Annotated in this window: 48 protein-coding genes and 1 tRNA gene (1 of these 49 cut by a window edge); 46 read left to right on the top strand and 3 right to left on the bottom strand. The window is 63.0% G+C overall.

Annotated features, from left to right (window positions below):
- Positions 1-167: 167 nt before the first annotated feature.
- Positions 168-953, bottom strand: coding sequence for an SDR family NAD(P)-dependent oxidoreductase (locus ABIC09_RS32555; RefSeq protein ID WP_354036657.1), 786 nt, complete (start codon positions 951-953; stop codon positions 168-170).
- 134 nt (positions 954-1,087) lie between these two features.
- Between ABIC09_RS32555 and ABIC09_RS32550 the strand changes: the two genes are divergently transcribed.
- Together ABIC09_RS32550 and ABIC09_RS32545 are read left to right on the top strand one after the other, a co-directional pair.
- Complete coding sequence (locus tag ABIC09_RS32550; protein ID WP_354111826.1) at positions 1,088-1,786, top strand: histidine phosphatase family protein; 699 nt, start codon at positions 1,088-1,090, stop codon at positions 1,784-1,786.
- Between the two features lie 84 nt (positions 1,787-1,870).
- Positions 1,871-2,638 (top strand): SDR family NAD(P)-dependent oxidoreductase, encoded by a 768-nt coding sequence (locus ABIC09_RS32545; RefSeq protein WP_148750322.1) that lies wholly within the window; start codon positions 1,871-1,873, stop codon positions 2,636-2,638.
- A gap of 178 nt (positions 2,639-2,816) precedes the next feature.
- On the opposite strand, the gene ABIC09_RS32540 is transcribed toward ABIC09_RS32545, so the two are convergent.
- Positions 2,817-4,040, bottom strand: a complete 1,224-nt coding sequence (locus ABIC09_RS32540) for a serine hydrolase domain-containing protein (RefSeq protein WP_354111825.1) — start codon at positions 4,038-4,040, stop codon at positions 2,817-2,819.
- 162 nt (positions 4,041-4,202) lie between these two features.
- Here ABIC09_RS32540 and ABIC09_RS32535 point away from each other — a divergent pair.
- The 12 genes from ABIC09_RS32535 to ABIC09_RS32480 all read left to right on the top strand — a co-directional run bounded on the left by ABIC09_RS32535 (position 4,203) and on the right by ABIC09_RS32480 (position 22,508).
- Positions 4,203-4,278 (top strand) — tRNA-Trp (locus ABIC09_RS32535).
- A 328-nt stretch (positions 4,279-4,606) separates the two neighbouring features.
- Positions 4,607-4,798: a preprotein translocase subunit SecE gene (gene secE / locus ABIC09_RS32530; RefSeq protein WP_007611620.1), complete on the top strand. Its 192-nt coding sequence runs from the start codon at positions 4,607-4,609 to the stop codon at positions 4,796-4,798.
- Positions 4,798-5,358 carry a transcription termination/antitermination protein NusG gene (gene nusG, locus ABIC09_RS32525; RefSeq protein ID WP_129268045.1) on the top strand — a complete coding sequence of 187 codons (561 nt, stop codon included), beginning with the start codon at positions 4,798-4,800 and terminating at the stop codon, positions 5,356-5,358. Before secE ends, nusG begins: the two co-directional genes overlap by 1 nt.
- 132 nt (positions 5,359-5,490) lie before the next feature.
- Entirely contained in the window at positions 5,491-5,919 is a 429-nt protein-coding gene (rplK, locus tag ABIC09_RS32520) for a 50S ribosomal protein L11 (protein ID WP_007602986.1), read from the top strand.
- A gap of 6 nt (positions 5,920-5,925) precedes the next feature.
- The gene (rplA, locus tag ABIC09_RS32515) at positions 5,926-6,618 is read left to right on the top strand and encodes a 50S ribosomal protein L1 (RefSeq protein WP_014494487.1); all 693 of its coding nucleotides are present in this window, start codon (positions 5,926-5,928) and stop codon (positions 6,616-6,618) included.
- Between the two features lie 90 nt (positions 6,619-6,708).
- Positions 6,709-7,662 carry a 2-hydroxyacid dehydrogenase gene (locus ABIC09_RS32510; protein ID WP_354111824.1) on the top strand — a complete coding sequence of 318 codons (954 nt, stop codon included), beginning with the start codon at positions 6,709-6,711 and terminating at the stop codon, positions 7,660-7,662.
- Between the two features lie 580 nt (positions 7,663-8,242).
- The gene (gene rplJ / locus ABIC09_RS32505) at positions 8,243-8,761 is read left to right on the top strand and encodes a 50S ribosomal protein L10 (protein WP_354111823.1); all 519 of its coding nucleotides are present in this window, start codon (positions 8,243-8,245) and stop codon (positions 8,759-8,761) included.
- A gap of 54 nt (positions 8,762-8,815) precedes the next feature.
- A complete protein-coding gene (gene rplL, locus ABIC09_RS32500; RefSeq protein WP_148750326.1) occupies positions 8,816-9,187 on the top strand; it encodes a 50S ribosomal protein L7/L12 in 372 nt (123 codons plus the stop codon).
- A gap of 472 nt (positions 9,188-9,659) precedes the next feature.
- Positions 9,660-13,778, top strand: coding sequence for a DNA-directed RNA polymerase subunit beta (gene rpoB / locus ABIC09_RS32495; protein WP_148750327.1), 4,119 nt, complete (start codon positions 9,660-9,662; stop codon positions 13,776-13,778).
- A gap of 129 nt (positions 13,779-13,907) precedes the next feature.
- A complete protein-coding gene (rpoC, locus tag ABIC09_RS32490; RefSeq protein ID WP_148750328.1) occupies positions 13,908-18,104 on the top strand; it encodes a DNA-directed RNA polymerase subunit beta' in 4,197 nt (1,398 codons plus the stop codon).
- Between the two features lie 192 nt (positions 18,105-18,296).
- Positions 18,297-20,360 (top strand): FAD-dependent oxidoreductase, encoded by a 2,064-nt coding sequence (locus ABIC09_RS32485; protein ID WP_354111822.1) that lies wholly within the window; start codon positions 18,297-18,299, stop codon positions 20,358-20,360.
- 135 nt (positions 20,361-20,495) lie between these two features.
- Positions 20,496-22,508, top strand: a complete 2,013-nt coding sequence (locus tag ABIC09_RS32480; RefSeq protein WP_354111821.1) for an ABC transporter ATP-binding protein — start codon at positions 20,496-20,498, stop codon at positions 22,506-22,508.
- On the opposite strand, the gene ABIC09_RS32475 is transcribed toward ABIC09_RS32480, so the two are convergent.
- On the bottom strand, positions 22,436-23,674 hold the full coding sequence (locus ABIC09_RS32475; RefSeq protein WP_354111820.1) for an FAD-dependent oxidoreductase: 1,239 nt from the start codon (positions 23,672-23,674) through the stop codon (positions 22,436-22,438). The two genes, ABIC09_RS32480 and ABIC09_RS32475, sit on opposite strands and share 73 nt — an antisense overlap.
- Before the next feature lie 669 nt (positions 23,675-24,343).
- Here ABIC09_RS32475 and rpsL point away from each other — a divergent pair.
- The 32 genes from rpsL to ABIC09_RS32315 form a co-directional block, all read left to right on the top strand.
- Complete coding sequence (gene rpsL, locus ABIC09_RS32470) at positions 24,344-24,715, top strand: 30S ribosomal protein S12 (RefSeq protein ID WP_007603006.1); 372 nt, start codon at positions 24,344-24,346, stop codon at positions 24,713-24,715.
- Between the two features lie 15 nt (positions 24,716-24,730).
- Positions 24,731-25,201: a 30S ribosomal protein S7 gene (gene rpsG, locus ABIC09_RS32465; RefSeq protein ID WP_148750332.1), complete on the top strand. Its 471-nt coding sequence runs from the start codon at positions 24,731-24,733 to the stop codon at positions 25,199-25,201.
- A gap of 33 nt (positions 25,202-25,234) precedes the next feature.
- Positions 25,235-27,307, top strand: coding sequence for an elongation factor G (fusA, locus tag ABIC09_RS32460; RefSeq protein ID WP_354111819.1), 2,073 nt, complete (start codon positions 25,235-25,237; stop codon positions 27,305-27,307).
- Between the two features lie 40 nt (positions 27,308-27,347).
- Complete coding sequence (gene tuf / locus ABIC09_RS32455) at positions 27,348-28,538, top strand: elongation factor Tu (RefSeq protein ID WP_148750334.1); 1,191 nt, start codon at positions 27,348-27,350, stop codon at positions 28,536-28,538.
- An 86-nt stretch (positions 28,539-28,624) separates the two neighbouring features.
- Positions 28,625-28,933, top strand: a complete 309-nt coding sequence (gene rpsJ, locus ABIC09_RS32450; protein ID WP_002712302.1) for a 30S ribosomal protein S10 — start codon at positions 28,625-28,627, stop codon at positions 28,931-28,933.
- Between the two features lie 53 nt (positions 28,934-28,986).
- Entirely contained in the window at positions 28,987-29,703 is a 717-nt protein-coding gene (gene rplC / locus ABIC09_RS32445; RefSeq protein ID WP_148750335.1) for a 50S ribosomal protein L3, read from the top strand.
- A 1-nt stretch (position 29,704) separates the two neighbouring features.
- The gene (gene rplD, locus ABIC09_RS32440) at positions 29,705-30,325 is read left to right on the top strand and encodes a 50S ribosomal protein L4 (RefSeq protein WP_011088150.1); all 621 of its coding nucleotides are present in this window, start codon (positions 29,705-29,707) and stop codon (positions 30,323-30,325) included.
- On the top strand, positions 30,322-30,624 hold the full coding sequence (locus ABIC09_RS32435; protein WP_027535292.1) for a 50S ribosomal protein L23: 303 nt from the start codon (positions 30,322-30,324) through the stop codon (positions 30,622-30,624). The genes rplD and ABIC09_RS32435 overlap by 4 nt, the downstream gene beginning before the upstream one ends.
- A 12-nt stretch (positions 30,625-30,636) precedes the next feature.
- Entirely contained in the window at positions 30,637-31,470 is an 834-nt protein-coding gene (rplB, locus tag ABIC09_RS32430; protein WP_128951222.1) for a 50S ribosomal protein L2, read from the top strand.
- A 12-nt stretch (positions 31,471-31,482) separates the two neighbouring features.
- Positions 31,483-31,761 carry a 30S ribosomal protein S19 gene (gene rpsS / locus ABIC09_RS32425; RefSeq protein WP_008136357.1) on the top strand — a complete coding sequence of 93 codons (279 nt, stop codon included), beginning with the start codon at positions 31,483-31,485 and terminating at the stop codon, positions 31,759-31,761.
- A gap of 10 nt (positions 31,762-31,771) precedes the next feature.
- Positions 31,772-32,161, top strand: a complete 390-nt coding sequence (gene rplV / locus ABIC09_RS32420; protein ID WP_057745488.1) for a 50S ribosomal protein L22 — start codon at positions 31,772-31,774, stop codon at positions 32,159-32,161.
- Positions 32,162-32,179: 18 nt separating this feature from the next.
- Positions 32,180-32,905 carry a 30S ribosomal protein S3 gene (gene rpsC, locus ABIC09_RS32415; RefSeq protein ID WP_148750336.1) on the top strand — a complete coding sequence of 242 codons (726 nt, stop codon included), beginning with the start codon at positions 32,180-32,182 and terminating at the stop codon, positions 32,903-32,905.
- 32 nt (positions 32,906-32,937) lie between these two features.
- Entirely contained in the window at positions 32,938-33,351 is a 414-nt protein-coding gene (gene rplP, locus ABIC09_RS32410; protein WP_148750337.1) for a 50S ribosomal protein L16, read from the top strand.
- Between the two features lie 5 nt (positions 33,352-33,356).
- The gene (gene rpmC / locus ABIC09_RS32405; RefSeq protein ID WP_027535297.1) at positions 33,357-33,563 is read left to right on the top strand and encodes a 50S ribosomal protein L29; all 207 of its coding nucleotides are present in this window, start codon (positions 33,357-33,359) and stop codon (positions 33,561-33,563) included.
- Positions 33,564-33,576: 13 nt separating this feature from the next.
- Entirely contained in the window at positions 33,577-33,825 is a 249-nt protein-coding gene (rpsQ, locus tag ABIC09_RS32400; RefSeq protein ID WP_027535298.1) for a 30S ribosomal protein S17, read from the top strand.
- Between the two features lie 83 nt (positions 33,826-33,908).
- Positions 33,909-34,277: a 50S ribosomal protein L14 gene (gene rplN / locus ABIC09_RS32395; protein ID WP_027535299.1), complete on the top strand. Its 369-nt coding sequence runs from the start codon at positions 33,909-33,911 to the stop codon at positions 34,275-34,277.
- Positions 34,277-34,591 (top strand): 50S ribosomal protein L24, encoded by a 315-nt coding sequence (gene rplX / locus ABIC09_RS32390; RefSeq protein WP_027535300.1) that lies wholly within the window; start codon positions 34,277-34,279, stop codon positions 34,589-34,591. The genes rplN and rplX overlap by 1 nt, the downstream gene beginning before the upstream one ends.
- The gene (rplE, locus tag ABIC09_RS32385; protein ID WP_148750338.1) at positions 34,584-35,141 is read left to right on the top strand and encodes a 50S ribosomal protein L5; all 558 of its coding nucleotides are present in this window, start codon (positions 34,584-34,586) and stop codon (positions 35,139-35,141) included. Before rplX ends, rplE begins: the two co-directional genes overlap by 8 nt.
- 46 nt (positions 35,142-35,187) lie before the next feature.
- Entirely contained in the window at positions 35,188-35,493 is a 306-nt protein-coding gene (gene rpsN, locus ABIC09_RS32380) for a 30S ribosomal protein S14 (RefSeq protein WP_057745473.1), read from the top strand.
- A gap of 14 nt (positions 35,494-35,507) precedes the next feature.
- Positions 35,508-35,906, top strand: a complete 399-nt coding sequence (gene rpsH, locus ABIC09_RS32375) for a 30S ribosomal protein S8 (RefSeq protein WP_027535303.1) — start codon at positions 35,508-35,510, stop codon at positions 35,904-35,906.
- A gap of 16 nt (positions 35,907-35,922) precedes the next feature.
- Entirely contained in the window at positions 35,923-36,456 is a 534-nt protein-coding gene (gene rplF / locus ABIC09_RS32370) for a 50S ribosomal protein L6 (RefSeq protein WP_148750339.1), read from the top strand.
- Between the two features lie 11 nt (positions 36,457-36,467).
- On the top strand, positions 36,468-36,830 hold the full coding sequence (gene rplR, locus ABIC09_RS32365; protein WP_027535305.1) for a 50S ribosomal protein L18: 363 nt from the start codon (positions 36,468-36,470) through the stop codon (positions 36,828-36,830).
- Positions 36,831-36,874: 44 nt separating this feature from the next.
- Positions 36,875-37,465, top strand: a complete 591-nt coding sequence (gene rpsE, locus ABIC09_RS32360; protein WP_148750340.1) for a 30S ribosomal protein S5 — start codon at positions 36,875-36,877, stop codon at positions 37,463-37,465.
- 25 nt (positions 37,466-37,490) lie between these two features.
- Entirely contained in the window at positions 37,491-37,685 is a 195-nt protein-coding gene (gene rpmD / locus ABIC09_RS32355) for a 50S ribosomal protein L30 (RefSeq protein ID WP_148750341.1), read from the top strand.
- A 75-nt stretch (positions 37,686-37,760) separates the two neighbouring features.
- Positions 37,761-38,246: a 50S ribosomal protein L15 gene (rplO, locus tag ABIC09_RS32350; RefSeq protein ID WP_354036648.1), complete on the top strand. Its 486-nt coding sequence runs from the start codon at positions 37,761-37,763 to the stop codon at positions 38,244-38,246.
- A 150-nt stretch (positions 38,247-38,396) separates the two neighbouring features.
- Entirely contained in the window at positions 38,397-39,728 is a 1,332-nt protein-coding gene (gene secY / locus ABIC09_RS32345; protein ID WP_148750343.1) for a preprotein translocase subunit SecY, read from the top strand.
- A 274-nt stretch (positions 39,729-40,002) separates the two neighbouring features.
- Positions 40,003-40,881 carry an adenylate kinase gene (locus ABIC09_RS32340; protein WP_354111818.1) on the top strand — a complete coding sequence of 293 codons (879 nt, stop codon included), beginning with the start codon at positions 40,003-40,005 and terminating at the stop codon, positions 40,879-40,881.
- A 186-nt stretch (positions 40,882-41,067) separates the two neighbouring features.
- Entirely contained in the window at positions 41,068-41,436 is a 369-nt protein-coding gene (rpsM, locus tag ABIC09_RS32335; RefSeq protein WP_148750346.1) for a 30S ribosomal protein S13, read from the top strand.
- A 131-nt stretch (positions 41,437-41,567) separates the two neighbouring features.
- Complete coding sequence (gene rpsK, locus ABIC09_RS32330) at positions 41,568-41,957, top strand: 30S ribosomal protein S11 (protein ID WP_007603045.1); 390 nt, start codon at positions 41,568-41,570, stop codon at positions 41,955-41,957.
- 112 nt (positions 41,958-42,069) lie between these two features.
- Entirely contained in the window at positions 42,070-43,101 is a 1,032-nt protein-coding gene (locus ABIC09_RS32325; RefSeq protein WP_148750347.1) for a DNA-directed RNA polymerase subunit alpha, read from the top strand.
- Between the two features lie 144 nt (positions 43,102-43,245).
- Positions 43,246-43,662, top strand: a complete 417-nt coding sequence (gene rplQ / locus ABIC09_RS32320) for a 50S ribosomal protein L17 (protein WP_148750348.1) — start codon at positions 43,246-43,248, stop codon at positions 43,660-43,662.
- Positions 43,663-43,926: 264 nt separating this feature from the next.
- Positions 43,927-44,361, top strand: the 5' portion of a protein-coding gene (locus ABIC09_RS32315) for an SDR family NAD(P)-dependent oxidoreductase (protein WP_354111817.1). 354 nt of this gene lie beyond the right edge of the window; only the first 435 of its 789 coding nucleotides appear in the window; it begins with the start codon at positions 43,927-43,929; the stop codon falls past the right edge of the window.

Below are 44,361 nucleotides of genomic sequence, written 5' to 3'. Positions count from 1 at the left end.
TGTTGATATTTCAAAGACGGTCTCGTGCCCCGGACGCTGCGCAGCACGAAGTGATGCGCTGCAGAGCCGGGGCCCATGCAACAGCGAACTCCGTATCTTCCTGGGTCCCGGCTCTGCGCAGCAGCGTAAGAACGCTGCAGCGCGTCCGGGACACGAGAGTGTGCCTGCTAAACCGGCTTGCCCGCATACGGCATCGACGCCGTGAGGCCGCCATCCACCGGAAACGCCTGGCCGTTCACATACGACGCCTCGTCGCTGGCCAGAAACAATCCCATCGCGGCGAGCTCGTGCGGCTGGCCGGGGCGCTTCAAGGGGTTGAGCTGGCCGATCTTGTCGGCAGTGCCACGCTCCCTAGCGCGGTCGAAGATCGGCTTGGTCATGCCCGTCTCGATCAGGCCCGGGCACACCGCGTTGATGCGCACGCCGGTGCCGGTGAGCGAATAGGCGGTGGTCTGCACCAGCGAGATCACGCCGGCCTTGCTTGCCGCATAGGGATGCCCGCTCGCGCCGGCCTTGAGGCCGGCGACCGATGCGGTGAGCACGATCGCGCCGGACTGCTGCTTCACCATGTGCGGCATTGCATGCTTCACTGCGAGGAACGGTCCAATCAGATTGACGCGCAACACTTCCTGCCACTGTTCCACGGTCTGCTCGCCGAGCGGGACGAGCCCGCCGGAGACGCCGGCATTGGCCCAGATCACGTCGAGCCGGCCGTGCGTCTTCACTGCCTTGTCGATTACCGCGATGACGTCCGCCTCGGAGCCGGCATCGGCGATCATCGCTTCGGCGACACCGCCGGCCTTCCTCACCTCGTCGACGGTCTCCTTCACCGCCTCGGTGCGATCGACCGCGATCAGCTTGGCGCCTTCCCTGGTGAAGAGCAGCGCAGCCGCGCGGCCGATGCCGCTGCCGGCGCCGGTGATGATGACGGATTTGCCTTGCAGACGGCCCATGCGTTTCTCCCTTTGATGTGCCGCGAGACGCTTGCCGCGCGACGGAATTTCAAACAGAATTTCAAACGGTAAAGTGTCTTGAGACACGTTCGCTACTGACGTACAGCGACATTACACGGGATGGAAGGGCTTCAATGGCAACCGCAGACAAGCCGAATGTGGTCACGACACGCTGGTGGTGGGTCCGTCACGCGCCGGTGCGCAATGACGGCGGCAACATCTACGGACAGAGCGATCTCGCCTGCGACACCAGCGACACCTACGTGTTCAACGCCGTTGCCAAGGTGCTGCCACGCAAGGCGGTCTGGTATTCGAGCAATCTGATGCGCACGCATCAAACGGCCGAAGCGATCTGGGAGGCGGGCTATCCGCGGCCTGCTTCGATGAAGTGGGAGGCGGACCTCGCCGAGCAGAATCTCGGCCGCTGGCAGGGCATGAATCGCGCCGCGTTCATTGCCAGCCGTCCCGTCGGCTCGAGCTGGTTTGCCGACATCAACGAGCCCGCGCCCGGCGGCGAAAGTTTTATGGATCTCTACAACCGCACCCGCCGTACCGTCGAGCGGATCACTAATGAGGCCGGCGGGCAGGACATCATCGCGGTCGCGCATGGCGGCACAATCAAGGCCGCACTGGGACTCGCGCTCAATGGCGAGGTTGAGAGGGCGTTGTCGTTCGATATCGACAATTGCTCGATTACGCGGCTCGATTATTTCACAAGCCCCGAGCGCTCGGTCTGGCGGCTGCCGATGGTGAACCAGCAACCGTGGATCGCCGACGATGCGCATGCCGAGATGCATCAGCCGGCGGGACCGGAAGTCAAGAAGCTCGCATGAGGCCAAATTTACCTGCGTCATTGTCCGTTCGCGCGGACACGGCGTAAGCTTCAAGCAAATCAAATCATACTGTGGGAGAGAAACATGACCTTGTTCGACATGAAGGGCAAAGTGGCCGTTATCACGGGATCGACCCGCGGCATCGGGCTTGCGATCGCCGAGCGCATGGCCGAGCACGGCGCCAAGGTCGTGATCTCCTCGCGCAAGGCCGATGTCTGCGATGAGGTTGCCCAGGGCATCAACGACAAGTTCGGCAAGGACACCGCGGTCGCGATCGCCGCGAACATCTCGTCGAAGGAGAATCTGCAAAACCTCGTCGACGAGAGCAACCGCGCCTTCGGCAGGATCGACGTGCTGGTCTGCAACGCCGCGTCGAACCCGTATTACGGTCCGCTTGCCGGCATCTCCGACGATCAGTTCCGCAAAATTCTCGACAACAACATCGTCGCCAACAACTGGCTGATCTCGATGGTGGTGCCGCAAATGATCGAGCGCAAGGACGGCTCCGTCATCATCGTCTCCTCGATCGGCGGCCTCAAGGGCTCGACAATCCTCGGGGCTTACGCGATCTCGAAGGCTGCGGACATGCAGCTCGCGCGCAACCTGGCTTGCGAATACGGCAAGCACAACATCCGCGTGAACTGCATCGCGCCCGGCCTGATCAAGACCGATTTTGCCAAGGCGCTGTGGGACAATCCGGAGAACCTGAAAGCCTCGACCGCGCGCTCGCCGCTGCTCCGCATCGGCATTCCCGACGAGATCGCGGGCGCCGCGGTGTTCCTGGGATCCGCGGCCGGCGACTTCATGACCGGCCAGACCATGGTGATCGACGGCGGCGCGACGATTAGTTGATTCCCTCGCGGGAAGGGCACTCACTCCGGCTAAACTCAGGTGTCATCGTCCGCGAAGGCGGACGATCCAGTATCCCAGAGACCGGCGTTGGAGAGCTCGCCTTCACCATCCTGCCGCGGAGTACTGGATACCCCGCTTTCGCGGAGCATGACAGCGAGATTGGTGATCCGGCGCAAGTTTAATCCACCGCCGCGTAAACCAGATCCCGCACCAGCGTCCGCGTAAAATCGCGCTGGCCGGGGCCCTGGCTCATGAACACCGTGAACAGGTCTTCTTTCGGATCGATCCAGAAGAACGTCCCGGCAATGCCGCTCCAGAAATACTGGCCGACGCTGCCGGGGAAGGGTGCGATGCCGGCTTGCGTGCGCACGGCGAAGCCGAGACCGAAACCGTGGCCGGGCGAGAGCAGCGTGCCGTTGGTCACGACGTGCGGCCCGAGGTGATCGGACGCCATCAGCTCCAGCGTCTTGCGGCCGATGATCCTGTTGCCGTCGAGTGTGCCGCCATTGCGCAGCATCAGCGCGAAGCGGGCATAGTCCATCGTGGTCGAGACGAGGCCGCCGCCGCCTGACTCCATGATCGGCTGCTCGAGCATGTTGAACAGCGCGACCTTGTCGCCGGTCCAGGGATCGGCTTCGAACGGCTGGGCGAGCCGGCCGACATTGGCCTCAGAGGTGGAGAACCCGGTCTCGGTCATCTGCAGCGGCTCGAGGATGCGCTCGGTGAGGTACGTGCCGAGCGATTTGCCGCTGATGACCTCGATGATGCGGCCGAGGATGTCGGTGGAACGGCTGTAGTTGAACTCGTCGCCGGGGTGGCAGACCAGCGGGAAGCTCGCCACCAGCGCGGCGTGCTCGGCATTGGTGATCTTGCGGCTGCGGACGCGGGACTCCTGGTAGAGCTTGTGCACCGGGCCGTCGCCCTGGTGCTCATACGTCAAACCGGACGTGTGGCGGAGCAGGTCCTGCACCGTCATCGGCCGCTTCGGTGGAACCAGTTCCAGCCTGCCGCCGCTGATCACGCCGACCTTCTGGTCGGCAAATTCCGGGATGAATTTCGCGACGGGATCGCCGAGGAGAAGGTGGCCGTCCTCGACCAGCGCCATGATGCCGACCGACACAATCGGCTTGGTCATCGAGAAGATCCGGAAAATCGAATCAAGCGCCATCGGCGCGGAAGCCGCCGGGCTCTGCTTGCCGAGCGCCTCGAACCAGCCGACCTGGCCGCGGCGGGCCACCAGCACGGTCACGCCGGGGACGGTTCCCTTGTCAATCTCGCGCTTGAAGGCGTCCGACATTGCCTGAAGGCGGCGCCGCGACAGACCCAGCGTTTCCGGCTTGGCCTCGGGAAGAGGCGGGGTTTTCGGCGCGGTCGAGGGGCGAGGGGCGGCTGTCGCGGTCATGTTCACTCCCGGGGGCAATGTTATTGTCGGGAACGAACTCTGGCCCAGAAGGCGCGGCACAAACAAGCGAAGCCAGCGCGCTTCACCCTTGCAATCCGTCCTTGCAAACCAGCCGTCCCCTGTGCTTGAAAGCGGCCTGATCCGCGGCAACGCAGGGTCCGTAGGAGTGTAGCTCAATTGGTAGAGCACCGGTCTCCAAAACCGGGGGTCGCAGGTTCGAGCCCTGCCACTCCTGCCAGCTAATCCCGACAATCAGGATCGACAGGCAGGACGGCGGTGGGGCCAACGCCTCGGCCGTTGGATCATGGTGACCGGATAAGCCCTTGATCCGCATCGCGTCCGTCAGCCGGGCTCGCGCGCATTCCGGCTCGGTCACACCTTGACCTTTGGCCTCATTCGCAGTAGATACCCGGCACTCGCAGCCGGCCCGTTAAACGCGGATTTCCGGCGCGGCTTTGAAATCCCCCGAACAATCGAGCCCGGTTTTCCGGCTCATCCTTCGAGACAGAGGGCTGGGCCACAGGCGGCTGTTCGGATCCCTGAAATCATTATTGGCGTCTCAAACGATGGCAGTCAGCCCGTTCAAGTTCTTGCAGGAAGTACGCTCGGAGACCGCCAAGGTCACCTGGCCGACCCGTCGTGAGACCACGATCACCACCATCATGGTGTTCGTGATGGTCGCCGTGGCCTCGATCTTCTTCTTCGCCGCCGACCAGATCATCCGCTACCTCATCACCTTCCTTTTGGGCATTCACTGATGGCAACAGCAGCCGCTGCAACCCAATCGACCGACAAGCGCTGGTACATCGTCCACGCCTATTCGAACTTCGAGAAGAAGGTCGCCGAATCGATCCGCGAGCAGGCCAAGCAGCGCGGGCTCGAGGAGCTGTTCGAGCTGGTGCTGGTTCCGACCGAGAAGGTCACGGAAGTGCGCCGCGGCCGCAAGATCGACGCCGAGCGCAAGTTCTTCCCGGGCTACGTGCTGGTGAAGATGAAGCTGACCGACGAGGCGTTTCATCTGATCAAGAACACGCCGAAGGTCACGGGCTTCCTCGGCGCCGAGAACAAGCCGATGCCGATCTCGGAGGCCGAGGCCATGCGCATCCTGCACCAGGTGCAGGAGGGTGTGGAACGGCCGAAGGCGTCGGTGTCGTTCGAGATCGGCGAGAACGTGCGCGTGGCCGATGGCCCGTTCGCCTCGTTCTCGGGTGTCGTCGAGGAAATCGACGAGGCGCGCTCGCGCGTGAAGGTCGCTGTGTCGATCTTCGGTCGCGCCACGCCGGTCGAGCTGGAATTCGGTCAGGTCGAGAAGGTCTGATCGGGTCACGCGGGACGCCCTAAGGCGTCACGCAAAGAGAGGCCGTGGGAGGGAGAGGGCGGTCGCCAGCCGCATCCGACCCAGACCACGAACCTGAAACCGCCGGCGTTGCCGGCACAACAGGAGTGATACATGGCAAAGAAAGTGACCGGATACCTGAAGCTCCAGGTCCCGGCCGGTGCGGCGAACCCTTCGCCCCCGATCGGTCCCGCGCTCGGTCAGCGTGGTCTCAACATCATGGAGTTCTGCAAGGCGTTCAACGCCCAGACCCAGAAGGAAGAGAAGAACACCCCGATTCCCGTTGTGATCACGATCTACGCCGATCGTTCGTTCACCTTCGAGATGAAGACCCCCCCGATGTCCTTCTTCCTCAAGCAGGCCGCCAAGATTCAGTCCGGTTCGAAAGCTCCGGGCCGTGACAAGGCCGGCGCGGTGACCAAGGCGCAGGTGCGCGAGATCGCCGAGAAGAAGATGAAGGATCTCAATTGCGACTCGATCGAATCGGCCATGAAGATGGTCGAGGGCTCTGCCCGTTCGATGGGTCTGGAAGTGGCGGGGTAAGCGGCTATGGCAATCGGAAAGCGTTTGAACAAAGCCCGCGAAGGTGTTGACCGCGAAAAGCTTTACCCGCTCGCGGACGCCATCAAGATGGTCAAGGAACGCGCCAAGGCGAAGTTCGACGAGACCATCGAGGTCGCGATCAATCTCGGCGTCGATCCGCGTCACGCCGACCAGATGGTCCGCGGCGTCGTGACCCTGCCGAACGGCACCGGCCGTACGCTCCGCGTCGGCGTGTTCGCCCGTGGCGCCAAGGCTGACGAAGCCAAGGCCGCAGGTGCCGACGTCGTCGGCGCCGAAGACCTGGTCGAGAAGGTGCAGAACGGCTCGATCGATTTCGACCGCTGTATCGCCACCCCCGACATGATGCCGCTGGTCGGCCGTCTCGGTAAGGTGCTCGGCCCGCGCGGCCTGATGCCGAACCCGAAGATCGGCACTGTGACCATGGACGTCACCGGTGCGGTGAAGGGTGCCAAGGGCGGCTCGGTCGAGTTCCGCGTCGAGAAGGCCGGCATCCTGCAGGCCGGCGTCGGCAAGGCCTCGTTCTCCGAGGAAAAGCTGGTCGAGAACATCAAGGCTCTCGCCGATGCTGTCTCGAAGGCGAAGCCGGCTGGCTCCAAGGGCACCTACATCCAGCGCGTTGCGGTGTCCTCGACGATGGGCCCGGGCGTGAAGGTCGAGCCGGGTACCATTCTCGGCTAAGGTTTGGAAATTGCATGAGGCGAGGGGCGGAATCGGGCGACCGATTCCGCCCCTTTCCGTTTTCGACGGCGCTCACCGGAAACAACAACAATGGCTGACAAGGTCCTGATCTACTCGCGCTTTCCCAAGACGATAATGGTGCGCTTCGCCGAACGATTCGAGTTGCTCGACACCGGCGGCAAGCCTGCGCGGGAGGTGTTTTCGGCGGAAGAACTCGGTGGCATCCGTGCGATGTTGACGGCTGGCGGCTCGCCGCTCGATGCCGAGGCGATGGACCTGTTTCCAAAACTCGGCGCGATCGTCTGCTACGGCACCGGCTATGACGGCGTCGACCTGAAGGCTGCTGCCGCGCGCAATATCGCAGTCGGCCACAGCCCGGGCGCCAATGCTGCATCGGTCGCCGACATCGCGATGACCCTGATGCTGGCGACGACGCGGCGGATCCTGGTGGCCGATCAATATGTTCGCAGCGGTGATTGGGCTGGGTCAAAACAGTCGCCGATGATGCGCCCGCAGGCCGGCATGCCCGGCCGCCGCATCGGCGTCTACGGCATGGGCGAGATCGGCCGCAAGATCGCGGCGCGCTGCGCCGCGTTCGAGAGCGAGGTCGGCTATTTCAGCCGCAGCAAATACGATCTGCCCTATCAATATTTCCCGACGCTCGAGGCGCTCTCCGACTGGTGCAGCGTGCTGATGATCGCTGTCCGGGCAGGGGCCGAGACCCAGCATGTGGTCGACGCCGACATCCTCAAGCGCCTCGGCGCGGACGGCTATGTCGTCAACATCTCCCGCGGCTCGGTCATCGACGAGAAGGCCCTGGTCGCGGCGCTCGTCGACAAGACCATCGCCGGCGCCGGCCTCGACGTCTTCGAGACGGAGCCGCACGCCCCCGACGCCCTGACCGCGCTCCCAAACGTCGTGTTCGCCCCGCATATCGGCGGCCACACACTCGAATCGCACGTCGCCATGCAGAACTGCGCGCTGGCCAACCTGAGTGCGTTCTTCGCGGGCAAGCCGCTGCCTTATGGGGTCAAATCGGCCTGAATCGCCCCTTGTCCGGCCGCCTCAAGCCCCGTGGGCAACAGATTGGAACTGGTGTGAATTTTGCTCTTGGCAAGCGGGCAGAGAGCGGTTAAAGAACCGCTTCCGGACGCGCCGGCCTTGGCTGGCGCGTCTGTGCACGCATTCCGAAAACCCGACGCGCAGGAGATCATTCCTTTTCAGGACGTCCGCAAGGATTTGCCCGAAAAGGAAGGAAAATCCATCGGTTGGTGGGGTGCGGGCAGAGGTCAGGCGGTTCGCCGGCTGGCCTTGTCCTGTCCAAGACTGCAGGCGCCTGCGGGAAATTTCGATTTCTCAATGGCTTAATCGCATGGCCTGCATAGACGGGTGAAGACCGGATTTCACTTCGCATCCCACCTTAGGGTGGTCGCGGAAGGAGTTTGGTTCGGACCTCGACACGCCGTGGGCACTCACCAGCTCCCGGAGGGCAGGCTTTGAATTGTCGTCTCGCCCGGCGCGTGTCCGATGGGTTTTGACCCTGAGGTTCAGGTTTTGGGTGGGACGATGGGTGCAACCCGGCGGTCCCGCTTTCGCGATGACCGCCAACCGGAAAGAGCTTGCTGTGGAACGAGCGGCAAAAAAGGAAGCGGTCGAACAGCTCAATGGGGTCTTCAAGGCCACGAGCGTCGCGGTCGTTGCCCAATATTCCGGCCTGACCGTTGCCCAGATGCAGAAGCTGCGGATGCAGATGAAGCAGGCTGGTGCCTCGGTGAAGGTCTCGAAGAACCGTCTCGCCAAAATTGCTCTTGAAGGCACTGATGTCGTTGCCATCGGCCCCATGCTGAAGGGACCGACCGTGATCGCCACTTCGGACGATCCGGTAGCGGCGCCAAAGGTCGCCATCGAATTCGCCAAGACGAACGAAAAGTTCGTCATCATCGGCGGCTCGATGGGAAAGACCGTCCTGAATGTCGACGGCGTGAAGGCGCTTGCCTCGCTGCCGTCGCTTGACGAACTGCGTGCAAAGATCGTCGGCCTGCTTGTGGCCCCGGCGACCAAGATCGCACAGCTCGCCAACGCGCCCGCGGGCAAGCTCGCGCGCGTCATCCAGGCTCATGCCTCAAAGAGCGAAGCGGCCTGACGCCCTTCGCAAAACTCAAACCCGAACCAGACTTACATTCAAGGAAACTGAACAATGGCTGACTTGCAGAAGATCGTTGACGACCTCTCGAGCCTCACCGTGCTCGAAGCTGCCGAACTCGCGAAGCTCCTCGAAGAAAAGTGGGGCGTGTCCGCCGCTGCGGCAGTGGCCGTTGCCGGTCCCGCCGCTGCTGCCGCCGCTCCGGCGGAAGAGAAGACCGAGTTTACGGTCGTTCTGGCCGCCGCCGGCGAGAAGAAGATCGAGGTCATCAAGGAAGTCCGCGCCATCACCGGCCTGGGCCTGAAGGAAGCAAAGGACCTCGTCGAGGGCGCGCCGAAGCCTGTCAAGGAAGGCGTGAACAAGGACGAGGCCGAGAAGCTCAAGGTCCAGCTCGAGAAGGCTGGCGCGAAGGTCGAGCTCAAGTAAGCGACGCTTACTGGCGGGGTCCCGGGCCAAGGCTCGGGACCTTGGTCCGTCCGTCAAAAGGGTGGGCCTGATGCAAAAGGCGTGCGACGGATCGTCCCGACGCAGGCCGAACACGAAAATGTGTGGGGATTTGAGGGTATACCCCTCGAATCTCCACTATTGTCGCCCCATATCGGGTCGGCAGCACGAAAGCGCGGTGGGCAGGGTGCCGGATTTCCCTGTAAGCCGTTGGGAGAGCACGCTATTTCGGGCTTTTGCAGTCCGTGAAGACGATCGTTGAGACGGGCGGGCGTGCCTATGCGCCCCGCGCGTCGTTTTGCGTTTTGAAGGTCTGAAGAACAGATTCAGGACATGACGGCCTGAAACTGGATTTTCGGTCCCCAAAACGGGTTCGAAAAATTCAACCCGGGGAGCGGCGGCAGCCGAGTCCTGGACGGCGCGCCCAGAGCGGGCGACGAAATGAGAGGCCACGATGGCGCAGCAGACATTCACCGGTCGCAAACGCGTTCGCAAGTTCTTCGGACACATCAAGGAAGTCGCCGAGATGCCGAACCTCATCGAGGTTCAGAAGGCGTCCTATGACCAGTTCCTGATGGTCGATGAACCCGCGGGCGGTCGCCTTGACGAGGGCCTGCAGGCCGTATTCCGCTCGGTGTTCCCGATCTCGGACTTCTCGGGCACCTCGATGCTGGAGTTCGTCCGTTACGAGTTCGAGCAACCCAAATACGACGTCGACGAGTGCCGCCAGCGCGGCATGACCTTCGCGGCTCCCCTCAAGGTGACGCTGCGCCTCATCGTGTTCGATATCGACGAGGAAACCGGTGCGAAGTCGGTCAAGGACATCAAGGAGCAGGACGTCTACATGGGCGACATTCCGCTCATGACGATGAACGGCACCTTCATCGTGAACGGCACCGAGCGCGTCATCGTCTCGCAGATGCACCGTTCGCCGGGCGTGTTCTTCGACCACGACAAGGGCAAGACCCATTCTTCGGGCAAGCTGCTGTTCGCCGCCCGCGTGATCCCGTATCGCGGCTCCTGGCTCGACATCGAGTTCGACGCCAAGGACATCGTCTATGCGCGTATCGACCGTCGCCGCAAGATTCCGGTGACGTCGCTGATGTTCGCCCTCGGCCTCGACGGCGAGGCGATCCTGTCCACGTTCTACAAGAAGATCCTCTACAAGCGGACCAAGGAAGGCTGGCGCGTTCCGTTCGACGCCAACCGTTTCCGCGGTTACTCGACCATCAACGACCTGATCGACGCCGACACCGGCAAGGTCGTGCTCGAGGCCGGCAAAAAGCTCACCGTCCGCGGTGCGCGTCAGATGCAGGAGAAGGGGCTGAAGGCGCTGCGCCTGTCGGATGAGGAGCTCGTCGGCAACTACCTCGCCGAGGACCTCGTCAACCCGAAGACGGGTGAGATCCACGCCGAAGCCGGCGAGGAAATCACCGACAAGTCGATGAAGGCCCTCAACGAGCACGGCTACAAGGAACTGCCGCTGCTCGACATCGACCACGTCAATGTCGGCGCTTACATCCGCAACACGCTCTCGGCCGACAAGAACATGACGCGTGAAGACGCGCTGTTCGACATCTACCGCGTGATGCGTCCGGGCGAGCCGCCGACGCTGGATTCGGCGCAGGCGATGTTCCAGTCGCTGTTCTTCGACTCAGAGCGTTACGACCTCTCCGCGGTCGGCCGCGTCAAGATGAACATGCGCCTCGATCTCGATGCGCCCGACACCCAGCGCACGCTGCGCAAGGAAGACATCCTTTCCGTCATCAAGACTCTGGTGGATCTGCGCGACGGCAAGGGCGAGATCGACGACATTGACCATCTCGGCAACCGCCGTGTGCGTTCGGTCGGCGAGCTCATGGAGAACCAGTATCGCATCGGCCTCCTGCGCATGGAGCGCGCGATCAAGGAGCGCATGTCCTCGGTCGACATCGACACGGTCATGCCGCAGGACCTGATCAACGCGAAGCCGGCGGCTGCCGCCGTGCGCGAGTTCTTCGGCTCCTCGCAGCTCTCGCAGTTCATGGACCAGACCAACCCGCTGTCGGAGATCACCCACAAGCGCCGCCTGTCGGCACTTGGACCGGGCGGTCTGACCCGCGAGCGCGCCGGCTTCGAGGTGCGCGACGTGCATCCGACGCATTACGGCCGCATCTGCCCGATCGAGACGCCGGAAGGTCCGAACATCGGTCTGATCAACTCGCTCGCCACCTTCGCGCGCGTGAACAAGTACGGCTTCGTCGAGACGCCTTATCGCAAGGTGAAGGACGGCCGCGTCACCGACGAGGTCGTGTACCTCTCCGCGATGGAAGAGGGCCGCTACACCGTCGCGCAGGCCAACGTGCCGCTCGACCCGAAGGGCCGCTTCACCGAAGACCTCGTGGTCTGCCGTCACGCCGGCGAAGTCTTGCCGGTGACGCCGGACAAGGTCGACTACATGGACGTGTCGCCGAAGCAGCTCGTTTCGGTCGCCGCAGCCCTGATCCCGTTCCTCGAGAACGACGACGCCAACCGCGCGCTGATGGGCTCGAACATGCAGCGCCAGGCGGTGCCGCTGGTTCGCGCCGAGGCGCCGTTCGTCGGCACCGGCATGGAAGGCGTGGTTGCGCGTGACTCGGGTGCTGCGATCGCGGCGCGCCGTTCGGGCGTGATCGACCAGATCGACGCGACCCGCGTCGTTATCCGCGCCACCGAAGATCTCGATCCGACCAAGTCGGGCGTCGATATCTACCGGCTGATGAAGTACCAGCGCTCCAACCAGTCGACCTGCATCAACCAGCGTCCGCTGGTGAAGGTGGGCGACATCGTCAAGAAGGGCGACATCATCGCTGACGGTCCGTCGACCGATCTCGGCGAGCTCGCGCTCGGCCGCAACGTGCTTGTCGCGTTCATGCCGTGGAACGGCTATAACTTCGAAGACTCGATCCTGCTCTCCGAGCGGATCGTGAAGGAAGACGTGTTTACCTCAATTCATATCGAAGAATTCGAGGTGATGGCCCGTGACACCAAGCTCGGCCCTGAGGAAATCACCCGCGACATTCCGAACGTTTCGGAAGAAGCGCTGAAGAACCTCGACGAAGCCGGCATCGTCTACATCGGTGCGGAAGTGCGCGCCGGCGACATCCTGGTCGGCAAGATCACGCCGAAGGGCGAGAGCCCGATGACGCCGGAAGAAAAGCTTCTGCGCGCCATCTTCGGTGAAAAGGCCTCCGACGTTCGCGACACCTCGCTGCGCGTTCCTCCGGGCGTGCAGGGCACGATCGTGGAAGTCCGCGTGTTCAACCGTCACGGCGTCGACAAGGACGAGCGTGCGCTGGCGATCGAGCGGGAAGAGATCGAGCGTCTGGCCAAGGACCGCGACGACGAGCAGGCGATCCTGGACCGCAACGTCTACAACCGTCTTGCCGAGCTCCTCGAGGGACGGCAGGGCATTGCGGGCCCGAAGGGCTTCAAGAAGGACACCAAGATCACCCGCGCGGTGCTCGAGGAGTACCCGAAGTCGCAGTGGTGGCTGTTCGCTTCGCCGAACGACAAGCTGATGGCCGAGATCGAGGCCATGCGGAAGCAGTACGACGAGTCGAAGAAGGGGCTTGAACAGCGCTTCCTTGACAAGGTCGAGAAGCTCCAGCGCGGTGACGAATTGCCGCCCGGCGTGATGAAGATGGTCAAGGTCTTCGTCGCGGTGAAGCGCAAGATCCAGCCCGGCGACAAGATGGCCGGCCGCCACGGCAACAAGGGCGTGGTGTCGAAGATCGTGCCGATCGAGGACATGCCGTTCCTCGAGGACGGTACGCATGCCGACATCGTGCTCAATCCGCTCGGCGTGCCTTCGCGCATGAACGTCGGACAGATCCTCGAGACGCATCTCGGCTGGGCCTGCGCCGGCCTCGGCAAGCGTATCGGCCAGACGGTCGATGCCTACCTGTCGAAGCAGGACATCAAGCCGCTGAAGGATACCTTGAAGAAGGTCTACGGCGAGGACGAGACGATCAAGACGCTCAACGACAACGAGCTGCTTGAACTCGGCCATAACCTCAGCCGCGGCGTGCCGATCGCGACGCCGGTGTTCGACGGTGCCAAGGAAGCCGACATCGAGGAGATGCTGAAGCTTGCCGGTCTCGACGCTTCGGGTCAGTCGACCGTCTATGACGGCCGCACCGGCGATGCCTTCGATCGCAAGGTGACGGTGGGCTACATCTACATGCTCAAGCTGCACCATCTCGTCGACGACAAGATCCATGCGCGTTCGATCGGTCCGTACTCGCTCGTTACCCAGCAGCCGCTGGGCGGCAAGGCGCAGTTCGGTGGCCAGCGCTTCGGCGAAATGGAGGTGTGGGCGCTCGAGGCTTACGGCGCGGCCTACACGCTCCAGGAAATGCTGACCGTGAAGTCGGACGACGTCGCCGGCCGTACCAAGGTGTACGAGGCGATCGTGCGTGGCGACGACACCTTCGAGGCCGGTATTCCGGAATCGTTCAACGTGCTGGTCAAGGAAATGCGCTCGCTCGGCCTCAACGTCGACCTGCATAATTCCAAGGTGGGACCGGCGTCGACGTCGGAAGCAGCCGAGTAATACGACCTTTCATGCCCGGCCTTCGCGGCCGGGCATTGGCGCCCCTCCCGATGCCTTGAGGGCAGGGCGCCCCGCTCGAGTGATTTTCGAATTTGCGGCCGGAGGCGACCGGCACGCGAGGAGAAGACGATGAACCAAGAAATTATGAATCTCTTTAACCCGACGACGCCGGCTCAGGTCTTCGACCAGATCCGCATCTCGATCGCGTCCCCGGAGAAGATTCTGTCCTGGTCCTACGGCGAGATCAAGAAGCCGGAGACCATCAACTACCGTACCTTCAAGCCAGAGCGCGACGGCCTGTTCTGCGCGCGCATCTTCGGGCCGATCAAGGATTACGAGTGCTTGTGCGGCAAGTACAAGCGCATGAAGTACAAGGGCATCATCTGCGAGAAGTGCTCGGTCGAGGTCACGCTGTCGCGCGTCCGGCGCGAGCGCATGGGCCATATCGAGCTCGCAGCTCCCGTCGCCCACATCTGGTTCCTGAAGTCGCTGCCGTCGCGCATCGGCCTGCTGCTCGACATGACGCTGAAGGATCTCGAGCGGATCCTCTACTTCGAATATTACGTCGTGCTTGAGCCGGGCCTCACCGCGCTGAAGGACCGTCAGCTGCTGTCGGAAGACGAGTATCTGAAGGCGCAGGACGAGTACGGCCAGGATTCCTTCACCGCCATGATCGGCGCGGAAGCGATCCGCGAGCTGCTCAAGGGCATGGACCTCGAGAAGCTCGAGCTGACCCTGCGCGCGGAGATGCACGAGACCGACTCCGACATCAAGCACAAGAAGCTCGCCAAGCGCCTGAAGATCGTCGAGGCCTTCCGCCACTCCGGCAACAAGCCGGAATGGATGATCCTGACTGTCGTTCCGGTGATCCCGCCGGACCTGCGTCCGCTGGTGCCGCTGGACGGCGGCCGCTTCGCGACCTCGGACCTCAACGACCTCTACCGCCGCGTCATCAACCGCAACAACCGCTTGAAGCGGCTGATGGAGCTGCGCGCGCCCGACATCATCATCCGCAACGAGAAGCGCATGCTTCAGGAAGCGGTCGATGCGCTGTTCGACAACGGCCGCCGCGGCCGCGTCATCACGGGTGCCAACAAGCGCCCGCTGAAGTCGCTCGCCGACATGCTGAAGGGCAAGCAGGGCCGTTTCCGCCAGAACCTGCTCGGCAAGCGCGTCGACTATTCGGGCCGTTCGGTGATCGTGGTCGGTCCCGAGCTGCGCCTGCATCAGTGCGGCCTGCCGAAGAAGATGGCGCTCGAGCTGTTCAAGCCGTTCATCTATTCGCGGCTTGACGCCAAGGGCCTGTCCACCACGGTGAAGCAGGCGAAGAAGCTGGTCGAGAAGGAGCGGCCCGAGGTCTGGGACATCCTGGACGAGGTGATCCGCGAGCATCCGGTGTTGCTCAACCGCGCGCCGACGCTGCATCGCCTGGGCATCCAGGCGTTCGAGCCGGTGCTGATCGAGGGCAAGGCGATCCAGCTTCATCCGCTGGTCTGCTCCGCGTTCAACGCCGACTTCGACGGCGACCAGATGGCCGTGCACGTTCCGCTGTCGCTTGAAGCGCAGCTGGAAGCGCGCGTGCTGATGATGTCGACCAACAACATCCTGCATCCGGCGAACGGCCAGCCGATCATCGTGCCGTCGCAGGACATCGTGCTCGGTCTCTACTACGTCTCGATCATGCGCGAAGGCCTGCCCGGCGAGGGCAAGCTGTTCGGCGACATGGCCGAGCTCGAGCACGCCCTGCACGCGAAGGTCATCCACCTCCACACCAAGATCAAGTATCGGTGGGAAGGCATGGACGAGACCGGCAAGATCTCCAAGCGCTGGATCGAGACCACCGCCGGCCGCGTCATGCTGGGCAATCTGCTGCCGAGGAACCCGCGGATTTCGTACGAGATCATCAACAAGCTGATGACCAAGCGCGAGATCTCGGGCGTCATCGACCAGGTCTACCGTCACTGCGGCCAGAAGGAGACTGTGATCTTCTGCGATCGCATCATGGCGCTCGGCTTCTACAATGCGTTCAAGGCCGGCATCTCGTTCGGCAAGGACGACATGGTCGTGCCGCACTCCAAGTGGAAGATCGTCGACACCACCCGTACGCTGGCGAAGGATTTCGAGCAGCAGTACAACGACGGCCTGATCACGCACGGCGAGAAGTACAACAAGGTCGTCGACGCCTGGTCGAAGGCCACGGAAGAAATCGCCAAGGCGATGATGAAGGAGATCTCCTCCACCAAGAAGACGGCGAGCGGAGCCGATGCCGACATCAACTCGATCTACATGATGGCTCATTCCGGCGCCCGCGGCTCGCCGGCCCAGATGCGCCAGCTCGCCGGCATGCGCGGCCTGATGGCCAAGCCGTCGGGTGAGATCATCGAGACGCCGATCATCTCGAACTTCAAGGAAGGCCTCTCGGTTCTCGAGTACTTCAACTCGACCCACGGCGCCCGTAAGGGCCTCGCGGACACCGCGTTGAAGACTGCGAACTCGGGTTACCTGACCCGTCGTCTGGTCGACGTCGCGCAGGACTGCATCATCACGCAGTCCGATTGCGGCACCAAGCTCGGCATCAAGATGCGCGCCATCGTCGATGCCGGCACCGTGGTCGCTTCGCTCGGTTCGCGCATCCTCGGACGCACGGCCTGCGAAGACATCCGTGACAGCTCCGGCAAGGTGATCATCAAGCGCGATACGCTGATGGAAGAGAGCCATCTGGACGCCATCCAGCAGGGTGGCGTGCAGGAGGTGAAGATCCGCTCCGCGCTGACCTGCGAACTCGTCAACGGCATCTGCGGCAAGTGCTACGGCCGCGACCTCGCCCGCGGCACGCCGGTCAACCACGGTGAAGCGGTCGGCGTCATCGCGGCGCAGTCGATCGGCGAGCCGGGCACCCAGCTCACCATGCGCACCTTCCACATCGGTGGTGCGGCGCAGCTCAACGAGCAGTCCTTCGTCGAAGCCAATTTCGACGGCAAGATCGTGATCAGGAACAAGGCCATCGCCCGCAACAGCGAAGGTCACCTGGTCGCAATGGTGCGCAACATGGTGGTGGCGATCGTCGATGCCGATGGCACCGAGCGTGCGACGCACCGTATCCAGTACGGCGCGCGCCTGCACATCGACGAGGGCGACACGGTCAAGCGTGGCCAGCGTATCGTCGAGTGGGATCCCTACACCCGTCCGCTGCTCACTGAAGTCGAAGGAACCATCGGCTTCGAGGATCTGGTCGAAGGGCAGTCGATCACGGAAACGCTGGACGAGGCCACCGGTATCGCCAAGCGCGTGGTCATCGACTGGCGCTCGACCCGCGGCGGCGCGGACCTGCGTCCGGCCATCGTGGTCAAGGGCAAGGACGGCAAGGTGCTCAAGCTCGCCCGTGGCGGCGATGCCCGCTACATGCTGTCGGTCGACGGCATTCTGTCGGTCGACGTCGGTGCCAAGGTTCAGACGGGCGACATCCTCGCCCGTGTCTCGACCGAAAGCGCCAAGACGCGTGACATCACCGGCGGTCTGCCGCGGGTGGCGGAATTGTTCGAGGCACGGCGTCCGAAGGATGCGGCGATCATCGCCGAAATCGCGGGCACCATCCGGTTCGGGCGCGACTACAAGAACAAGCGTCGCATCTCGATCGAGCCGATGGACAAGACCGACGAGGCACGCGAATACCTGATCCCGAAGGGCAAGCACATCCACCTTCAGGACGGCGACGTCGTCGAAAAGGGCGACTTCATCGTGGAAGGCAACCCGGCACCGCATGACATCCTTGCGGTCAAGGGCATCGAGGAGCTCGCGGCCTATCTGGTCAACGAGATCCAGGAGGTCTACCGGCTCCAGGGCGTGCTCATCAACGACAAGCACATCGAGGTGATTGTCCGTCAGATGCTCCAGAAGGTGGAAGTCACCGACCAGGGCGACACGGACATGATCTCCGGCGAGCAGGTCGACAAGATCGAGTTCGACGCGCTGAACGAGAAGGCCAAGGAAGAGGGCAAGAAGATCGCCACGGGGACGCCGGTTCTGCTCGGCATCACCAAGGCGAGCCTCCAGACCCGTTCGTTCTTCTCGGCGGCCTCGTTCCAGGAGACCACCCGCGTCCTCACGGAAGCGGCGGTCAACGGCAAGGTCGATCCGCTCGAAGGCCTCAAGGAGAACGTCATCGTCGGCCGGCTGATCCCGGCGGGTACCGGCGCCTCCATGGCCAAGATCCGCGAAGTCGCCGTGAAGCGCGACAAGATGATCCTGGACGAGCGCGAGAAGCAGGCGGCCGTCGTGTCGCCCGCACCGGAAGCAGAGCTTCCTGCGCTGCCGCCGGCGGAATGATGGTTCATCCGTAGGAATACCGAGGACAATGAAAGGGCCGGCGAAAGCCGGCCTTTTTGCTGCTTTGTTTGCCTGTTGCGGTGCAGGATCAACCTTTGTTCATCTTTCCTTCAGTCAGAAAAGCGCTTCTGCTAGGGGAGCTTAGACCGGTGGTCCCGTGACGGGGGCAGGGCCGGAGACCACGGAACTGATATGCTTGATCTCGCAATCGTAGGCGGCGGCCCCGGCGGGCTGATGAGCGCCTGGTACCTGAAGCGTAAGCTCGGCGACCTCTGCCGCATCACCATCTATGAAGCCTCCGACCGGCTCGGCGGCAAGATCGTCACGCGCAAATTCGATTCCGCGCCGGCGATGTACGAGGCCGGCGTCGCCGAGATCTACGATTACTCGATGACGGGTCCCGATCCGCTGCGCGAGCTGATCCAGCATTTCGGCCTGCAGACCATTCCGATGGATGCCGAGCAGGTGCAGTTCGGCGGCGAGCTGCTCAATGACGTCGCCGGCATGCGCCGCAAATACGGCGCCAAGACTGCGGCTGCGATCGAGTCGTTTCGCAAGCGCTGTGCCGACGCGATGTCGCCGATCGAATATTACGAGGGCGTCGGCGCGCACGACAACGAGAACCCCTGGGCCTACAAGACCGCCGAGCAGGTGCTCGACGAGGAGGTCGAGGACGAGATCGCAAAGCGCTTCTTCAAGGTGATGGCGCGCTCCGATCTCGCGACCGAAAGCCACAACACCAACGGCCTCAACGCACTCAAGAACTATCTGATGGATGTCGACGGCTATATCGGCCTCTATTCCATCCAGAACGGCAACGAGCAGCTGATCGAATGCCTGCAGTCGGAGGTCAACGCCGACATCCAGCTCAATCACCGCGTGCTTACCGTCGGCAAGGCGACGACCGGCCGCTATCAGCTCAAGATGATGAACGGGAAGGGACCGGAGACGCGCGACTTTGATCTTGTGGTGGTCTGCCTGCCGCATTCCTGGCTCTCCACTGTCGGCTGGGAAGGCGAGCAACTGCGCAAGTCGATGGTCAAGCACGTCTCCTATTTCGACCGTCCCGCGCATTACCTGCGCGTCTCGATCCTGTTCGATTCCCCGTTCTGGGGAGACAAGATTCCCGGCGCCTGGTTCATGTCGGAAGCCTTCGGCGGCTGCTGCGTCTACAATGAAGGCGCGCGCCACGACGTCGGCAAGCACGGCGTCCTGAACTGGCTCATTCCGGGTTCCGATGCGCTGGCGTTCGCCAATCTGTCGGATCAGGAGCTGATCGACGCCGCGCTGAAATCGCTGCCGGCTTCGCTCGGCGATGCGCGTGCTTATTTCATGGAAGGCAAGATCCACCGCTGGCTGTCGTCGGTGAACGCGATCCCGGGCGGTCTGCCCGTGCGCGACGTCATGACCAATCACCGGCCCGAGCCGAAGCAACATCCCGGCATCGTCGTGGTCGGCGATTATCTGTTCGACTCCACGCTGAACGGCCTGCTCGACTCATCGGACGCGGCGACCGACATCATCCTGACCGAGATGATGCGGCTGCGCCGCGAGCATGCCCAGGATAGCAAGCCAGTTTCGGACAAGATCGACCGCGATTATTTCGAGAACTATCGCGGCGTCGGCCCTTATAGCGAAGCGTGGCGGCAGTTCACCGATCCCGACTACCTTGCAGAGCTGATCGGCATCGTCTGGGACACGGCGAAGGGCGCAAAACTCCTGGTCGCGGGCTCCGCCAGCGGCGAGCTGGTCGGCGCGCTGCGCGAGCGAGGCATCGACGCCTGGGGCATCGAGAACAACCGCGCCATTCATGCCAAGACGCCGAAGGCGCTGAAGAAGTACAACAAGCTGGGATCGATCCTGGACATGCCGTTCAAGGACGGCGCGTTCGACTACGTGTTCGAGACCAGTCTCTGCCACGTTGCCCCGAAGCAGGTGGCCCGCGCGATCCGCGAGTTGAACCGCGTGGTCAAGACCGGCCTCGTGTTCGGCTCGATCACCTCGGACATGGCCTCAGTCGTGATCGACCGCTACGACCTGCTGCGCGGGGTCAAGAAGCTCGGCACCTGGTGGGAATGGTCCGAACTGTTCTTCGGCAACGGCTTCGATCTGTCGATGCACCGCAAGGACTGCACCGACGCGCTCTGGTCGGCGACGCTTGCCGCCAACAAAGGGCCGGGGCAGTGGTATGCCGACGCCGACTCCTTGCGTTATTCCTTCTTCGACAAGGTCGAGGACGAAGACAACGACGACTAGCATCACAGGGCGGATGGATTCGCCAATTGTTTTGCTGAATTCATCCTGATCGCATAGAATCGGTGGCAGTAGCGGCGCTCCGCTATTTCCCTGCTTTCTCTGCGGTCATGCCGGCCGTCAGCATCGGTTGGTTTCATGGCGTCCAAGCCTCTCTCTCCCGACAAACAGAAGCTCGCCGCACAAGAGGCGGCCGAGCTCGAGGACAAGCTCGACACCGGTCACGAGCCGGAGCTGGAAGACGACAACGAAGACGAGGACGACGACGAGCTTGGGCTCGACGACGAGGATGACGAGGACCTCGTCGTCTTTACCGCCCGCGAAGCCGCCGGCGCGCTCGCGACCATCCTGGGCTTCGTCAAGCCGTTCCTGTCCAATTACAAGCGCATCCTGGGCTATGTAGCGTTCGGCGTTCTGGTCGAGACGCTGTTCAACGTCATCATGCCGCTCAGTCTGAAGTTCCTGATCGACGACGCGCTCGGCGAGGAGGATTTCCAGGCGCTGTACAAGATCCTCGGCGTGCTCGCGGTCGCCGGCATCTTCACCTCGATCGTCGCGGTCTGGTACGAGCGCTGGGACGCGCGGCTGGCCGCCTGCATCATCTCCGACGTCCGCAAGCGCCTGTTCGAGCACGTCCAGGACCTGCCGGCGGCCTATTTCGGCCGCACCAAGCGCGGCGAGATCCTGTCGCGCTTCTCCGTCGACCAGGCTGCCTTCGAGGGCTCGGTCAAGACCTTCGCCAACAGCGCGGCGCTGCCGTTCCTGGAGTTGATCGCCGGCATCATCCTGATGTTCTTCTTGAACTGGCAGCTCGCCGTGGTCGCTCTGCTGGTGTTCCCGATCACGCTGATCGGGCCGCGCATGCTCACCCCGAAAGCGGTGCAGGCCAATTACGAGCAGAAGCTCAACGAAAGCGCGCTGCTCGGAATGGTGCAGGAGAACGTGGCGGCGCAAGCGGTGATCAAGGCTTTCAGCCTGCAACGCAGGATGTTCGGCTTCTTCAGCTTCCGCAACGACGAGACCCGCAACAGGATTGCGTCCGCCGCGTTCCTGTCGACCATGGTGGAACGGACCGTCACCATCTCGGTGCTGCTGCTGCACCTCGTCGTGCTCGCGATCGGCGCGTATCTGGCGACCAAGGGCCAGATCACCATCGGCACCTTCGTCACCTTCGAGAGCGCGTTCTGGGAGGTCTCCTACAACATCGCCCATGTGATGCACTTCATCCCGGTGTCAATCTCCTCGGCCGCCGCGATCCGCCACATCCAGGAGCTGCTGGACGAGCCCACACGCGGCGCCGATCGTCCCGGCGCGCCCGATCTGCCGCGCATCACCCACGACATCACCTTCGACCACGTGACGTTCCAGTACGAGGGCGGCCAGACGCCGGTGCTGGACAATCTCAGCCTCAAGCTCAATGTCGGCAAGAGCATCGCCATCGTCGGTCCTTCCGGGTCCGGCAAGAGCACGCTGCTCAATCTGATCCTGCGGCTTTACGTGCCGGACGAGGGACGGGTCACCATCGACGGTGTCGACGTGCGCAAGGTGACGCTGAATTCGCTGCGCCGGAGCATGGCCCTGGTGTTCCAGGAGAACATGCTGTTCAACATGTCGATCCGGGAGAACATCAGGCTCGGCAAGGAAGGCGCGACCGACGAGGAGGTGGAGGACGCCGCCAGGAAGGCCGAGATCCACCGCTACATCATGAGCCTGCCGCAGCGCTACGAGACCCCGGTCGGCGAGCGCGGCGACACGCTGTCGGGCGGCCAGCGCCAGCGCATCGCGATCGCGCGCGCCATCATCCGCAATCCCTCGGTGCTGCTGCTCGACGAAGCCACCTCGGCGCTCGACCAGACCACGGAGGCCGCAATCAACCGCACATTGCTGAAGGTCGCCAAGGGCCGCACCATGATCTGGTCGACTCACCGCCTCTCCTCGGTGGTCGAGATGGACGAGATCATCGTGATTTCAGGAGGCAGGGCGATCGAGCGCGGTTCCCATGCCGAGCTGCTCGCCAGGAACGGCACCTACCGCAAGCTGTGGAATGACCAGACCCATCAGCCGCATAGCGCGGCGGCTCAAGCCGACGACGACAGCGACGATGACGACCTCGACGAGGATGATGAGGACGAGGACGACGAGGAGGAATGACCGAGGAAGTTCGGCTCCAGATGGAACGCCCCTCCCAGCCGCCGCAGTAGTCCCTGGCTCGACCACGCCATGAAGCGCGCCCAGCGCTGCGCGGTCCAGTACGGGCTCGTTGCAATCGACACCGAGCGGAAGTCGAAGGCTTTCGCCGCCGACCATTCATCACAGGCCTGCTTGACCGGGTCGGCGTAGAAGGCGGCGATCTTGTCCGCATCCATCCCGTCGGACGCCAGCCATTGCGGGATGTGGACGTTGCAGAGCCGCTCGACGTCGGTGAACACCTTGTCGCAACCGGTACCTGCGACCGGGCAGGAGGTGGCGAAGGCATCGCCCACCAGCACCACGCCGGGCTGATGGCTGGCATCGTTCACATAGAGATCGACCGGGCGGATCTTCAAGTCGCCTTGAATGTCGAGGGCACCGGTGATGCGCTTGAGCCGCGGCAGGGCGGCGTCCAGCGTTGCGGCCGGCGCGCGGCGCAGCTCGCGCAGCCAGGGATCGTCGAAGCCACGGTACACGAACAGATTGGCACGCATCCGCGTGCCGATCGGAAACAGCGTGATGTAGGGGATACGGTCGTTCGGCCGCTCCGAGAAATAGGTCAGCGCCGGGAAGTCGAACGAATTCCGCCCGGCCGGCACCACGTCGAACCCGATCGAGATCGAATGGCAGGCGCTGATGATGTTTCGCGTGATGCCGAGCTGGTGGCGCAGGCCGACATTCAGGCCGTTGGCGAGCACGACCAGGCGGGCTGAGATCGTCTCGGCATTGGCGAGCGAGATTCTCTGCCGTTCCGGGCTGGTCTCGACCGACACCGCTTTGGTCCAGATTCGCTCGACGGTTTCGGGAATCTCGTCGCGAATCGCGTTGACCAGGGAATCGTAAAGGATGTTGAACTGCCGGCTCGGCGCCTTGTCGAGGAGATGCCCGAACCGTGCGATCCAGTTCTCGCTGGAGAAGGTTGCCTGGCGCAGCACTGAGTCGGCGATTCCCGTCCGCTGGAATCGCTCGACCTGACCGTGACCGCTGAGTTTTTCGACGCGAAAGTCGGCCGGATAGGTCTCATGCGGGTCGATCAGCACCGCCGAAATGCCGGCGCGCCCCAGCATCGCGGCGACGGTCGAGCCGGCAAGTCCCCCGCCGATGATGGTAATGTCGGTGTACCGCATGGCGTTTGTCTCTGCCGAAGAGGGCAGATTGACGCATCAAGAGGAAAAAAAGCCTTAGCGCGGGTCATAAAAGTATATTTCTCCCGGGTATAATTTGCCGTCGGGCTGGCGGAACCGGCACTTCGACCCCATATCGGGGGAGGCGTGGGGAAGAAGGCGAACAGGCTTTTTCTACAGGCGCGATAAGCGCTTTCTGACGGTCATTTCACCTTGACTTGATCGATTCTCACTTATAGAAAGCGCCTCACTTAACGACAGGCGGTGAGCATCGCCAGCGTCGGTACGGAGCACCTGCCTGATCCCGTTGGGGTCGCTTGGCAGGCACCAACCTCGACGAATGCCGCTCAAACGCTGTCGCTTATAGCTAGGCAATGCCAGGCGAATTTAGGTCTCTTGAGCACGTTCTCTTGAGATCGAACTCGGATGCATGACCTCGGTGCGCGGGCTGCGGCGTTTTCGCCGACTGGCCCGAAGACTGCGGTCCTCTGTGCGTCGAAACGCTTTCCGCTCAGTGATGGAGCGGTTGGCGCAATTTCGCTTTGTGCGGATTGTTCCGTGCGAGGCGGGCCTCGTCGGGCGGGTAGCTCGAAAGAATTTGCGGTCCCGGCAACGGGCCGCGGCAAGACAGCGGGCCCGCAAGGGGCCGCGATAACAAAGGGTAAGGCCAGGATGCCGACGATCAACCAGCTGATCGCTCAACCGCGTGAAGTGCAGAAGTCGCGCAAGAAGGTGCCGGCGCTGCAGCAGTCGCCGCAGAAGCGTGGTGTTTGCACCCGCGTCTACACCACGACCCCGAAGAAGCCGAACTCGGCGCTTCGTAAGGTCGCCAAGGTGCGCCTGACCAACGGCTTCGAGGTGATCGGCTACATCCCGGGTGAGGGTCATAACCTCCAGGAGCACTCGGTGGTCATGATCCGCGGCGGTCGCGTCAAGGATTTGCCCGGCGTGCGCTACCACATCCTCCGCGGCGTTCTGGATACCCAGGGCGTCAAGAACCGTAAGCAGCGTCGTTCGAAGTACGGCGCCAAGCGTCCGAAGTAAGCGGGAACCACCTCAATGTCTCGTCGCCACTCAGCGGAAAAGCGCGAAGTTCTTCCCGATCCGAAGTTCGGGAACATCATCGTCACGAAGTTCATGAACTCGGTGATGTACGCCGGCAAGAAGTCGGTCGCCGAAGGCATCGTCTACGGTGCGTTCGGTCTCATCGAATCCAAGACCAAGCAGAACCCGCTCGGCGTGTTCGAGCAGGCACTCGAGAACGTCATGCCGACGATCGAAGTGCGCTCCCGCCGCGTCGGTGGTGCGACCTATCAGGTTCCGGTCGAGGTTCGCTCGGTGCGCCGTCAGGCGCTGGGCATTCGCTGGCTGATCTCGGCTGCGCGCGAGCGCAACGAAAAGACGATGACCGAGCGGCTCTCGGCGGAGCTTCTGGACGCATCGAACAACCGCGGGAACGCCGTCAAGAAGCGCGAAGACGTGCACCGGATGGCGGAAGCCAACCGCGCCTTCTCGCACTATCGCTGGTAACGGCGACACACTCGGACTCGCAAGGAACGACCCATGCCCCGCCTACATGCCATCGAGGACTACCGTAACTTCGGTATCATGGCGCATATTGACGCCGGCAAGACCACGACGACCGAGCGCATCCTCTATTACACCGGCAAGAGCCACAAGATCGGCGAAGTGCACGAAGGTGCCGCGACGATGGACTGGATGGAGCAGGAGCAGGAGCGTGGCATCACGATCACCTCGGCTGCGACCACCGCGTTCTGGGCCGGAAAGCGTCTGAACATCATCGACACCCCCGGCCACGTCGACTTCACCATTGAGGTCGAGCGTTCGCTACGCGTGCTCGACGGCGCCGTCTGCGTGCTCGACTCGAACCAGGGCGTTGAGCCCCAGACCGAGACCGTCTGGCGCCAGGGCGACAAGTACAAGGTTCCGCGCATCGTCTTCGCCAACAAGATGGACAAGACCGGCGCCGACTTCTTCAAGTGCCTGGCCGACATCGTTGACCGCCTCGGTGCCAAGCCGATCGCGATCCAGCTTCCGATCGGTGCCGAGAACAACTTCAAGGGTCTCGTCGACCTCGTGAAGATGAAGGGCATCGTCTGGAACGACGAGTCGCTCGGCGCGAAGTTCGACTATGTCGACATTCCGGAAGATCTCGTCGACCAGGCCAAGGAATACCGCGAGAAGATGGTGGAAGCCGCCGTCGAGCTCGACGACGATGCGCTCGCCGCTTTCCTCGACGGCAACGAGCCGGACGAAGCGACGCTGAAGCGGCTGATCCGCAAGGCGGTGCTGACCGGCGCGTTTTATCCCGTGCTGTGCGGCTCGGCCTTCAAGAACAAGGGCGTGCAGCCGCTGCTCGACGCCGTCGTCGACTATCTGCCGTCGCCGATCGACGTGCCTGCGATCAAGGGCACCGACGATCGCGGCAACGAGGTCGTGCGTAGGGCGGACGACAAGGAGCCGCTCGCGCTGCTCGCGTTCAAGATCATGGACGACCCGTTCGTCGGCACCATCACCTTCTGCCGCATCTATTCCGGCGTTCTCCAGAGCGGCACCGGCGTCGTGAACTCGACCCGCGAGAAGAAGGAGCGCATCGGGCGCATGCTGCTGATGCATGCGAACAACCGCGAGGACATCAAGGAAGCCTATGCCGGCGACATCGTCGCGCTGGCCGGCCTGAAGGAAGCGCGCACCGGTGACACGCTGTGCGATCCCGACAAGCAGGTGATCCTGGAAAAGATGGAATTCCCCGAGCCGGTCATCGAGATCGCGATCGAGCCGAAGTCCAAGGCCGACCAGGAAAAGCTAGGCGTGGCGCTGGCGAAGCTCGCTGCGGAGGATCCGTCCTTCCGCGTGTCGACCGATCAGGAGTCCGGCCAGACCATCCTCAAGGGCATGGGCGAACTTCACCTCGACATCAAGGTCGACATCCTCCGTCGCACCTACAAGGTCGACGCCAACATCGGCGCGCCGCAGGTGGCGTTCCGTGAGCGCGTGACCAAGAAGGCCGAGGTCAAGTACACCCACAAGAAGCAGACCGGCGGTACCGGTCAGTTCGCGGAAGTGTCGATCGTGGTCGAGCCGAACGAGCCCGGCAAGGGCTACGAGTTCGAGTCCAAGATCGTCGGCGGCGCGGTTCCGAAGGAATACATCCCCGGCGTCGAAAAGGGCCTCAACAGCGTGATGGGCTCCGGCGTGGTCGCGGGCTTCCCCGTGGTCGACGTCAAGGTTCAGCTCGTCGACGGCAAGTATCACGACGTCGACTCGTCGGCGCTCGCCTTCGAAATCGCATCGCGCGCGGCGTTCCGCGAAGCGCTGCAGAAGGGCAAGTCCGTCCTGCTCGAGCCGATCATGAAGGTCGAGGTGGTGACCCCGGAAGACTACACCGGCTCGGTCATCGGCGATCTGAATTCCCGGCGCGGTCAGATCCAGGGGCAGGACATGCGCGGCAACGCCAACGTCATCAACGCGATGGTGCCGCTCATGAACATGTTCGGTTACGTGAATAACCTGCGCTCGATGAGCCAGGGTCGCGCGACCTTCACCATGCAGTTCGACCACTACGCAGAAGCGCCGGCCAACGTGTCGGCAGAAGTCCAGAAGAAGTTTGCCTGATTGTCGTCGGTCCAGAGCTGACGATTGAACGGAGAGTCAAATGGCCAAAGCAAAGTTTGAACGTAACAAGCCGCACTGCAACATCGGCACCATCGGTCACGTCGACCATGGCAAGACGTCGCTGACCGCGGCGATCACCAAGGTTCTCGCCGAAGCCGGCGGCGCAACGTTCACCGCGTACGACCAGATCGACAAGGCGCCGGAAGAGAAGGCGCGCGGCATCACCATCTCGACCGCGCACGTCGAGTATGAGACCAAGAACCGCCACTACGCCCACGTCGACTGCCCCGGCCACGCCGACTACGTGAAGAACATGATCACCGGCGCCGCGCAGATGGACGGCGCGATCCTGGTCGTGTCGGCTGCTGACGGCCCGATGCCGCAGACCCGCGAGCACATCCTGCTCGCCCGCCAGGTCGGCGTGCCCGCACTCGTCGTGTTCCTGAACAAGTGCGACATGGTCGACGATCCGGAACTGCTCGAGCTCGTCGAGCTCGAAGTCCGCGAGCTGCTCTCGAAGTACGACTTCCCGGGCGACAAGATCCCGATCATCAAGGGTTCGGCGCTCGCCGCTCTCGAAGACTCCGACAAGAAGCTTGGCCACGAAGCCATCCTCGAGCTGATGAAGAGCGTCGACGAGTACATCCCGCAGCCGGAGCGTCCGATCGACCAGCCGTTCCTGATGCCGGTTGAAGACGTGTTCTCGATCTCGGGCCGCGGCACCGTCGTGACCGGCCGTGTCGAGCGCGGCATCGTCAAGGTCGGCGAGGAAATCGAGATCGTCGGTCTCCGTGCGACCCAGAAGACCACCGTCACCGGCGTCGAAATGTTCCGCAAGCTGCTCGACCAGGGCCAGGCCGGCGACAACATCGGTGCGCTGCTCCGCGGCACCAAGCGCGAAGACGTCGAGCGCGGCCAGGTGCTGTGCAAGCCGGGTTCGGTCAAGCCGCACACCAAGTTCAAGGCCGAGGCTTACATCCTCACCAAGGAAGAGGGCGGTCGCCACACCCCGTTCTTCACCAACTACCGTCCGCAGTTCTACTTCCGCACCACCGACGTGACCGGTGTCGTGCATCTGCCGGAAGGTACCGAGATGGTGATGCCGGGCGACAACATCGCGATGGAAGTGCACCTGATCGTGCCGATCGCGATGGAGGAGAAGCTCCGCTTCGCGATCCGCGAAGGTGGCCGCACCGTCGGCGCCGGCGTCGTCGCTTCGATCATCGAGTAAGCAAGCGAATAGGGAATGGCGAGTAGCGAGTGGGCCAGAACCACCTGCTATTCGCTACTCGCCACTCACCCAAGAAAGACACGGCAATGAACGGCCAAAATATTCGTATCCGTCTCAAGGCGTTCGACCATCGTATCCTCGATACGTCGACCCGCGAGATCGTGAACACGGCGAAGCGCACCGGTGCGCAGGTCCGCGGACCCATTCCGCTGCCCACCCGCATCGAGAAGTTCACCGTCAACCGTTCGCCCCACGTCGACAAGAAGAGCCGTGAACAGTTCGAGATGCGCACCCACAAGCGCCTGCTCGACATCGTCGATCCGACCCCGCAGACCGTCGATGCTTTGATGAAGCTCGACCTGGCCGCCGGTGTCGACGTCGAGATCAAGCTCTAAGATTTTTGGATCACGTTCGCCACTTGCGGACAGAAAGAACAGGAAGCACGCCGATGCGCTCCGGAGTGATCGCACAAAAGGTCGGGATGACGCGGGTCTTTACAGAGACCGGCGAACATATCCCCGTGACCGTGCTGAAGCTCGGCAATTGCCAAGTCGTAGCCCACCGCACTGAAGAGAAGAACGGCTACGTCGCCCTCCAGCTCGGGTCGGGTAGCCGCAAGACCGTGTATCTGCCCAAGGCAGAGCGCGGCCAGTTCGCGGTCGCCAAGGTCGAGCCGAAGCGTCAGGTCGAGGAGTTCCGCGTCTCCGCGGATGCCATGATCCCGGTTGGAGCCGAGATCCTCGCCGACCACTTCGTCGTCGGCCAGTTCGTCGATGTTACCGGCACCTCGGTCGGTAAGGGTTTTGCCGGCGGCATGAAGCGCTGGAACTTCGGCGGTCTGCGCGCCACCCACGGCGTGTCGGTTTCGCATCGCTCGATCGGTTCGACCGGCGGTCGTCAGGACCCCGGCAAGACCTGGAAGAACAAGAAGATGCCCGGCCACATGGGTGTCGACCGCATCACCACGCTCAACCTCCGGGTCGTTCAGCTCGACGTCGAGCGTGGCTTGATCCTCGTCGAAGGCGCCGTTCCCGGCTCCAAGGGCGGCTGGATCCGCGTGCGCGACGCCGTCAAGAAGCCGTTGCCGAAGGAAGCTCCGAAGCCTGGCAAGTTCAAGGTTGCGGGCGGCGAAGCGGAAGCCTCGGCCCAGCAAGAGGGTGCGTGAGATGGAATTGAAGGTCACCACCCTCGAGGGCAAGGAAGCGGGCTCCGTCCAGCTCTCCGACGCCATTTTCGGCCTCGAGCCGCGCCAGGACATCATTGCGCGTTGCGTGCAGTGGCAGCTCAACAAGCGCCAGGCCGGTACCCACAAGGCCAAGGGCCGCGCCGAGATCTGGCGCACCGGCAAGAAGATGTACAAGCAGAAGGGCACCGGCGGTGCTCGTCACGGCTCGGCCCGCGTGCCGCAGTTCCGCGGCGGCGGTCGTGCCTTCGGTCCGGTGGTGCGTTCGCATGCCACCGACCTGCCGAAGAAGGTCCGTGCGCTCGCCCTCAAGCATGCGCTCTCGGCCAAGGCCAAGGACGGCGATCTCCTCGTGATCGACAAGGCCGCGCTGGAAGCCGCCAAGACCAAGGCGCTGCTCGGTCACTTCTCGGGTCTGGGCCTCACCAACGCGCTGATCATCGACGGCGCCGAGCTCAACAACGGCTTTGCCGCTGCGGCCCGCAACATTCCGAACATGGACGTGCTGCCGATCCAGGGCATCAACGTCTATGACATCCTGCGCCGTCAGAAGCTTGTTCTGACCAAGGCCGCCATCGATGCGCTGGAGGCGCGCTTCAAATGACGAAGAACATCGAGGCTCGCCATTACGACGTGATCGTCGCCCCGGTCGTCACCGAAAAGGCGACGCTGGCGTCCGAGCACAACAAGGTCCTGTTCAAGGTGGCCGCCAAGGCGACCAAGCCGCAGATCAAGGAAGCGATCGAGAAGCTGTTTGACGTCAAGGTCAAGAGCGTCAACACGCTGGTCCGCAAGGGCAAGACCAAGGTCTTCCGCGGCAATCTCGGCTCGCAGTCGAACACCAAGCGCGCGATCGTGACCCTCGAAGAGGGTCATCGGATCGACGTGACCACCGGTCTGTAAGGTCGCACGACGATGGCACTGAAGAAATTCAATCCCACGACACCGGGCCAGCGCCAGCTGGTCATGGTCGATCGTTCAGCCCTCTACAAGGGCAAGCCGGTCAAGGCACTTACCGAAGGCAAGCACTCCTCGGGCGGTCGCAACAACACCGGTCGCATCACCGTGCGCTTCCGTGGCGGCGGTCACAAGCAGACGCTGCGCATCGTCGACTTCAAGCGCGACAAGGTCGACGCGCCCGCGACCGTCGAGCGGCTGGAATACGATCCGAACCGCACCGCGTTCATCGCGCTGGTCAAGTACGAAGACGGCACCCAGGCCTATATCCTGGCGCCGCAGCGCCTGGCGGTCGGCGATTCCGTGGTGGCCGGCAACTATGTCGACGTGAAGCCGGGCAACGTCATGCCGCTCGGCAACATGCCGGTCGGGACGATCATCCACAACATCGAGGTCAAGATCGGCAAGGGCGGCCAGCTCGCCCGTTCCGCCGGCACCTACGCCCAGCTCGTCGGCCGCGACCAGGATTACGTCATCATCCGCCTGAACTCGGGCGAGCAGCGTCTCGTGCACGGCCGTTGCCGCGGCACGATCGGCGCGGTGTCGAACCCGGATCACATGAACACCTCGATCGGCAAGGCCGGCCGCAACCGTTGGTTGGGCCGCAAGCCGCATAACCGCGGCGTGTCGATGAACCCGATCGACCATCCGCACGGCGGCGGTGAAGGTCGTACCTCGGGCGGCCGCCACCCGGTCACCCCGTGGGGCAAGCCGACCAAGGGCAAGAAGACCCGCAGCAACAAGTCGACCAACAAATTCATTCTCCTAAGCCGCCACAAGCGGAAGAAGTAAGGAACGCCGGACATGGTTCGTTCAGTCTGGAAAGGCCCGTTCGTCGAGGGTTCTCTGCTCAAGAAGGCAGATGCCGCGCGCGCGTCCGGCCGTCACGACGTCATCAAGATCTGGAGCCGTCGCTCGACGATCCTGCCGCAGTTCGTCGGCCTGACCTTCGGCGTCTACAACGGCCAGAAGCACGTGCCGGTGGCCGTCAACGAGGAAATGGTCGGTCACAAGTTTGGTGAGTTTTCGCCGACCCGGACCTTCCATGGCCACTCGGGCGACAAGAAAGCCAAGAAGGCTTGAGGATTAAACGATGAGCAAACCTAAGCGCGAACGGAGCCTCGCCGAGAACGAGGCCAAGGCGGTCGCCCGGATGCTGCGGGTGAGCCCGCAGAAGCTCAACCTGGTCGCCCAGCTCATTCGCGGCCGGAAGGCTTCCGCTGCGCTCGCCGACCTGCAGTTTTCGCGCAAGCGGATCGCGGTTGACGTGAAGAAGTGCCTGGAATCGGCTATCGCCAATGCCGAGAATAACCACGACCTCGACGTCGACGATCTCGTCGTGGCGCAGGCCTTCGTCGGCAACGGCCTCGTGATGAAGCGCTTTGCAGCCCGCGGCCGTGGCCGCTCGGGCCGTGTCTACAAACCATTTTCGCAGCTGACGATCATTGTTCGTCAGGTCGAAGCCGAAGCAGCAGCGGCTTAAGGGTCGCAGGAGAAAACGATGGGTCAAAAGATCAATCCGATCGGTCTGCGTCTCGGCATCAACCGGACCTGGGATTCCCGCTGGTTCGCCGGCAAGCAGGAATACGGCAAGCTGCTGCACGAGGACGTCAAGATCCGCGAGATCCTGCACAAGGAGCTCAAGCAGGCGGCCGTCGCCCGCATTGTGATCGAGCGTCCGCACAAGAAGTGCCGCGTCACCATTCACTCGGCCCGTCCGGGCGTGGTGATCGGCAAGAAGGGCGCCGACATCGACAAGCTTCGCAAGAAGGTCGCGGACATCACCTCGTCCGATGTCGTCATCAACATCGTCGAAATCCGCAAGCCGGAGCTCGATGCGACGCTGGTGGCCGAGTCGATCGCGCAGCAGCTCGAGCGCCGCGTGGCGTTCCGCCGCGCCATGAAGCGCGCCGTTCAGTCGGCGATGCGTCTCGGCGCTGAGGGCATCCGCATCAACTGCTCGGGTCGTCTGGGCGGCGCGGAAATCGCGCGCATGGAGTGGTACCGCGAAGGTCGCGTGCCGCTGCACACGCTGCGTGCCGACATCGACTACGGCGTTGCGACCGCGTTCACGACCTTCGGCACCTGCGGCGTCAAGGTCTGGATCTTCAAGGGCGAGATCCTCGAGCACGATCCGATGGCCCAGGACAAGAGAATGGCCGAAGGCGAGACGGGCGGCGGTGGTGATCGTGGCGGCCGTCAGCGCCGTGACCACGCTGCGGCCTGACGCCAGCACAGAGAATTTGAGGGCTTGAAGCCATGATGCAACCTAAGAAAACGAAGTTCCGGAAGGCGCATAAGGGCCGCATTCACGGCGTTGCGACTTCGGGCGCGACGTTGGCGTTCGGCCAGTTCGGCCTGAAGGCGACCGAGCCTGAGCGCGTCACCGCGCGTCAGATTGAAGCCGCCCGCCGCGCGCTGACCCGCCACATGAAGCGTGCCGGTCGGGTCTGGATCCGCGTGTTCCCCGACGTTCCGGTGTCGAAGAAGCCCGCCGAAGTCCGCATGGGCTCCGGCAAGGGTGCGCCGGAACTGTGGGTCGCGCGTGTCAAGCCGGGCAGGGTGCTGTTCGAGATCGACGGCGTCAACACCCAGACGGCGCGTGAGGCGCTGACGCTGGCGGCCGCCAAGCTGCCGATCAAGACGCGCTTCGTCGAGCGCATTGCGGAGTAATGGCCATGGCCCAGATGAAGATCGAAGACATCCGCGCGATGAGCCCCGACCAGCAGGACGACGCCGTCCTGAACCTGAAGAAGGAGCGCTTCAACCTGCGCTTCCAGCGTGCCACCGGGCAGCTCGAGAACACCTCGCGCCTGCGCGAGGCCCGTCGTGACATCGCCCGGATCAAGACCGTCGCCGCGCAAGCGCGCGCGAAGAAGAAGTAAGGGGCTAACGGATATGCCGAAACGTACTTTGCAAGGCGTGGTCGTCAGCGACAAGACTGCCAAGACCGTCGTGGTGCGCGTCGATCGCCGCTTCACGCACCCGATCTACAAGAAGACGATCCGCCGTTCGAAGAACTACCACGCGCACGACGAGAACAACGAGTTCAAGCCGGGCGACATGGTTTGGATCGAGGAATCGAAGCCGATTTCGAAGTTGAAGTCCTGGATCGTGATCCGGGGCGAGCACAAGAAAAGCGCCTGATCTGTTGGCCTTGGCCGACTGACTTCAGGGAAATGTTGAGCGCCGGCTAGGCTGGCGCAAAGAGAAGAGGACGAGGTGCATCAATGATTCAGATGCAGACCAACCTCGACGTGGCCGATAATTCTGGCGCACGCCGTGTCATGTGTATCAAGGTGCTCGGGGGCTCGAAGCGCCGCTACGCCACGATCGGCGACATCATTGTCGTCTCGATCAAGGAAGCGATTCCGCGTGGCAAGGTGAAGAAGGGCGACGTGATGAAGGCCGTCGTGGTGCGTGTCCGCAAGGACATCCGCCGCGCCGACGGTTCGGTCATCCGCTTCGACCGCAACGCCGCCGTCCTGATCAACAACCAGTCCGAGCCGATCGGCACCCGCATCTTCGGGCCCGTGCCGCGCGAGCTGCGTGGCAAGAACCACATGAAGATCATCTCGCTCGCGCCGGAGGTGCTGTGATGGCTGCGAAGATCCGCAAGGGCGACAAGGTCGTCATGCTGACCGGCCGCGACAAGGGTCGCACCGGCGAAGTGTTCGAGGTGCGTCCCGACGCCGGTACCGCGCTGGTGCGCGGCATCAACATGGTCAAGCGTCACCAGAAGCAGACGCAGGCCCAGGAGGGCGGCATCATCTCGAAAGAGGCGCCGGTCCAACTGTCCAACATCGCGTATGTCGGCAAGGATGGAAAGCCGACCCGCGTCGGATTCAAGATTCTGGCGGACGGCAAGAAAGTCCGCATCGCCAAGCGCTCGGGAGCTGAGATCGATGGCTGAGGCCGCTTACACGCCGCGCCTGCGCGCGGAATACGATGCGAAGATCCGCACGGAGATGACCGAGAAGTTCGGTTATGAGAACGTGATGCAGGTTCCGCGTCTGGACAAGATCGTGCTGAACATGGGGGTTGGCGATTCCGTCAACGACCGCAAGAAGGCCGAGACCGCCGCTGCCGAGCTGACCCAGATCGCCGGCCAGAAGGCGATCGTGACCTACTCGCGTATCGCGATCGCGACCTTCAAGCTGCGTGAGAACCAGCCGATCGGCTGCAAGGTCACGCTGCGCAAGGCTCGCATGTACGAGTTCATCGATCGCCTGGTGACGGTCGCGCTGCCGCGCGTCCGCGACTTCCGCGGCCTGAACCCGAAGAGCTTTGACGGTCGCGGCAACTACTCGCTCGGCATCAAGGAGCACATCATTTTCCCCGAGATCGACTTCGACAAGGTCTCGGAAGCCCGCGGTATGGACATCACCGTCTGCACCACGGCCAAGACCGACGAAGAGGCGAGGGCCTTGTTGACCGCTTTCAATTTCCCGTTCCGGCAGTGAGACGCTGACCTAAAGCCTCTCAAACGCGGATACCCAGGAGCCAAGCATGGCAAAGAAGAGTTCAGTCGAGAAGAACAACCGGCGCAAGCGGATGGTGAAGAACGCCGCCCCGAAGCGCGAGCGGTTGAAGGCGATCATCGCCGACAAGACGCTGCCGATGGAAGAGCGGTTCGCCGCGACCCTGAAGCTTGCTGAAATGCCGCGCAATTCGTCGGCCACCCGCATCCGTCTGCGTTGCGAGCTGTCGGGCCGCCCGCGCTCGAACTACCGCAAGAACAAGCTGTCCCGTATCGCGCTGCGCGACCTTGGCTCCAAGGGCATGGTCCCGGGCCTCGTGAAGTCGAGCTGGTAAGGAGGGTCGTTTAGATGTCTACGCACGATCCAATCAGCGATCTGATCACCCGCATCCGCAACGCGCAGATGCGTGCCAAGAGCAAGGTCTCCACGCCCGGCTCGAAGATGCGCGAGAACGTCCTCGAAGTGCTCAAGAGCGAGGGCTACATCCGCGGTTACGCCACGCTCGAGCACTCCTCGGGCCGCAGCGAGATCGAGATCGAGCTGAAGTATTTCGACGGCGAGCCCGTCATCCGCGAGATCGAACGTGTCTCCAAGCCCGGGCGTCGTGTTTACGCCTCGGTGAAGAACCTGCCGCGGGTCAATAACGGACTCGGTATTTCGGTGTTGTCGACGCCGAAGGGGATCATGGCCGACCACAGTGCGCGTGAAGCGAACGTGGGCGGTGAAGTCCTCTTCACGGTGTTCTGAGAAGGATTTTTGATCCATGTCACGTGTTGGCAAAAGGCCTGTTGCGGTGCCGTCCGGTGTGACCGCGACCGTGGACGGGCAGACCGTCAAGATGAAGGGGCCGAAGGGCCAGCTTCAGTTCGTCGTCCATGACGACGTCGAGGTGAAGCTCGAGAGCGGCCAGATCAAGGTGAACCCGCGGGTCGAGACCAATCGCGCGCGCGCCTTGTATGGCACCGCTCGCGCCCAGGTCGCGAATCTGGTCGAAGGCGTCACCAAGGGCTTCGAGAAGAAGCTCGAAATCACCGGCGTCGGTTATCGCGCCGCGATGCAGGGCAAGAACCTGCAGCTCGCGCTCGGTTACAGCCACGACGTGGTCTATGCGATCCCTGAAGGGATCACGATCACCGTGCCGAAGCCGACCGAGATCACGGTGACGGGCAGCGACATCCAGCGCGTCGGCCAGGTCGCCGCCGAGATCCGCTCTTATCGTCCGCCGGAGCCCTACAAGGGCAAGGGCGTGAAGTATGTTGGCGAATTCATCTTCCGCAAGGAAGGCAAGAAGAAGTAACGGAGCCGGTCATGTCCAAAGCCAAGGTTACAAATGCCCGGCGCAAGCGGAGTGTGCGGCTGAAGCTGCGCCGCTCCGGTGCTGGCCGCCCGCGTCTGTCGGTGTTCCGCTCGTCCAAGCACATCTATGCCCAGGTCATCGACGACCTGAAGGGCGAGACGCTGGCCTCTGCCTCGTCGCTCGAGAAGTCGATGCGCGACGGCGGCAAGACCGGCGCCGACATCGATGCGGCGAAGGCGGTCGGCAAGTTGCTGGCCGAGCGCGCCGCCGAGAAGGGCGTCAAGGAAGTCGTGTTCGATCGCGGCAGCTATCTCTACCACGGGCGCGTCAAGGCATTGGCCGACGCTGCGCGTGAGAGTGGGCTGAGCTTCTAACAGAATTTGAGGATTGAGGCGTAAGCTTCTGAAGGATTGGAAAAATGGCAGAACGCGAACAACGTGGTGGACGCGATCAACGCGGCGGACGTGACCGTCAGCAGCGCGAGGAGCGCGACAGCGAGTTCGTCGACAAGCTCGTCCACATCAACCGCGTGGCCAAGGTCGTCAAGGGCGGCAAGCGCTTCGGTTTCGCCGCGCTGGTCGTGATCGGCGACCAGAAGGGCCGTGCCGGCTTCGGTCACGGCAAGGCGCGCGAAGTGCCTGAGGCGATCCGCAAGGCAACGGAATCCGCCAAGCGCAACCTGACCCGCGTGTCGCTGCGCGAGGGCCGTACGCTGCATCACGACATCGCCGGCCGTCATGGCGCGGGCCGTGTCTATCTGCGTGCTGCTCCGGCCGGTACCGGCATCATCGCCGGCGGTCCGATGCGTGCCGTGTTCGAGACGCTCGGCGTCCAGGACGTGGTGGCGAAGTCGATCGGATCGTCGAACCCGTACAACATGGTTCGCGCGACCTTCGATGCGCTGAAGCACCAGGACAGCCCGCGTTCGGTCGCGGCGCGCCGCAACATCAAGGTGTCCACCCTCCAGGGTCGTCGCGTCGGCGGCGATGCCGAGGCGGCTGCGGACTAACGAACGCTTTTCGGAGTAGACCACGATGGCCAAGGCCGCAAAGACGATCAAAGTTGAGCAGACCGGCAGCGCGATCCGCCGCCATCACTCGCAGCGTTCGACGCTGATCGGGCTTAAGCTCAACAAGATCGGCCGCACCAGCGAACTGCCGGATACCCCGGCGATCCGCGGCATGATCGAAAAGGTTCACCATCTCGTTCGCATCGTCGACGAGAAGTAAAATTGCGCGCATGATCCCGAAAAGTGGATACCGGTTTTCGGGCCAGATCATGCGCAAAACACAAGGAGCAGGGCGATGAAGCTCAGCGATATCGCCGACAATGCCGGCTCGCGCAAGAAGCGTATGCGCGTCGGCCGTGGCATCGGTTCGGGCAAGGGCAAGCAGTCCGGCCGCGGCGGCAAAGGCCAGACCGCGCGTTCGGGCGTGCGCATCAAAGGTTTCGAAGGCGGCCAGATGCCGATGCATCGCCGTCTGCCCAAGCGCGGCTTCAACAACATCTTCCGCGTCGAGTACGCCGAGATCAATCTCGACCGGCTCCAGGATGCGGTCGATGCCAAGAAGCTCGACACCGGTAGCGTCGTGAACGTCGAGGCCCTGGTGAAGGCTGGCGTGCTGCGCCGCGCCAAGGGCGGCCTGCGGCTGCTCGGCCGCGGCGAGCTCAAGGCCAAGCTGAACATCGAAGTGCATGGCGCCTCGAAGACCGCGATCGAAGCGGTCGAGAAGGCCGGCGGTTCGGTGAAGATCCTGGCCCCTGCCAAGGAAGAGGGCGAGGCGGCGTAACAACTGCGTCATTGGCCCGCGCCTCGCGGGCCTTTGCGCATGCGGAACGATGGACTTATCGAAGCCGAAGCCCCAGATAATGTCCGGCGTCCGCTAAAATAGCCCGGCCGCGGGTATGACGGCGCAAAAGGCGGCGGGAGAAAGTCCAATATGGCCTCAGCAGCGGAACAACTGGCAGCCAACCTCAATTTCGGCGCGTTTGCCAAGGCCGACGAGCTGAAGAAGCGCATCTGGTTCACCCTGGGTGCGCTGCTCGTTTATCGGCTCGGGACCTACATCCCGCTGCCGGGCATCGATCCCAACATCTGGGAGCAGGTGTTCAAGTCGCAGGCCGGCGGCATCCTCGGCATGTTCAACATGTTCGCCGGCGGTGGCATCCACCGCATGGCGATCTTCGCGCTGAACATCATGCCGTACATCTCGGCCTCGATCATCATCCAGCTTCTGACCACCGTCTCGCCGCAGCTCGAGGCGCTGAAGAAGGAAGGTGAGTCCGGCCGCAAACTGCTGAACCAGTACACCCGCTATCTGACCGTGATCCTGGCCGCGTTCCAGTCCTATGGCATTGCGGTCGGCCTCGAGGGTGCCGGCAATGTCGTCAGCGATCCCGGCATGTTCTTCCGTCTGTCCACCGCGATCACGCTGACCGGTGGCACCATGTTCCTGATGTGGCTGGGGGAGCAGATCACCTCGCGCGGCATCGGTAACGGCATTTCGCTGATCATCCTCGCCGGCATCGTCGCCGAACTGCCCTCGGCGCTCGCCAACATGCTCGAGCTCGGCCGTCAGGGCGCGATGTCGACCGGCCTGATCCTGGTCGTGATCGTGATGGCGGTCGCCGTGATCGCCTTCATCGTGTTCATGGAGCGCGCCCAGCGCCGGCTTCTGATCCAGTATCCGAAGCGCCAGGTCGGCAACAAGATGTTCGAGGGGCAGTCCTCGCATCTGCCGCTCAAGCTCAACACCTCCGGCGTGATCCCGCCGATCTTCGCGTCCTCGCTGCTGTTGCTGCCGACCACGGTTGCGAACTTCAACGCGGGCAGCGGGCCGGAATGGTTCCAGTGGATCACGACCCAGCTCGGCCACGGCCGTCCGCTGTTCCTGATTCTCTATCTCGCGCTGATCGTGTTCTTCGCCTTCTTCTACACCGCTATCGTGTTCAACCCGACCGAGACCGCGGACAATCTGAAGAAGCACGGCGGCTTCATCCCGGGCATCCGTCCGGGCGAGCGCACCGCGGAATATATCGACTATGTGCTGTCGCGCGTCACGGTGCTCGGCGCGATCTATCTGGCGATCGTCTGCTTGATCCCGGAAATCCTGATCTCCTACGCCTCGGTGCCGTTCTACTTCGGCGGCACCTCGCTGCTGATCGTCGTCAGTGTCACCATGGACACGGTTGCGCAGGTGCAGGGCTATCTGCTGGCTCATCAGTATGAGGGCCTGATCCGCAAGTCGAAGCTCCGGGGTCGCCGCCGCTAAGCCGCGTCCTCTCGAGGCAGCACGCCTGTGCTGCCGATTCGCCGCGCGAGTCACGCGCGGCGCCCGCCGAGGTGATCAGCCAGTCATTCGGTCGCATCGGCAGAGCTGCTCTCACTGCAGCGCAATCACTGATTTCAAAGGCGTTCTTGGCGTCCGGGCATTTGCTCCCCTATGATATGGGTAGCGGTGCGGCGCCGATTATGGTTTGCACTGTTGTCAAACTTCAAACACAGGTGCGCGACGTATCGCTCACCAATCGGGGGGGCGTACGCCGATGAGAATTATCCTGCTGGGACCGCCGGGATCGGGCAAGGGGACCCAGGCGCAACTGCTGGTGCAGCGCTATGGCATCGTCCAGCTCTCGACCGGTGAGATGTTGCGTGCAGCCGTTGCAGCCGGAACGCCTGTCGGACTGAAGGCCAAGGAGATCATGGCCAGCGGCGGGCTCGTGCCCGACGATGTCGTGGTTGGAATCATCTCCGACCGCATCGATCAGCCGGACGCGAGGCACGGTTTCATCCTCGATGGTTTCCCGCGCACCGTGCCGCAGGCCGAGGCGCTGGACGAGCTTCTCAAGCACAAGCACATGAAGCTTGATGCGGTGATCGAGCTCCGCGTCAACGAGAGCGCGCTGCTGAGCCGCGTCGAGACCCGCGTCGCCCAGATGCGGGAGCGCGGGGAGGAGGTCCGGGTCGACGACACCCCGGAGGTGCTGACCAAGCGGTTAGCGAGCTACCGCAGCCAGACGGAACCGCTGATTCACTACTATTCCGAGCGTCGGAAGCTCTCCACCATCGACGGCATGATGGCCATCGACGAGGTCACCCGCGCCATCCACCGCCAGCTCCTGGCGCTCGGCGCGGTTGAACCCAAATCCCATGGCAAGAGCTATGCGCGCAGCGCGGCCAAGGCGGCACCCGCCAAGACGGGGGCGAAGAAGGCCAAGGTAGCCAAGAAAGCAACCCAAAAGCCGGCAAAAACCGGCAAAAAGGCTGCCAAATCGGCTAAATCCGCCAAAAAGGCCGTGAAAGGCGCCAAGAAGGCGGCCAAGAAGACAGCCAAGAAAACGGTCAAAAAGTCCGCCAAAAAGGCCGTCAAGAAAGGTTCGAAGAAGAGTCCAAAAAAGGTCACGAAAAAGCGAGCCAAACGCTAGCGGCAGTTGACGAAAGCCCCCTGAATCCCTTAATAAGCCCAGCATCCAAGTCGGATAGTTTCAAACGATGCCGGGCCCCAGGAAGACCAGGGGTGGGCGTCGTGTTCGCGTTTGTGAACACCTGCCCGAGAAACACAAGCACTTAAAGCCCGATTCCTGACGAGGGATCGGCAACAGGAGAAGGCCGTGGCCCGTATTGCCGGCGTGAACATTCCGACCAACAAGCGCGTGCTGATCGCGCTTCAGTACATCCATGGCATCGGCGAGAAGATCGCTGGCGAGATCGTGGAGAAGGTGAAGATCCCCGCGGATCGTCGTGTCAATCAGCTCAGCGACGCTGAAGTGCTCCAGATCCGCGAAGTGATCGACCGCGATTATCTCGTCGAGGGCGACCTGCGTCGTGAGGTCGGCATCAACATCAAGCGTCTGATGGACCTCGGCTGCTATCGCGGCCTGCGTCATCGTCGCGGTCTGCCGGTGCGCGGTCAGCGGACCCACACCAATGCGCGTACGCGCAAGGGTCCGGCCAAGGCCATCGCCGGCAAGAAGAAGTAAACTGGCGAATAGGGTTTGGCGAATGGCGAGTAGGGAGCGTCCCTATTCGCCATTCGCTACTCACCATTCGCCTCCACAGGTGTAGCCGCTGGCATTACGGCGGCGTTTGAGATCTCCAGGAAAGGTAGTCTATGGGCAAGGAAGCCACCCGCGTTCGTCGTCGTGAGCGCAAGAACATCGCCTCCGGCGTCGCGCACGTGAACTCGTCGTTCAACAACACGACCATCACCATCACCGACGCACAGGGCAACACGATTGCCTGGTCCTCCGCCGGCACCATGGGCTTCAAGGGCTCGCGCAAGTCGACCCCGTATGCCGCGCAGGTTGCCGCCGAAGACGTGTCGAAGAAGGCGCAGGAGCACGGCATGCGCACGCTGGAAGTCGAAGTCGCCGGTCCCGGTTCGGGCCGTGAGTCGGCGCTCCGCGCGCTGCAGGCCGCTGGCTTCACCGTCACCTCGATCCGCGACGTGACCACGATCCCGCACAACGGCTGCCGTCCGCGCAAGCGTCGGCGCGTCTGATACGAAGTTGCGGGCGCATCGTCGCCCGCGATGCTTTTTTTAAGAAGCCGCGGGTTTGATCTGCGGCCTTTCTCCAACGCCAGTATTTGAATTTTCAAATCGACTGGCCTGTATGGGTGAAACAGTGACGATCCAGAAAAATTGGCAAGAACTGATTCGGCCGAACAAGCTCCAGATTCAGCCCGGCAGCGATTCCTCGCGTTTCGCGACCATCGTTGCCGAGCCGCTCGAGCGCGGTTTCGGCCAGACGCTCGGCAACGCGCTGCGCCGCATCCTGCTCTCCTCGCTCCAGGGCGCGGCGGTGCAGTCGGTGCACATCGACGGCGTGCTGCATGAGTTCTCCTCGATCGCTGGCGTCCGTGAGGACGTCACCGACATCGTGCTGAACATCAAGGACATCGCGATCAGGATGCAGGGCGAAGGCCCCAAGCGCATGGTCGTGAAGAAGCAGGGCCCGGGCGCTGTCACTGCCGGTGACATCCAGACGGTCGGCGACGTCGTCGTGCTCAATCCCGACTTGCAGATCTGCACGCTCGACGAGGGCGCCGAGATCCGCATGGAGTTCACGGTTGCCACCGGCAAGGGCTACGTGCCCGCCGAGCGCAACCGTCCCGAGGATGCTCCGATCGGCCTGATTCCGGTCGACAGCCTGTACTCGCCGGTCCGCAAGGTCTCCTACAAGGTCGAGAATACCCGTGAGGGCCAGATCCTCGACTACGACAAGCTGACCATGACGATCGAGACCAACGGCGCGCTGACGCCGGATGACTCGGTGGCTTACGCCGCCCGCATCCTGCAGGATCAGCTCAACGTGTTCGTCAACTTCGAGGAGCCGCGCAAGGAAGTCGCCCAGGAGATCATCCCGGACCTCGCCTTCAACCCGGCCTTCCTCAAGAAGGTGGACGAGCTCGAGCTGTCGGTGCGTTCGGCCAACTGCTTGAAGAACGACAACATCGTCTACATCGGCGACCTCGTGCAGAAGTCGGAAGCGGAGATGCTCCGTACCCCGAATTTCGGCCGCAAGTCGCTGAACGAGATCAAGGAAGTGCTGGCCCAGATGGGTCTGCACCTCGGCATGGAAGTGCCGGGCTGGCCGCCGGAGAACATCGACGAGCTCGCCAAGCGCTTCGAGGATCACTACTAGGCGAATAGGGAATGGCGAATTGCGAATGGAAACAATTCGCTACTCGCCATTCGCTACTCACCACCACGGGCGAACGCAGGCAGCCCACCTGAGCAACATGTCCGACGAACCGTCGCGGCAGTTCATACGTTAAGGAATAGACATATGCGTCACGGCAAGGTTCATCGGAAGCTCAACCGCACCGCCGAGCATCGCCGCGCGATGTTCGCGAACATGTGCGCCGCGCTGATCAAGCACGAGCAGATCGTCACCACGCTGCCCAAGGCCAAGGAGCTTCGTCCGATCGTCGAGAAGCTCGTCACACTCGGCAAGAAGGGCGGGCTGTCGCTGCGCCGCCAGGCCATCTCCGAGATGCGCGACAAGGACCAGGTCAGGAAGCTGTTCGACGTGCTGGCGCCCCGCTACAAGGATCGCCAGGGCGGCTATACCCGCATCATCAAGGCGGGCTTCCGCTATGGCGACAACGCGCCGATGGCCGTGATCGAGTTCGTCGACCGCGACGTCGATGCCAAGGGCCAGGACTCCGGTCCGGTGCAGGCGAAGGAAGCCGAGGCGGCGTAAGCCGGCCGGTACTGAGTTTCGAGACAGCGGCGCCTTCGGGCGCCGCTTTTTTATGACGTGAGCGGTAGGGTGGGCAAAGGTGCGCTCTTCGCGCGCCGTGCCCACCATTCCATCCGCACGCCGTGCTGACATGGTGGGCACGCTACGCATTGCCCACCCTACAAGCGCGTCCTTGCGGCGACAGAGCCTCACGCATCGGTGATCGCTGATTGCCATGACGCTGGCAACGCCCAATATCTCCGTCAACATCAACGGAGACGACGCATGAACATCGACCTTTCCGGAAAGTCCGCCCTCGTGACCGGCTCGACCGCCGGCATCGGCCATGCCATCGCCAAGGGCCTCGCCGGCTCGGGCGCGAGCGTGGTGATCAACGGGCGCGGCCAGGACAAGGTCGATGCGGCCGTGCGCAAGCTGGAAGGGACGGGTGCCAGGGTGCGCGGCATCGCCGCTGACGTCTCGACCGCATCAGGCTGCAAGGCGCTTGTGGCGGCACTGCCCGAGGTCGACATTCTCGTCAACAATGCCGGCATCTTCGAGCCAAAGGACTTTTTCGAGATTCCGGACGAGGACTGGAGCCGCTTCTTCGAGGTCAACGTCATGAGCGGCATTCGCCTGTCGCGCGCTTACCTGAAGGGAATGCTTAAGCGCAACTGGGGCCGCATCGTCTTCATCTCCTCGGAATCCGGGCTCAACATT

The sequence above is a fragment of the Bradyrhizobium sp. S3.12.5 genome (assembly GCF_040548225.1).
Classification (GTDB): Bacteria; Pseudomonadota; Alphaproteobacteria; order Rhizobiales; family Xanthobacteraceae; genus Bradyrhizobium; species Bradyrhizobium cytisi.
This window is presented reverse-complemented; position numbering and strand designations above follow the sequence as displayed.

Coding starts and splice junctions, on each gene's coding strand:
- ABIC09_RS32550 (WP_354111826.1), top strand. CDS start 1,088: ATGGCAACCGCAGACAAGCCGAATGTGGTCACGACACGCTGGTGGTGG.
- ABIC09_RS32485 (WP_354111822.1), top strand. CDS start 18,297: ATGCTTGATCTCGCAATCGTAGGCGGCGGCCCCGGCGGGCTGATGAGC.
- rpoC (WP_148750328.1), top strand. CDS start 13,908: ATGAACCAAGAAATTATGAATCTCTTTAACCCGACGACGCCGGCTCAG.
- rpsK (WP_007603045.1), top strand. CDS start 41,568: ATGGGCAAGGAAGCCACCCGCGTTCGTCGTCGTGAGCGCAAGAACATC.
- tuf (WP_148750334.1), top strand. CDS start 27,348: ATGGCCAAAGCAAAGTTTGAACGTAACAAGCCGCACTGCAACATCGGC.
- rpsL (WP_007603006.1), top strand. CDS start 24,344: ATGCCGACGATCAACCAGCTGATCGCTCAACCGCGTGAAGTGCAGAAG.
- ABIC09_RS32545 (WP_148750322.1), top strand. CDS start 1,871: ATGACCTTGTTCGACATGAAGGGCAAAGTGGCCGTTATCACGGGATCG.
- rplQ (WP_148750348.1), top strand. CDS start 43,246: ATGCGTCACGGCAAGGTTCATCGGAAGCTCAACCGCACCGCCGAGCAT.
- rplN (WP_027535299.1), top strand. CDS start 33,909: ATGATTCAGATGCAGACCAACCTCGACGTGGCCGATAATTCTGGCGCA.
- ABIC09_RS32540 (WP_354111825.1), bottom strand. CDS start 4,040: ATGACCGCGACAGCCGCCCCTCGCCCCTCGACCGCGCCGAAAACCCCG.
- rplE (WP_148750338.1), top strand. CDS start 34,584: ATGGCTGAGGCCGCTTACACGCCGCGCCTGCGCGCGGAATACGATGCG.
- rpsH (WP_027535303.1), top strand. CDS start 35,508: ATGTCTACGCACGATCCAATCAGCGATCTGATCACCCGCATCCGCAAC.
- rplL (WP_148750326.1), top strand. CDS start 8,816: ATGGCTGACTTGCAGAAGATCGTTGACGACCTCTCGAGCCTCACCGTG.
- nusG (WP_129268045.1), top strand. CDS start 4,798: ATGGCAACAGCAGCCGCTGCAACCCAATCGACCGACAAGCGCTGGTAC.
- rplK (WP_007602986.1), top strand. CDS start 5,491: ATGGCAAAGAAAGTGACCGGATACCTGAAGCTCCAGGTCCCGGCCGGT.
- ABIC09_RS32340 (WP_354111818.1), top strand. CDS start 40,003: ATGAGAATTATCCTGCTGGGACCGCCGGGATCGGGCAAGGGGACCCAG.
- rpsE (WP_148750340.1), top strand. CDS start 36,875: ATGGCAGAACGCGAACAACGTGGTGGACGCGATCAACGCGGCGGACGT.
- rplR (WP_027535305.1), top strand. CDS start 36,468: ATGTCCAAAGCCAAGGTTACAAATGCCCGGCGCAAGCGGAGTGTGCGG.
- rplA (WP_014494487.1), top strand. CDS start 5,926: ATGGCAATCGGAAAGCGTTTGAACAAAGCCCGCGAAGGTGTTGACCGC.
- rplB (WP_128951222.1), top strand. CDS start 30,637: ATGGCACTGAAGAAATTCAATCCCACGACACCGGGCCAGCGCCAGCTG.
- ABIC09_RS32475 (WP_354111820.1), bottom strand. CDS start 23,674: ATGCGGTACACCGACATTACCATCATCGGCGGGGGACTTGCCGGCTCG.
- secY (WP_148750343.1), top strand. CDS start 38,397: ATGGCCTCAGCAGCGGAACAACTGGCAGCCAACCTCAATTTCGGCGCG.
- rplO (WP_354036648.1), top strand. CDS start 37,761: ATGAAGCTCAGCGATATCGCCGACAATGCCGGCTCGCGCAAGAAGCGT.
- rpsC (WP_148750336.1), top strand. CDS start 32,180: ATGGGTCAAAAGATCAATCCGATCGGTCTGCGTCTCGGCATCAACCGG.
- rpsQ (WP_027535298.1), top strand. CDS start 33,577: ATGCCGAAACGTACTTTGCAAGGCGTGGTCGTCAGCGACAAGACTGCC.
- ABIC09_RS32435 (WP_027535292.1), top strand. CDS start 30,322: ATGACGAAGAACATCGAGGCTCGCCATTACGACGTGATCGTCGCCCCG.
- ABIC09_RS32510 (WP_354111824.1), top strand. CDS start 6,709: ATGGCTGACAAGGTCCTGATCTACTCGCGCTTTCCCAAGACGATAATG.
- rpsN (WP_057745473.1), top strand. CDS start 35,188: ATGGCAAAGAAGAGTTCAGTCGAGAAGAACAACCGGCGCAAGCGGATG.
- rpsJ (WP_002712302.1), top strand. CDS start 28,625: ATGAACGGCCAAAATATTCGTATCCGTCTCAAGGCGTTCGACCATCGT.
- ABIC09_RS32325 (WP_148750347.1), top strand. CDS start 42,070: ATGGGTGAAACAGTGACGATCCAGAAAAATTGGCAAGAACTGATTCGG.
- rplF (WP_148750339.1), top strand. CDS start 35,923: ATGTCACGTGTTGGCAAAAGGCCTGTTGCGGTGCCGTCCGGTGTGACC.
- fusA (WP_354111819.1), top strand. CDS start 25,235: ATGCCCCGCCTACATGCCATCGAGGACTACCGTAACTTCGGTATCATG.
- rplV (WP_057745488.1), top strand. CDS start 31,772: ATGAGCAAACCTAAGCGCGAACGGAGCCTCGCCGAGAACGAGGCCAAG.
- ABIC09_RS32555 (WP_354036657.1), bottom strand. CDS start 953: ATGGGCCGTCTGCAAGGCAAATCCGTCATCATCACCGGCGCCGGCAGC.
- rpmD (WP_148750341.1), top strand. CDS start 37,491: ATGGCCAAGGCCGCAAAGACGATCAAAGTTGAGCAGACCGGCAGCGCG.
- rpoB (WP_148750327.1), top strand. CDS start 9,660: ATGGCGCAGCAGACATTCACCGGTCGCAAACGCGTTCGCAAGTTCTTC.
- ABIC09_RS32480 (WP_354111821.1), top strand. CDS start 20,496: ATGGCGTCCAAGCCTCTCTCTCCCGACAAACAGAAGCTCGCCGCACAA.
- rplD (WP_011088150.1), top strand. CDS start 29,705: ATGGAATTGAAGGTCACCACCCTCGAGGGCAAGGAAGCGGGCTCCGTC.
- rpmC (WP_027535297.1), top strand. CDS start 33,357: ATGGCCCAGATGAAGATCGAAGACATCCGCGCGATGAGCCCCGACCAG.
- rpsS (WP_008136357.1), top strand. CDS start 31,483: ATGGTTCGTTCAGTCTGGAAAGGCCCGTTCGTCGAGGGTTCTCTGCTC.
- rplX (WP_027535300.1), top strand. CDS start 34,277: ATGGCTGCGAAGATCCGCAAGGGCGACAAGGTCGTCATGCTGACCGGC.
- rplP (WP_148750337.1), top strand. CDS start 32,938: ATGATGCAACCTAAGAAAACGAAGTTCCGGAAGGCGCATAAGGGCCGC.
- rplC (WP_148750335.1), top strand. CDS start 28,987: ATGCGCTCCGGAGTGATCGCACAAAAGGTCGGGATGACGCGGGTCTTT.
- rpsG (WP_148750332.1), top strand. CDS start 24,731: ATGTCTCGTCGCCACTCAGCGGAAAAGCGCGAAGTTCTTCCCGATCCG.
- secE (WP_007611620.1), top strand. CDS start 4,607: ATGGCAGTCAGCCCGTTCAAGTTCTTGCAGGAAGTACGCTCGGAGACC.